Consider the following 57,671-nt stretch of genomic DNA (forward strand, 5'->3'; position numbering starts at 1 on the left):
CTGTTTGATGAAACCAGAGTGCATGATGATTACTCAATCATAGGAAGTGAATTCTGCAATTTCCTGTCAACTGTTCTATCGTTTAAATTGATTAACAAATTTGATAAGGCTGAATTACTGAACACATTTACCTATAAAAAAATCATGTCAATTTTAAAAAGAGCTAAACAAGCCAGAATTAACTCGGGTGACTGGCAACTTATTAATATGAATCCGTCTCAGGTTAAGGTACTTCAAAAGTTGTCTCTTTTACCACAAGATGAAGTACCAACTAAAAGATCTCCTGGCAGACCAAAAAAGAATGTATAGTATTACGATTTGGGAAAGTTCTAATTCATTAAAAAACAACTGACAGGTTTTACGCTTCAGCAGGAACAATGTCCGCAAATAATTTACTTAAACGAAGATTTTCACATACAATATCGGATATCATAAATTTATCAAATCCGTTCAGTTTTCCTGTCAGGATCTTATTTGATTATTCTTGGAAAGCAGGCGGTGTTTACCGAGTTGGAATTGTTTATGGGGATACTGCAGCTTCTGCGCTCCGGAAAGGAATACGAAAAAGTCTGGCCGGACAGAAAAATACTCAACAACGTATTCAGAGAAGGTCTTGTAATCAGCATTATCAGGAACTCTTCGGAAATTCTTCCGTATGTGCTTGCCGTTTCCATAATATGGGCATACTACAGCGGACACATTCTTTCCGACACCTTCAGATATATTCCCTGGATAGGATTCTTTATCATTCTGGCAAACTACATACTCATTCCTCTTACAGGATACAGATGGCTTGGCAAAAGAGCTGAACGACAGCTTACCGGAAAGACACTTGTCTGGTACAGGGAAATATGTGAACAGCTGGAAATAACCGCAGAACTTCAACCTACGGGATTGAGTCTTGCCAAAGTTCTGAAGCGAGCTTCGACAGACGACTCCACTTTCAAAAAAATCACTGAAAAAATGTAACAGGCCGTCTGAGCCGCGGGTGAGCTTGTCAGAAGGAAGTACTGTGTCAATTAAAATATTCCACGGCAAAACAGCAGATTTTTTCTGCCGCATTCATGATCATGCTTTTTCCAGGTACCTGACCGTAAAGCCTGATTCGGATGCCTGCCATTTAACGTCATAACCGCACAGTCCGACACCGTACAATCTTTCATCCGAATGTCTTGATTTATACGCAGGTCGGGGATCCTGAGCCAGAACCTCTTCTATAAGTTCTCTGAAATCAGGTATGCCTGTTTCCGCAATCTGTTTCAGTGCCTCTTCCGAAAAGGACACCTGATGCATTACCGGAGCCTCTCTTGCAAATCCGCTGACGGCTGACGGGATTGAATCAACAAACTCAATATACGGTTTAACGTCGATTATCGGAGTGCCGTTAACCATATCTGCTCCCGCTACGATGAGCGATACCTTACCGTGATTTCTGTTCACACTGAGAAGTTTCACCACGGACAGACCGAGTCTGTTAGGTCTGAACGGAGAACGGGTTGCAAAAACACCTTTGTATTCATTTCCCCCGAGTCTCGGCGGTCTGACAGTCGGTCTGAATGAATCGTCTTCATTTATTCTGTCAAACAGAAAACTTATCCACAGATGTGAAAAGTCATCAATCCCCTTAAACGCCTCTTCAGCGTCATAAGGAGGATGGAAGTGAATTTCAAAATGACCGTGACTAATCAGTGAGCTCTGTCTCGGCACTGCAAACTTTTCATCAAAAGGAGTTTCGATATAGCCTATGGATCTGACCGTAACTTCTTCCGACTTAAGGTTATTCATGCTTTTCTTCATCCTCTTTCACAAGAACGACACGTGCGTAGCATGAAACACTGCGTACACAGGCAGGAGTATCCTCAAGAGTTATACAGGTACTGTAAACCAGACCGTTACCGCCTCTTTTAAGGGCCTGAACCCTGGCATCCGAACGGGCTTCCTTCTCTGTAGGTTCAGGATCCGTTTCCCTAATCTGACAGGAAAGACCTTCCACGGTCCCCATATCCTCGTAATTAAGTTCCTGAAGCTCGTTTTTGTCGTATATTTTTACTTTTGAAATTTCAAAATAAGAAATAATGTTGTCAGGATCCAGGTTGGACTCAAATGAAAAAGACGAACATCCTGATACAATAAAAAAAGGAATTAGAAATAAACTCTTTCTTAACATGGATTTGTTGTTGAATAATTCAGAAAATTTTTGAAAGTCTAAAAGACTTGGTGGAGCTACGCGGGATCGAACCGCGGACCTCTTGCATGCCATGCAAGCGCTCTCCCAACTGAGCTATAACCCCAAGGAACGGGTGTTATTTTATAGGTGGACCTGCACATTGTCAAATATTTTTTTCAAAAACAGTTTATTTTGTATTTTTTATAACCAACAGATTATTCAAAACCGGTCAGACACTGCTGCAGCAATGTTTTCTGCCTATAATTTAGCCAAATAAAAACACTATATCAGAACAGCCAAAATTATAGTTTGCAATTGAATTTAAAACTAATTACAATTGTCTCTGTTCAATGCGGGCGTAATTCAATGGTAGAATGAAAGCTTCCCAAGCTTTACACGCGGGTTCGATTCCCGTCGCCCGCTCCAAATCATCCAAGTCTCAGTTACCTGTGCATATTCAGTTTCTGCACTACTCTGATAAATTACCTCAATATTCTTATACCATATGCCAAAACTCTTATTTTTGTGGTAATTTACTTTATTGTTGAATATTTCCGTGTAAACTTACACAGGTATTTTAGTTTTTAATCAAGAATCCTTCAGGGACACAAATATGAATAAAGCCTCTATCGAAAGAGATCACGAGATCTTAACAGCGGAAGAACTCATTTCCTTAAGAAACAAAGCCAAACAGCAGGGATTAAAGGTGGTAATGACCAACGGCTGTTTCGATATTCTGCATTCAGGACATGTCAGCTACCTGAAAGAAGCCAAGGAACTCGGGGACATTCTTATTGTGGCAGTAAATACCGATGCGTCAGTATCAAGACTTAAAGGTCCTACCCGCCCTATCAACAACACTCAGGAAAGAATGACAATTCTTTCTGCACTGCATGCCGTCGACTGGGTGGTACCTTTCGACGAAGATACCCCAAGAGAACTTATTGCAAGGGTGCTGCCTGACATACTTGTTAAGGGGGGCGACTATAAACCAGAGGACATTGCCGGTTATCATGAAGTTAAAGCCAACGGCGGTGAGGTCAGAATTCTCTGCTTTAAAAACGGCTGTTCAACAACCAATGTAATAAAGAAAATAAAATCACTCGCCTAGGATTTTACTCGAAATCATGGCACGAATAACTTTTCGTGCCTTCAGTTCATCATAAGAAACGCAAAAAGGCATGGCTCCCGAGAGTCATGCCTTTATTTAACCGAGGATATCAGGAAACTACCAGTCCTTTGAAACCCTGTCAAGCATCACATATAAAGCCTGAGCAAGTGAATCTTCTCCGAAAAAATTTCTTATAGCCGGAAAATCTTCAACTGTAGCGGCGATATACTGTTTTTCTTCATTATCAATAAGAGTCATGCGCTGGCATACAAACTTATCGTTTCTGGTCTTGAACAGTTTAAGATAACCTAAACGACGATCATCCTTATTATGACGTTCTTCAACGTTACAAATCTGCCATCCCTTAAAGGTTATATCAATTTTGCCGTCACGTTTAACAACTTCATCGGCTGGCAAATCAGAAAGTTTCTTGCATAAATCAGGGCGTTCTTTTATAAGGGCGTTTCTGTGGTCTTCTTCAGTAACCTTTCCAAGGCCGCTGGAAGAGTCAGACGCTCCTTCCTTACCTAAAATTTTATCAAAAAAACCCATTTCTATAATCCTCCCCCGACATCCTTATTTTACTGTTTTCCCATCTAAAACGGATACTCACAGCTGAGTACTAGGAAGCCTCATGATACTCTCTAAGTGCATTATCTGCACATAATACTAATTCTTCTCTAAATAATATAGCATTTTTTGCTTGAATGTACTCAGATAAAGTTCAAACATCAAATGATTTTGCTATCTAAATAATGTTTTAGCTTCCTTTTTAAACAACAGCCTACTTTATCAGTCCGGAGTTTATGGCTTTGATATCTTCTTCTGACAGCAGTCCTGAAGTATATCTGAGATTCAGCCAGCTGAGAATGTAGGTATAACGTGCACTTGCAAGATTACTCTTGGCATTGTACAGATTTTCAGTGGCATCAAGAACGTCCACAATTGTTCTGGTACCCACATCATAACCGGCTTCAGTCGCATCAAGCGCACTCTGAGCAGAAACCACGGTCTGTGTATAAGCCTTAACGGTTCCGATTGAGGCGTTTATGTTGTTGTACTGGTTATACAGTGAAGTCTGCACGGTACGATGAGTGTTTTCCAGACTTTCACTGGCAGCCACATAATTGAGTTTAGCCTGTTCAACCGCACTGGAAACCGCACCGCCGCTGTACAGAGGCATGTTGAAAGACAACCCGACAATACCGCTGTTTGTAGTACCGTCTTCCTTACCGATGGTATTTTCCTTGTAATCGGTATATTCGGATCCGAGCTGACCATACAGATCAAGAGTAGGTTCGTGTCCTGTCTGAGCCAGGCTGATCTGATCCTTGGCTATTTCCTTTTCAATCATCTTAGCCTGAAGACTTATATTGTTTTCCTCAGCTGTTTTCAGCCATGATGAAGAATTACCGGTGACACCTGGTGTTGAAAATCTGTTTACGTCCAGCTTTGAAAGATTCTTGTGTTCCATTCCTGTAAGCTGACGCAGATTTTCATATTTGTTGGCAAGATCATTTTCAGCAATTATTACCTGAGCTGTTGCAAGGTCATACGCTGCTTTTGCTTCCTGAACATCGGTATTCGCAATCAGCCCCACGGAGAACTTCTGATTTGATTCATCATAATGACGCTTCAGAGCATCGCGATCGGCTTTTTTGAATTCAAGAATATCCTGAGCTTCAAGCACTCCGAAATAAGCGCTTGCGGTTCTGATTATCAGTCCCTGCATTGCATCGTTGTACGAAAGATCCATTGCGGTAGCTCTCTTCTGGGCAATGGAACTGTTGATGTGATTTGAATGACGCCAGATAGCCTGCTGAAGAGAAACGTTACCTCCGGCCACGAAAGCTGTGCCTGCATCATTCTTATTGGTTTTCACGTAATGTGCGTCGCCGGAAAGATTGATCTGCGGCAGCATTGCGGCATCAACTTCGTTAATGGCTTCACGTGTAGCATCTCTCTGAGCCTTAACCTGAAGAACAACCGGATCTTTAGCCAAAGCCAAACCATATATGTCCATAAGATCGTCTGCATAAACAGCACCGGATAATGTTGAAGCTAAAACTGCAGACCACACTAATGATAATCGCATGACTTCCCCCTAAAAATCTACAAATAGTCTTCTGCTATTATACTAAAACTCAAAATTGATAACATGATTTTATGATGCCACTTTTGGAACATTTGTAGGCAAAAACACATATTTTTCCATAATTCGCATACGCGTAAAGCGGCCATAACACATACATTTATGTTAATTATACATACATGTATGTTAATTTTGGAAAAAATTTTTCAAATTAAGGAATAAGATGCCGTTTTTCATGAGCGGGGATGGGTTTTCTCATAAATCTTATGCATACGGCTTTTAGCCACGTGAGTATAGATCTCAGTGGTAGTCATTGATGAATGCCCCAAAAGCTCCTGTATTGATTTCAAATCCGCCCCATTGTCGAGAAGTTCCGTGGCAAACGCATGTCTTAAAGTATGAGCCGACACGTTTCTGACTATTCCGACTTTTTTTATCAGGGATTTTATGTGGAGAAACAGGTACTGTCGTGTAAACACCTTCCCTGTTTTAGGATTTACAAAAATCAGAGCCCCCTTGTACTCCGGAATCTTCCCCTCAGACATAAGCTCCTTCATCTTGGCGGTATAAAGATTAAGAACCCTTATCTGTTCATCCGATACCGGTACCTGACGTTCCTTGCTGCCCTTTCCTCTGATTTTCAGAAACTGACTTTCAAAATTTATCATGTCATACGACAGGTTCATGACTTCACTTGATCGCAGACCGGAACCGTATATGAACAGAAGAAGACATTTGTCTCTGAGTGCATCAAGAGAATCCTCACTCAGGGCATGCAGCATCTTCATCACTTCCTGATGAGACACCACTTTAGGTATTCTCTGTCCGAGTTTTGGTGTTGAAACATTTTCGAGAGGATTATCCTTTCTGATGCCTTCAACACGAAGAAATTTCATGAATGAACGAAGGGCGTTTATCGATATTACCGTTGTATTCTCCTTCTGTCTGAGCTCATCAACGGTATATGCCAGAAATGCTTCAAAATCATCAACGGAAAAATCAGTGTATGAAGTGTTTCTTCCGGAGAGGAATACAAGAAATTTTCTGACCTGATACAGATAGGTACTCAGAGTTGCCTCGGAGAGACCGAGCTCCCCCCTGATATACGACTCGTACAGACTGAGAACCTTATCCATTCAGACCATTCCTTATTATTCAACCCCTGCTGAGTACCGGCCGATAATTCCGACTATGAAAAACACTGAGACGGAACAGCCTGATTCTCTCTCAATCAGAAACATTCACACTCTAAGTATATATCCTCGGTTCTGGTTGTTACAGCATGAATAATTAAAAATGGGTTAGTCTTCAACATCTGCCAGATAACCTTTGGTTGCCAGCCATTCCCTTCTGTCAGCTTCCCTCTTGTTTTTCTTGGAAAGAAGCATGTCCATGATGCTGTAGGCCGCCTTCTCATTGGTTTCATCGAGAGTAAGTCTCACCAGACGTCTGGTGGCCGGAGCCATAGTGGTTTCTTTAAGCTGTGAAGCATTCATTTCACCAAGACCTTTGAATCGGGTAACCTCAATATTTCCCTTATGCTTGGTACTTAGCTTTTTGACCAGATTCTCCTTTTCCTCTTCATCCAGAACATAATAGCTTTCTGTTCCCTGCACCACACGGAACAGAGGAGGCATGGCCACGTAAAGATGACCTTCTTCGATAACCTTAGGGAAATGTTTGGCAAACAGGGCACAAATCAGGGTGCCGATATGCAGACCGTCAGAATCCGCATCTGCAAGAATACAGATTTTACCGTATCTCAGCCCGCTGAGATCATCAGATGAAGGGTCAAGACCAATAGCCACGGAGATATCCTGAATGGTATCAGATTCAAAAATTCTGGCCGTTTCAACATCCCAGGTATTCAGAATTTTACCGCGGAGAGGAAGAACAGCCTGATATTCGCGGTCTCTTGCACTGTTTGCGGAACCGCCTGCAGAATCACCTTCCACCAGGAACAGCTCCCCTCTTAAAGGATCTGTACAGGTGCAATCCTTCAGTTTTCCAGGCAGAGTAGGACCGCCAACCACTCTTTTTCTGTTTACGGTCTTGGCGGTTGTTGTTCTGGCTGTGGCTCTGGCAATACATATTTCAGCAATGGCATTTGCCGCTTCAATGTTGGCGTTAAGCCAGAGAGTAAAACTGTCCTTTACGGCATTCACAACCAGTGATGCACATTCTCTGTTTGACAGTTTTTCCTTTGTCTGACCGGCAAACTGAGGTTCCGGGATTTTCACCGACAGAACAAAAGAGATGTTATCCCAGGTATCGTCTATTGTTAGACTCACGTTTTTCGGTAGCATGTTGTGAATATCACAGAACTCCTTAAGAGAACTGTTGACCGCCTGTCTAAGGCCGTTGACATGAGTACCTCCCAAAGGAGTAGGAATCAGGTTGACATATGATTCCGAAACCGTTCCTGCCGACTGGCTCATCCATACGAAAGCCCAGTCAACAATCGCATCTTCCACTTCCATATGACCGGCAAAAGGCTCCGGTGAAGGAACGTATGAGGCCTCACCAAGTGCGGTAACAAGATATTCCTTTAAATCGCCCTTGAAGCACCAGCTGTATGTTTCACTGGTCAGTGTATTCAGAAAAGTAATGGTAAGCCCCGGACAAAGAACAGCTTTGGCCTTAAGCAGTGCAATCATGGAACTTACACGGAAATTTGTACGCTCAAAATACGTCGGATTCGGTTTGAAACGGATTTTTGTTCCGGTGTTCTTTTTTCCCACCTCACCTATAACATGAAGATCCTCTACCTTGTTTCCGTCGGCATATCCAATCTTATACACCTTGCCGTCACGCTTGATTTCAGCTTCAAGCTTTTCAGACAGGGCATTCACCACACTCACACCAACGCCGTGCAGACCGCCGGAGAAGGAATAGTTACGGTTTGAGAATTTACCGCCGGCATGCAGTTTACCGAAAATCAGTTCCACGGCCGGAACCTTTTCCTGAGAATGAATGTCCACAGGCATGCCTCGACCGTTATCGGCAACCTCCAGAGACTGATCCTCATACAGAACCACGTCTATTTTAGTGGCAAATCCCGCCAGAGCCTCGTCGACACTGTTGTCAATAACTTCCATACCCAGATGATTTGGTGAAGAAGTATCAGTATACATCCCCGGACGTCTGCGAACAGGATCCAGACCTTCAAGAACTTCAATCGAATCGCCATTATATTCATCTAAAACATCTGTTGACATTACCATCACCTGAAATAGAAAGAGGTTAGATACTTACAATCTTGCCTAAACCGTATTTATACTTTGATTTCATTAATATACAGCCGGACAAAAGCCTTAACTGCAGGCTTTTTCACGTCCTTTGGAGGTCTATTATAACATACTGAAATATTTGAAAGGAAAAGCCTCTTGAAATTTATCAGAGAGGCCTGTCAGGAAAAATCAGTTTATAAGGAATCGGATTATTTCAGGAAGATAGAATTCATAATGATCAAACTGATGACAGCCACCGTCCTCTATATGAACCAGTGCACTGCGTCCCAGAAGCACGCTGGCATCGACATAATCCAGCAGTTCATCCCCTCTCTGAAGAAACAGAGCCAGATTTTTTGTATTAAGCTCGTATGATTCCGCTATTTTTTTTGCATCCTCAACATGCTTTTCGGTAATTTCGAACTCATCTCCGGTATAAACGTTTATCTGCTTTCCCTTAACCTGTTCAAGGAAATTCCACGGATACACACACGGATTTATCAGTACGGCCTTAAGGTTGTACTTGGCAGACAGATACATTGACAGAAAACCGCCCATCGAACTTCCGATAAGACACACCTTTACCCCCTGGTTCAGGTACTTCTCAACAAGAGAACACATGTCGGCAAAAGCCTCTGCGGGGGTATTTGGAAGATCCATGGCATCAAAGGAAAGATCCACCTCATAGTCGTGTATGTAATCCTTTGTCTGAGTCGCCTTCACGGCTCTGGATGAGGACTTGAACCCATGAACATATAAAACCACAGTGTTATTCATTTAGTACCCGCCTATCGCAAAATCAGGTCTGAACGACTCAAAAGGCAGACGATACACATCAGTGGATATGCCTCCGTCAGGAGTGAATGTTATGTACCTCCACCCCGGTCCTTTGCTGTCCAGGCCGAAATTAAAACTTAAAGGTTCAAACTGAATACTTGTGGCAGGAGAAGAAATAAATCTTATTCCGTCTCTTACAAAATCCGTTTCCTGATGCACATGTCCGCAAAGAACAAGCTTCACTTTCGGATAGTGAGAAATAAGCTCAAGAAGTTCTTCCTTATTTCTCAGCTCATGCTGATCAAGCCATGCGCTGTTTACCCTGTAGGCATTATGATGCAGACACACAACCGTATAAAGTTCCGGATGATTATCCAGACACTGTCTGAGATAATTTAGCTCTTCCGGAGTTATCCAGCCGAAGGGTGCGTTGTAGACCTGAGTATTAAGCAGTACGAACTGCCATTTATCAACTATTACGTTCTTGGCGGCACTGACTCCCACGGTTGGGAATACTCTGGCCATTTTTGGACCGTCATCATGATTGCCCGGAAGCCAGAATACCGGCTGTGAGAAAGAATCGTGCATCATTTTGGCGAAATTGATATAGGACTGTTCGGAATAATCCTGAGCAATATCACCTGTAGCAATTATCAAATCAAATTTTCTATTCTGTCTGAGAACAGCATCAATCACAGCCTGAAGACTTCCGGCTGTATTGATACCTAAAAAGCCAGTATTCAGATCCGCAAACAGATGCGTATCAGTAAGCTGAAGGATACTGAATGCCCCGTCAGCTCTGGAAGGCTTTACATATTCTTTATCAAAATCTTGCACTGATAATAAAATCCTATATTGCTTGATGCTCCAAAAATCACCTACAGGAAAAGAAAAAGGAGCATTCCCATGCACTGTCAGAAATCACCCGTCCGACAGCAGTACGGTCATTTTGCATTACCGAATGACGCATTCTTTTATGACTGCTGTTGTTTCTGCGTTCAATATTTTTTATTGAATGATTTCCTTAAGTTAATGTTTCCCGCAAAAAGCTAAAATTAACTTCAGTTCATCTTTCCGAAACGTCTCGGATTCAAAGCGAATCAGAGCTCACCCCACCGGAAGACTGAAGAAATGATCAGTTGTGCAGCTATTGATGTATCACAAACGACACAAATTAACGAATTGATTTACTACAACAATCGAAAACAATTTTATATATATTTATAATAAAAAACGTAAAAATAAATCATAAAAACCATAAAAAAATTTTTTGTTTTTATAATTTTTGAACAATCACACATTTATTACAGAGCTACTCAGACAGAAAATTCTTTCTGATTTTTTCTCTGTGAAGGGCCAGATACTGAATTCCGATAATGGCTATGGCATTACAGAAATCCCCGTTTTCCAGCATTTCATATGCTTCAGAAAAAGGCACCGAAAAAACCCTTATGTTCTCATGCTCTGTCGCAAGTCCGTGGATCCCGCAGGCTTTTGAAGCATCAACCATACCAATGTAGAGATCGATACTTTCAGTTGATCCGCCCGGAGTAGTAAAAAAGCGGGTGGCAAACACGGCTTTACTGCATTCCACTCCGGCTTCTTCCCTGACTTCTCTAAGTACGGTATTCAGAGTATTATGCCTGTCCTTTTCATCAACAATTCCGGCTACCACTTCAAGCAGCCACGGATTCTGATCTTTTCTTATTGCCCCCGGACGGAACTGTTCGATAAGAATCACCTCATCCCTTACCGGATCATAAGGAACCAATGCAGCGGCATCACCTCTTTCAAAAATTTCACGGGACATAGGACCTATGATCGTGCCGTCAAAGCCCTCATAACTCACCGTATACCGATCCATACCAAAAAAACCTTTATACAGTGGTTCAGTTCCATGCAATGTATATTTTAAATGTTGCCGCCGCATTAATTTACCGTTTAAAAAGTTGTAAGACACGCCTCGGAATATTCCCGCAACCCTTTTCTCTGTTGATTTTACATACAACAAATTCAAAAAATTGTGAAAGAAAATGTTTTCATTATAAAAAGACAGTGATTTATAAAAATTATTTTTATCTTGCTTAACTGTCTTTCAATAAAAAACGATTAAAATCTAATCGTTTTAACATTTTTATCATTTTTTTATTACATTCTATATACTTTACACAACTCTTGCAAAGTATGACAGAGAATATGCTTCCAAATACCTTTACATTGTCTATATTTTCATCAGAAAACGTCATATTACTCATTTTTACCCACAACTGTTCCTGCTGATATTTTTGTTTTGTAAATTAGAGTAGAGTAAAATAAAACACGGAACTTGAACATCAATGCTTACACCGGCTGTTTCACGCCCACCGTTTTCACGGAACCGTGCAGTCCGCCGGTACACATACAGGATTATTTATCAAAATGTCAGCCACACTTTTAAAAAACGCTACATACATAAATGAAGGCTGTACCAGCCAGAGAGACATTCTTCTAAAAAACGGCCTGATTGAAAGAATTGACACAAGCATTCCTGCTGATGACAGCTACGAAATCATCGACTGCAGAGATATGCTTGTACTGCCAGGCGTGATAGACGACCAGGTTCACTTCCGTGAACCCGGCGCAACCCACAAGGCTACCATTGCCACTGAATCAGTGGCTGCAGTGCTTGGAGGAACAACTTCATTCATGGACATGCCGAACAACAATCCTCCGGCAGTAACCATTGAAGACATCATGGCCAAAAAGGACATAGCGGCCAGAAATTCATACGCAAACTACTCTTTCTACCTCGGTGCAACCGAAAACAACATGGAAGAAATACAGAAAATAAACCCTGCTGAAATCTGCGGCGTGAAAATCTTCATGGGTTCTTCTACCGGCAATCTTCTTGTTGACAAGGATGAGGCTCTCTACAATATATTCAAAAACTGTCATGTTCTCATAGCCACACACTGTGAAGACAATGCCCTGATTAACAAAAACATGGAAGAATTCAAGGCCAGGTACGGAGAGGAAAATTTAAAACCTTACATGCATCCTCTCATCAGAAATCACAAGGCATGCTACAAATCAACCAAGAAAGCCGTGGATCTGGCACTTGAAACCGGAGCAAATCTCCATGTTCTTCATCTTTCAACGGAAGATGAAATTGAGCTGTTCAGACCTTTTGCTGACATCAGCCTGGAACAGAGAAAAATAACAGCCGAAGCGTGTGCGCACCATCTGTTCTTCAATGACAAATCATACGAAAGACTCGGTAACAGACTGAAATGCAACCCTGCCGTCAAAACCGAAGAGGACAGAAAGGCTCTCATAAGTGCAGTGGAACAGGGAATTATTTCAATTATTGCCACCGACCATGCTCCTCATACTCTGGAGGAAAAGAATCAGCCTTTCTACAAAGCTCCGTCCGGATTACCTCTGATTCAGTATTCACTGCTGGCCGTCCTTGAACTGGTTCATCGCAATGAACTTTCTCTTGAAGCTGCCGTAACGGCTCTAAGCCATAATCCTGCCGTAAGATTCAATATCGACAGAAGAGGTTTTATAAAGGAAGGATATTTTGCCGATATAGCTGTTGTTAAAAACGAGGAATTCACCGTTAAACCTGTGGATATCGCTTCAAAGTGCAAATGGTCTCCGTTCCTGGGATACACATTCGCCAACAGAGTGATGCATACATTTGTTAACGGCAACCACGTAGTCAACAACGGAATTTTTGTTCCGAACAATATTTTCGGACGAGATCTTCGTTTTAACAGATAATCATATTGTTTCATCCCGGAACCGGCGGTTCGAAATTATCACCGGTTCCATTTTCTCTCCGTCGAACATCACTGGAATCAGTTCCTTAATGTCATTTTCAGACAGTAAACAGCATGATGTTTTCATGAAAGCATTCATATGAGTTGTGTTTAATCAGCAATTATAAAGTACACATTTCTGATAAAAAGTTGGATAATTTAACTAAAGTTTCTTTTGTATAACATTTTGATAACATTTATTGTTTTTTTATCTGGAAAAACCCTCACATTTCTTGTTAAATGCTATACTAGAATTAGTCAAGTTGTTAAAATTATAAATAAATTAGAAAAATATTGTGTAAATTCATGCCGTATTTTACTTATTTATAACAACAATGCAATTTAATAGACTTTTTTCATAAGTCAGAAGATTCGAAACAAATTATTCAGGGATTTTAATCATGTCTGCTGCAACTGTACTGATTGTTGATGATGAACCTGTAGCATGTAAAATGGCTACGTCCATATTCAACGCTGAAGGGTACGAAACCCTTATTGCCGGTAACGGTGACGAAATGCATGAGATTCTCAGCAGTCGTCAGGTCGACCTTATTCTTCTTGATATCAACCTTCCCGGTAAAAACGGGCTTATCCTCGCCAGAGAAATCAGAGAGAAGGGTGATATCGCCTTAATGTTTGTAACAGGACGTGATAACGACATTGACCGTATCCTCGGACTTGAAATCGGTGCAGATGACTACATCACCAAGCCATTCAATCCCAGAGAACTGACCATCAGAGCCAGAAACCTCATCAACAGAACAAAATCCAAAAAGGAACCTGTACAGCAGTTTGTTCCTACCGCTTCAGAAAAATATGAATTTGACGGCTGGGTTCTGGAAACCAACAGCCATGACCTGATCAGTCCGTCAGGTGTTGAAACCAGACTTCCAAGAGCCGAATTCCGCATGCTCCAGTATTTCTGTGAACATCCAAAACTCATTGTTACCCGCTCAGACCTCATGTTCTTCATGATGGGACGCGAGTTAAAGGAACATGACAGAACCGTTGACGTTACCATCAGAAAACTGCGCCGTCATCTGGACAGCGAAGATGCTCAGAATCTAATCGAAACAATTTTCGGTGAAGGTTATCGCTTCGGAGCAGACGTTAAGGTATCATAAGAAAAAATCCGGTCAATCCTTACACAAGGATTGACTGTCCACATCCCTGAGACAGTCATGCAAGAACCGGAAAACTCTTTTAAGAAGGACGTGAATCCCCTGATTCACGTTTTTTTTTGTTACCCGAATATAAAACCTGAATTCATTTTCGTAAAGGTGTGCCCCCCGTAACCTGCTGACGTAAGTATACAGCCGAAGACAAACCGGCCATATTCATAAAATAAAGCGTCACCCCACTCCGGAAGCACGAGGAAATACTTGTTCAATTCAGAGAACAGTCTTATTGATGCTCCGAAACCGCATTACATTCCGGAAAGAGTCATCACAAAATTTCTGAGTTCCTTTGTATCAGCCAGAATATCTTCCCTCAATTCGATAATTCTGCTGTTCAGAGCATATGAATCACGTTCTTTCAACAGTTCAAGTTCAATTTCCTTGGCCTTGGAGGAAACTCTTGTAAGACCTATTGAGCTGGCAGCTCCTTTAATCTTGTGAAGTTCCTTACCTGCTTCCTCAAAGCCATTCTTGTTGAAATAGCTCATGCAGTTGCCCAGATAGTCTTCAACACTGTTAAGAAACATATCTATGCCTTCACAGATAGGTCCCTTTCCCGCGATGCTGACAAACTCGTTAACGTATTTTATATTTACAATATCTGTTATCATTTATTATTCCTGATATTTTTGTAGGTTTTCTACCAGTTTACTCAAAGATAAAGGCTTGTTCATCACTCCGTCAATATGATGCTTTTCATATTCCTGCCTGTCATTTATAACATTGGCAGTCAGGGCAATCAGAGGAATCCTGCATCCCAGTTCATTAACGAACACGTCAGCCACATCAAAGCCTGTCATATCCGGTAACTGCATATCCAACAATGCAAGATCCAGCTCCTCACTCTTGAATAAATCTATAGCTTCCTGACCAGTTTTAGCCACAAATACCTTGTGTCCCAGCTTTTCCAGCATTGTTCTGGCTACAAGAATGTTTAAATCAACATCTTCAACTAGCAATACTCTCAAACTTGTTTTCACCTGTCTGCTTTCAGATACACCATCTGTCTGCTTGAAGGAGAATTTAACGGTAAAAGTACTTCCCTTTCCAAGTTCACTGTCAAGATGAACGGAACCGTTAAGTGCCTGACACAGATTCTTGGTAACATGAAGTCCGATACCGGTACCGGTTGACTGTTTTGTTCCTTCAACCTGATAGTAAAGACCGAATATCTTCTCCTGTTCTTCCTTGGCTATGCCTATACCGGTATCCGTTATCGCAAAGGAAAGTTCAGCGGCGTCTCCGTTCATATGCTGCTTCACATTAATGGTTATGCCGCCTTTCTTGGTGAATTTGATGGCGTTGCCTGTCAGATTCCAGAGAATCTGACGCAAACGTGTCGGATCAAGCAGAAGATACTCCGCCACCTTTCCTTCGACATTAAATTTGAAATCAAGGTTCTTCTGTTCCGTCATGAGATGAGACAGTGTTTCAAAATCATCCAGAAAATCCTGCCACTTGACCTTTTCATAAATTACGTTAAATGTCTGACGCTCAAACTTGTTCAGGTCAATAACATCATTGAAGATATTGCCCAGCGTAACCGCACTGACGTTGATAGCCTTAAGATTACGCATGTCATCTCCGTTAAAACGACCGGTCTGCATAAGTATGTCACTTAACCCGACTATACCGTTTAACGGTGTTCTGAGTTCATGACTCAGAGTAGATATGAAATTACTCTTATCACGTGAGGTCTTTTCAAGAAGATCCTGCTCATACTTAAGTTTTGTTATATCGTGTCCGTACAGCATGATGCCTATCAGATTACCTTCCGCATTGACAGCAGGTCTTTTTCTCATCTGATAAACCACTCCGTTTATGGTGCTTTCATACGTTACGTCACTTTTATTCATTTTCAGAATATCATCGAACTTGGCAAAGATATCATCAAGTTCATGATCATCCTTCAGAAGTTCAACAAGCTGAGCCGCATCCTTGATTCCCAGCAGTCTGAGCATATTATCGTTACATCCCTTGATATTACCGAGTTCGTCTCGGTACATAATGATATCGGGAGTGAGATCAACTATGGCAGAGAAGAACGTTGCCTGCTCTTCCAGTTCCTTTTCAACCTTCTTTTTCTGCCCGCGCAGAACTTCATGGTCTTTGGTAAGAGTAAGATTTCTGTCTCGCTGGTTAATCATGGCAACGTATGTTTTTGCCAGAGATTTCTTCATATCCTTAACCTGGGTTCTGGCATTTTCAACATCAGCGAACACCTGATAAAAGAAGAATACGACGAACGGGGTAAGAAGAGCTCCGTAGCATAGAGGCTGAATCACGTCATAAATGGAAATGGCGCCATTAAAGAAATAACTTAGGGCACAGTGTACAACGGTGATAAAAAGAGTCAGAAAAAAACCGAGCACGGCTGACAGATATACAACAGACTTCTGATACAACCTGCTTACCCAATGTTTTAACTTCTGCTCACAGACACTGTAAATATTCATGATACGTTATACCAATTCCATTTGATTTTCTGCCGTTACATTTCACTTTCTGTGAAAATACGCCGGTAACGGCAGCGTATATTACATCTTCACGACTGTCACGGGGGCTTTAATTATTGTAGTGACAGTACTCCTCAAAATTCTCAAACAGCCAAGGTTCCTTCTTTCTGAGATCAGCCAGCATTCTGCGGGTAATCAGTGTTACTCCGCCTTCAGATCTGTAGAATCTGCGTTCATCCTCTTCCTTGTTTTCTCCGACTACCAGATTTCTAGGAAGCTCGCAGCCCCTGTCCAGAATAACCCTGGTTATACGGCAGCCTCTGTGAATAACACAGTCAGGGAAGGCTACGACTTCGTTTATAAAGGTAAAAGAATGTACGCGTACGTTATAAAACAGCACGCTCGAACAGATCGATGAGCCACTGATAATCACACCAGCGGCGATTACGCTGTTTCTGAGGATGGTTGAAGCTCCGTTCAGATCCTGTACATACTTTGCACTAGGAAGCTGCATCTGGTATGTCCATATCGGCCAGTCCTGGTCATATATATCCAGATCCGGTGTTACAGATGCAAGGTCCATATTGGCCGCCCAGAACGAATCCACGGTTCCGACATCTCGCCAGTAAATCTGATTCTTGGCTCTGTTGCACACGCAGGAAATACTGAAATCATGAGCATGAGCCTTACCCTGACTTACCAGACGGGGAATGATGTCCATGCCGAAATCATGACTGGAATCTTCAGTCTGCTCATCCTCATAAAGTACGTCATAGAGAAATTTAGCATCAAAAACATAAATACCCATGGATGCCAGGCACATCTTATCATTGTTTGGCATTGTTCTCGGATTCTTTGGCTTTTCATCAAAGCTGGTGATCAGTCCGTCATCGTTTACAGTCATGATTCCGTAAGAACTTGCCTGTTCTTTCGGAATAGGCACGCATGCTACCGTCAGAGGACCTCCGTGCTGAAGATGATCCAGAACAATCTTGGCATAATCCATCTTGTACACATGGTCACCGGCCAGAATCAGTATGTACTGAGGACGGTGATCCTTGATTATGTCAATATTCTGATATACGGCATCTGCTGTCCCCCTGTACCAGTGAACCTCATCAATTCGCTGCTGGGCAGGAAGCAGATCCAGAAATTCATTGAACTGGTTACGCAGAAAAGACCACCCGGCCTGAAGATGTCTTAACAGACTGTGTGACTTATACTGCGTTACCACACCTATTTTGCGGATTCCCGAATTAATGCAGTTGGATAATGCAAAATCGATAATTCTGAATTTACCGCCGAAATATACAGCAGGCTTGGCTCTGGTATCAGTCATCTGATGTAATCTGCTGCCTCTGCCTCCGGCTAAAATGATAGCCATGGTCTTTTTGCTGGCCTGACGTGCACTTAATGATTCTGCCATTTCAACATTTCCAATATTCGAGAAAAAAATAAATCAGTTTCAGCTTTTCCGCAAACGGAAAAGCATCAATTAAAACACATACAGAACAATTATACAAAACATTTACAAATTACTTTGAGCATTGCTCCACAGTTTGTCAATGTTAAATCCCGACTTTCAGGAAAATTCATACTGAGAAATCCGAAAAAAAGCCTAACCTCTGCTGATGCCGTCATATATGTACGGTCTGCCTATGGCCGTCCCCTGCCCTCCTTTTTCAGCAAGTATCTCTCCGATTTTATCTATGCACGGCCACCGCTGCGTAGACCACATGGGAGCTATAAGCGAAGCATCCTGAACGGAAGCCCCTATTCGTTCATACATGATTTCCGGCGGTGTATACTGAATCAGTCTGGCGGCGATTTCCGCATATTCATCAAGTTCAAGAACCGATATTTCTCCCCTGCGGTACATCGCGGCCATGGCACTGCCTTTAACAATGTGCAGCTGATGGAGCTTAAGGGCGTCCACACCTTCATCAATTACCATCTGCAGTGTGGTGAGATTATGAATCAGTTCCTCTCCAGGAAGACCTATTATCAGGTGAGCACAGACCTTTATCCCTCGACTTCTGGCACGGTTGACCGTATCCGCGTACTGAGAAAAATGATGATGTCTGTTTATCAGATCCAGAGTTTCGTCAATCGCACTCTGCAATCCAAGTTCGAGCCACACCTCCTTCCCTTCATCCTGATATCTTTCCAGCAGATCCAGTACTTCATCGGATACGCAGTCCGGTCTGGTTCCTACGCATATTCCGACAATATTGGGATATTCCAGAGCTTCTGAATACATTCTTTTCAGCAGCTGAAGCTCCGCATAGGTGCTGGTGTATGCCTGAAAATAGGCAAGAAATATTTTTGAACGTTTTTCAGGAGCCTGTGCCAGCTGTTCCGAAATTGACAGGCTCTCTTTACCTTCCCCGGAAAAAGAAGATATATTGCAGAATGTACACCCGCCTCTGCCGAGAGTTCCGTCGCGATTGGGGCAGGTGAAATTGCCGCTTAACGACAGTTTCTGCACCCTCTGTCCGAAACGTCTTTTAAGATAATCACCATAGGTATTCAGATACTGATTAATATGCATATACTGTTACAAACCGAAAAACTCACATGCGTAAAATACTGCAAAACAGAAAAACAATCCTCACAGGCAGTGTGGCGGCAGATGACTTATTTTTCCACAACTTTTAAATGTACTGTGAAATATTAACTTAAAACTTAAAAAAAACAAATATCCGCCATGTCATTCTCCTGTCCGCAATAATTCACATCAATTTATCGAGACATAAAAAAAGAGTGAACGGAAGCAGATAGTTTCCCGTTCACCCTTCTTAAAAAGCCTTTTATGCTATTTTATCAGCATGCCGGCAGAAGACTCATACCCATAAGATACTTATCCACAGCTCTGGCACAGCGACGACCTTCACTCATTGCTCTCACAACCAGTGACTGACCGCTTCTCATGTCCCCTGCGGCAAACACCTTTGGAACGCTGGTCATAAAACCTGATTCAACATCAGGATCCGGCACTGCAGCCGCATTGCCTCTGGCATCTCTGGCGACTCCGAATCCGTCCAGAACGGCATCCAGCGGATGAACAAAGCCCATTGCCAGGAATACGTAATCAGCCTTCAGTTCGTGTTCAGTTCCTTCCTTGTTGACCAGTTTTCCGGCCTTGAATTCACATTCACTTACCTTGAGAGCAGTAACCTTTCCGTCCTTACCGATAAACTCATTGGTATTCAGGCTGTACAGTCTTTCACAACCTTCCTCATGAGAGGTGTAGGTTCTGAAGATTCTCGGCCATTCAGGCCATGTGGCCAGTACGTCATATTCAACAGGAGGCTTTGGCATAACTTCAATCTGAGTTACTGAAGCCGCGCCCTGTCTGTTGGCAGTACCCACGCAGTCGGCACCGGTATCACCGCCGCCGATAACCACCACATGCTTACCCTTAACATTGATAGGGTTCTTACCGCCGCCGTTAACTTCCTTGTTCTGACCGATAAGATATTCCAGAGCAAAATGAATATTGCCCAGTTCTCTTCCCGGAGCCTTCAGATCTCTAGGAGTTTCTGAACCTCCGCATAGAGCAATGGCATCAAAGTTATCCATAAGTTCCTTTGGACTTACAACAGCAGTAGCATCACAGCGAACACCGTGAGGCAGTTTGTCTGTATCGGCAACAAGGGTACTGGTACGGAAGGTAATGCCTTCTGCTTCCATCTGATCCATACGACGATCAATGAGAGACTTCGGAAGCTTGAAATCAGGAATGCCGAATCTCAGAAGTCCGCCGATATGATCATTCTTTTCAAAAACAGTCACGTCATGACCTGCACGGGCAAGCTGCTGTGCACATGCGAGACCGCTAGGACCTGAACCGATTACGGCAACCTTCTTTCCGGTTTTAACTGTAGGAATCTGAGGTTTAACATAGCCGTGTTCCCATGCGTAATCAATAATCTTGCGTTCAATAGAACGGATCCCCACGGAAGTGGTATCTTCAGCGGTACCTACTGTTCTGCCGCAGATACCCACGCTGCACGCAGCTTCACAGAGAGCCGGGCATACACGTCCGGTAAATTCAGGGAAACTGCTGGTACTGTGCAGAACCTTGATTGCAGTCTGGTAATCCCCCCTGTAAACAAGATCATTGAAGTCAGGGATGTTGTTGTGCACCGGACACTTGTTGTTACAGAAAGGAACACCGCAGTCCATACATCTTGCCGCCTGAATTGTAGCTTCATCATCTGTCAGGCACGGGGTGAACTCGTTAAAATTCTTAACACGTTCAGCAACACTGAGGTGCTTGTCATTTATGCGAGCATATTCCATAAATCCTGTTGGCTTACCCATTTACACACCCTCCTTACTGTTAGACTGCAACACAAGTGCATGACGGTATTCTTTAGGGAATACCTTTACAAAATCGCTGAGGCTGTCCGCCCAGTTGTTTAAAATATCCTTGGCTCTCTGACTGCCTGTCAACTTGGCATGATTTTCAACAAACTTTCTCAGAATGTCTTCATCAGCCATGCCGCAGTGACGAGGTTCGGCCACGTTCTGTGCTGAAGAAGGAAGAACCTTTTCCAGATCTACGGAAGTCAGGTTGCATGAATCAGCAAATGTACCATCAGGATCATAAACATAGGCAATACCGCCTGACATACCTGCCGCAAAGTTACGTCCGGTCTTGCCCAGAACGATAACGGTACCGCCGGTCATGTATTCACAGCCGTGATCACCAACACCTTCAACTACAGCTGTTGCACCTGAATTTCTTACGCCGAATCTTTCACCGGCCACACCGCTGATATAGGCTTCACCGCTGGTTGCACCATAGAAGCAGGTATTACCGCAGATGATATTTTCATAAGAGTTGGCGGTGAAATCACGACGAGGATGAATAATCAGCTTACCGCCTGACATACTCTTGCCGACATAGTCGTTTGCTTCACCGGTAAGTTCAACGGTTATACCACCGCAGAGGAAGGCAGCAAATGACTGACCTGCAGTACCGGTCAGACGAAGAGTTATGGTATCGTCTGCAAGACCGTGGTCACCGTATTTTTCCGCAACGGCACCGGAGAGCATGGTACATGCCGTACGGTTCACGTTGGTGATTCTGCCGGTAAACTCAACCTTTTTACCCTTATTGATGGCATCTGCCGCACTTGAGATAAACTCGTTATCCAGCGCCTTTTCCAGACCGTGATCCTGGAATTCAGAATGTCTGATTGCAGTGCTTTCAGCTCTTTCAGGCTGATAGAAGATCTTGGAGAAATCCAGCCCCTTAGCCTTCCAGTGTTCGATACCCTGACGCTTGTCAAGATATTCTGAATGACCGATAAGATCATCAAACTTTCTGATACCCATGGAAGCCATGATCTGACGAACTTCTTCAGCAACGTAGAAGAAATATCTTACAACGTGTTCCGGACGACCGGCAAAACGCTTACGCAATTCAGGATCCTGAGTTGCCACACCTACCGGACAGGTATTAAGCTGACACTTTCTCATCATGATACAGCCTGATGCAACCAGAGGAGCAGTAGCAAAACCGAATTCATCCGCACCGAGGAGAGCACCGATAACAACGTCTCTACCTGTCTTGAGCTGACCGTCAACCTGTACTCTTACACGACCACGGAGACGGTTAAGAACCAGGGTCTGCTGAGTTTCAGACAAACCGAGTTCCCAGGCGGAACCTGCGTGCTTGATTGATGATGCAGGTGAAGCACCTGTACCGCCGTCATGACCTGCGATTACGATATGATCCGCCTTGGCTTTGGCAACACCTGCCGCAACGGTACCGATACCCACTTCTGATACCAGCTTAACTGAAATTGAAGCCTTCGGATTAACATTCTTCAGGTCGTGAATCAGCTGAGCCAGATCTTCAATTGAGTAGATATCGTGATGAGGTGGAGGAGAAATAAGACCTACACCAGGAACTGAGTGACGGAGGAAACCGATATATTCGGAAACCTTGTGTCCAGGTAACTGACCGCCTTCACCAGGCTTTGCACCCTGTGCCATCTTGATCTGAATCTGATCAGCGTTCACACAGTATTCAGCGGTTACACCGAAACGTCCTGAAGCAACCTGCTTGATGGCGGAACGGAGACTGTCACCAGGTTCAAGTTCAATATCTCTTGCCACACGGCCTTCACCAATGATTTCAGAAAGCTTGGTCTTCTTGGTTACCGGCTGGAAACGTCTTGCGTCTTCACCGCCTTCACCGGTATTGGACTTACCGCCGATACGGTTCATGGCAATGGCCAGATTGGTATGGGCTTCAGTAGAAATAGAACCGAGCGACATTGCACCTGTAGCAAAACGCTTAACGATTTCCTTTGCAGGCTCTACTTCATCAATGCTGATTGGACTGAACGGAGACTTGATTTCAAAGAAACCGCGAAGAGTCAGATGTCTCTTGGTCTGATCATTAATGATCTGAGCATATTTCTGATAGGTTTCGGCATCATTCTGACGTACTGCATGCTGCAGATTTGAAATGGCGTCTGGAGTCCACAGGTGATCTTCACCTCTTACACGGACGCTGTATTCACCGCCGACATCAAGGCTTTCAGCAAGAAGAGGATCCTTACCAAAGGCCGCGTTATGAAGATTAATGGCTTCCTGTGCGACTTCAAACAGACCAACACCTTCCACATTGCTTGCGGTATTGGTGAAGTACTTGTCAACAAATTCACGGGTAAGACCGACAGCTTCAAACACCTGAGCACCGGTGTATGACATATAGGTTGAAATACCCATCTTTGACATGGTCTTGCACAGACCTTTACATACGGCCTTGATGTAATGATGGATGTAATCTTCTTCAAGAGCCTTGTCACCCTTGGCAAGATCACGGAGGGTTTCAATGGCAAGATACGGATGAACCGCTTCAGCACCGTAGCCTGCGAGAAGAGCAAAATGATGAACTTCTCTGGCACTGCCTGTTTCAACAACCAGACCGGTACTGGTTCTCAGACCGGCGTTAACCAGACGTAAATGAACTGTAGAAGTAGCAAGCAGAGCCGGAATTGCCACACGATCCCTGCATACCTTGCGGTCGGTAACAATCAGAATGTTGGCGCCAGCCTTAACGGCATCTTCAGCTTCGCACGCAAGACTTGCAAGACGTGCTTCGATACCTTCCTTGCCCCATGAAAGAGGATAGGTGATATCAAGCTCATATGAACGGAACTTGCTGTCTGTGTACTTGGCGATGCTGCGGATCTGTTCCATGTGCAGTTCGCTTAAGATCGGCTGTTCGACTTCAAGTCTGATAGGAGGATTGATATCGGTGGAATTCAGCAGATTTGGTCTTGGTCCGATGAATGACAGCAGAGACATTACCATTTCTTCTCTGATCGGGTCGATTGGAGGATTGGTTACCTGAGCAAACACCTGACGGAAGTAATCGTAAAGGGTCTTGTCCTTCTTTGCCATTACTGCAAGTGCGGCATCGTTACCCATTGAAGCAAGAGGTTCCTGTCCGAGCTTTGCCATCGGAAGCATAATTTTGTTGATGTCTTCATTGGTATAACCGAACAGCTGCTGCATATCAAGAAGTGATGCTTCATGAGCAATAGGTGCAACGTTTCCTGAACGTTCGTCCAGTTCACCGATCTTGATGCGAATCTTATTGATCCATTCGCTGTATGGCTTTGCTGTTGCAAGGCTGTTCTTGATTTCTGAGTCGTCAATGATGCGCCCCTGTTCCATATCAATGAGGAACATCTTACCCGGCTGCAGACGCCATTTCTTCAGAATTCTTGAATCTTCGATAGGAAGAACGCCGGATTCAGATGCCATAACCACCAGATCGTCCTTGGTTACCAGATATCTGGCAGGACGGAGACCGTTACGGTCGAGTGTAGCACCTATCTGACGGCCGTCGGTAAAGGCTACGGCTGCAGGGCCGTCCCACGGTTCCATCATTGCGGCATGATATTCATAGAAGGCATGACGCTTCGGATCCATGGTGGCATGCTTTTCCCATGCTTCGGGAATCATCATCATTACGGCGTGTGCCAGTGAATAACCGCTCATGGTAAGAAGTTCAAGAGCATTATCGAAAGATGCGGAATCTGACTGCCCCGGATAAATCAGAGGCCATACCTTTTCCAGATCATCACCTAAAACAGGAGAATGAACGCATTTTTCTCTTGCTCTCATCCAGTTGACATTACCGCGAACGGTGTTGATTTCACCATTGTGCGCAATCATGCGGAACGGATGAGCCAGATCCCATGACGGGAATGTATTGGTAGAGAATCTCTGATGAACCATCGCAAGTGCAGACTGGCATCTGGTATCAGCAAGATCTCTGAAATATGTTCCAACCTGATCAGCCAGAAGCAGACCTTTATACACAATGGTTCTGGCAGAGAAAGAAGGAATATAGAATTCATGACAGTGTCTCAGGTTAAGATTCTTAATAGCCTTAGAACTGCGTTTTCTGATTATATAGAGTTTTCTTTCAAGAGCGTCTGTTACCAGAACATCCTTACCGCGACCGACAAAAATCTGTCTGATTACAGGTTCTGTAGCCTTTACGGTCGGAGACATCGGACAGTCGGTATCTACCGGCACGTCTCTCCACCCCAGAACAACCTGACCTTCTGCTCTTACGGCACGTTCGATCTCTTCTTCACAGGCCTTGCGTGAAGCGGCTTCACGAGGTAGGAAAATCATACCGACGCCGTATTCGCCTGCAGCCGGCAACTTCACTCCCTGCAGAATCATATCATCACGATACAGCTGATCAGGTATCTGAATCAAAATACCTGCACCGTCACCCTGTAATGGGTCGGCACCTACAGCACCTCGGTGATTGATATTTTTGAGTATAAGCAAACCCTGCTCAACAATACTATGACTCTTAATCCCCTTCATATGAGCAACGAAACCGACGCCGCATGCGTCATGCTCATTGGCAGGATCATAAAGCCCCTGGCTCTTAGGTAATGCTGAATCCATCACATCAAATCCTCTATATAACAACAATGTTGCCATTTATTCGAAACAGCCTAGCCGCTCCGATACAAAATGACAAACCTAAAAAATTATGTCTATATCCACTTAAGATATAAAAATTCTCACTTAATCAGTGCATTAAGCATAATTCATGCCACATAAAAGATTGTTTTAAATAAATATTTATTCATTTTTTATTTTCCAGGGAAAAGCCAGTCTACGAAGTTTGTTTTCAGAACAAAAACATGCATTATATTGTATGTAATATATAAATATTCTAGTTTTATCAAAAACACAACTTAATCACTTTAACAGCAGTTCAAATCATTATTTTAAATAATTATGTATTTATTATGAATAATTATTCATTTTACACTTAAAAATACCTGCCGAAAATTATTCTCCTTTTCTAAGCGCCCCAGATCCGGTTAAATTGCACTTTATTAGCGCACAGAAAAAGAACATCTTCCTACATTAGTCACATATTCAGTGCCATCAGGCCGATGGTTGAATTTTAACCGCCAGCAGTTTTTATCTTCTGTCATGTTTTTATTTGGTTCATTCTGCACCAAGAATGTGCACATTCAGATATCTTTAAACAAATCTTAATCACAAGTTAAGATTCATTATCCTTTATATATATAACACTGGCAAAATCCCGCCTGCGAAACACGTAACCTCATCTATATACCTCTGGCTGCTAAAAACACAGCATTTAATAATTTGTTTCCGACTGACATACTTTGTAACGCATTACCATCTCCCTGTCATATTAAAACACCATCCTGTTGCTATACTGAACACATCTGATGAACAGACATCAGACATAAATTTCAAGGCATCAGTTAATGCCATGGACTAATGAAACTCCGACTTGAAACAGGTCGGATCAGATAATGAAATATATAGAAAATAAGGATGAACCATGAAAAAGATCTTAGTTTCTGTTTTTGTATTGTTAAGTCTCTTTACCTACAACACTGCCGCCGCCAGCGTAAACGTATCGGCAGGAAGCCACGGAGTATCCGTACAGGTAAATTCCGACAGCATTAATCACGCACATGCTTATGGACATTCGGGACATCATGTTCCCGCAAAACCTCATGTCATACACCATGAAACAGCTCATCACAAGCCACACCATCACCATGTTAAGCATCAGCCGAAGCTGTATGCCCATAACGGAGCTCACGGCCACAGCCACCACCATGATCCGGTAAGAAATATCTACCACAGATAAAATCAGATACTACCGGATCGATACTTCAGAAAGCCATGACAGTGCACACCGTCATGGCTTTCTTTTCTTTGCAAACCGCTTATATGATTTCAGAATGGTTCAGCAGTATGGAAAGCCTGCGCTTTATGATAAAATTCAATTTAGTTTGGTTTTCATAACATCTACAGATTCAAAGGATATCGAAGTTACCATGATTTACGGAATTATCGGAGCAATGCCTGAAGAAATCGAGGCTTTAAAAAAGAATATTCAGAACATCGTCACTCACAAAATCGGCAGCAAGGAATATTACACCGGTCAGATAAACGGCAAGGAAGTGGTTCTTACCTGCAGCGGTATCGGAAAGGTTTCCGCCTCTCTTGCCACATCTTTAATGATTGCAAAATTCAATGCCGACGTCGTTATCAATACAGGTGTTGCCGGCGGTCTGAAACCTGAAACAAAGGTACTCGACGTTGTCATCGGAACAGCTGCCTGTCAGCATGATTTTGACTTGAGAATATTCAATTACAAACTGGGACAGGTTCCGGGGTTCGAACCTGTAATCACACTCAATCCCGAATACGTTGAAAAAACCAGAGAAGCTGCTCTTAAATCTGCCGAAAGCTACAATTTCCATGTACATACAGGACTTGTTATCAGCGGAGACCAGTTCATTGCGGGCAAAGAACATAATGAAGCTCTAATCAGCAACTTTCCGGATGCTTACGCCACCGAAATGGAAGCGGCTGCCATCGTTCAGGCCGCAGCAATTCTGGAAAAACCGGCCATCGTAATCCGCACCATTTCCGACAATGCAAATGAAAAGGCTGACATGACTTTCGATGAAATGCTGCCTCTGGCAACCAGAAACAGTCAGGACATAACCTTAAAACTTCTGGAAATCATCTAACATCCAACCGGTAACCGTGCTCTCCGTTACCGGTATTTTTTATTTTTATGCAGATATGATTAACTTAACCACCAAAATTATTTTACTGATTGTGCCCCTTTTGGTTGCTTCCATACTGGTAACCGATGCTTTACTCGTTGACAGCAGAGCAACTGATAGTCATACCGTATCAACTGATACTCCTGTGACAGATGAAGTCAGAGTTGTCAGCTTTTCTCCGGAAATATCGGAAATAATCGCATACCTTGGTGGAATCGACAGTCTGGCCGCGACAGATATAAACAGTACATATCCGGATGAATTAAAGAAATTACCTAAAATTGCAGATTACTACAGTGTCAATCAGGAAGCACTGTCCGCTCTGAATTTCGACCATATTCTGCTAAGTCGTGATTTCAACGCTCTGATAATCAGCAAACTGACAAAATATCAAAACAAACTGCATATCTATTCCATTACAGACGGCAGTAATCTGCTGAAAGTCATTGAAGATCTGGGAAAAATCCTGCACAGGGAGAAACAGGCTTCGGATATCATCAACGACATACAGATGAAAATTCAGAATCTCAGAGAAGAACACGCTAATAAACCTGTGATCAAAACAGCCATTGTTATCTGGGACAAACCACTGCTTACGGCAGGCGGGGAAACATTTCTGAACCAGGCTGTAAAACTCTGTGGAGGATCCAATATTTTTGAAAAACTGACCATTAAATTTCCATCTGTCTCTGCCGAAAAACTTATTGCAGGCAAACCTGATGTCGTAATCTCCCTGATTGATGATAACCAGAATCTGCCATCATCCCTGAAAAACAGAACAGTTGTTCTGACAAGGGAACAGCAGGACTCACTGATGAAAATATCTCCGAGAAGCTATGAAACAGGTATTCCCGCCGTCTGTCAGGCCATTGATTCCGCGAGAAATCTGGTTCACGACAAGACTCAGACAGCCGACTAAGGCATCAGACAGCCGTTCTTTGCCCTGTCATATGTAAATAAGTGCCAAAAACGATTATAATCTTCGCATACTATATCTTTCACAGTATCAGTCTGATAATTTCGCTTAATGACGATTATCCGTCACATGAAACAGCAGTCAACATTACCAGACAGTACCAGTATTAAAATAAGGATGAATAAATGAGCGCAAACAGTCTACCTCCTGATGAATTGCCGGACCAGGATACTCATGGTTCATTCAGTGATTTTATCCAGGGAGTAAAAAAGATAAAATCAAATACAGTGGAACACAAGAAACCACTTATGGATCCTAAAATTTCCCAGATGCTTAAAGACAGATGCACAGAGGAAAACAAGGAGGAAGAACTCGACTTCTTCTCCACTGCGAATATGGAATTCGTGGATCCCCTGGATACCATAAGCTACAAAACAGCCGGTCTGCAGTTTGGCGTCATGAGGAAACTCAAAGCTGGAGAATATTTCCCTCAGCTTGGCGTGGATCTGCACAACAACACCATTGAACAGGCTTACAAAAAGGTCAGAAAACTGGTAATCAAAGCCTACCGTGAAGATGTAAGATGTATCATCATTGTTCACGGCAAAGGAGAATTTTCAACACCGAAAGCTCTGCTCAAGAGTTATGTGGCACACTGGCTGAAGATGATGCCTGAAGTTCTGGCTTACCACACCGCCATGCCGTATCACGGAGACAAAGGCGCGACCTATGTTCTTATCAAGAAGGGAGAAGGTTCACGTCTTGAAACCAGAGAAATACATTCAAAAAGAAATTAATTATCATGAGAGCTTAAAACACTTTTTTGTCTAATATTCAAGCAAACAAACCAAAAAATAAAAAAAAGACTTTTATTTTTAAACTTTCATGATAATATACACACATCGAAAGCGTGGAGGGGTTCCCGAGCGGTCAAAGGGAGCAGACTGTAAATCTGCCGACTCTGTCTTCGAAGGTTCGAATCCTTCCCCCTCCACCATTCTGAAGACTTGGAGAGTGATTTAATCACTCTTTTTTTGTTTCTGCATATCTCACTTTTTTATATTCCCCAATACAAAAACCAATGTCCTTCTGCGTTTTTATCAAGCCATGTCGTCTTTCATTTTCCGAACACACCAATCAGCGATAGAAGTAAAATGAACTAAACCGTAACAATTCATCACTACCTCCGGTTACAACACTATTAATAAGAGAAACCCGTCGAATGATGAAATCCGACGGGTTTTAACTTATCAGTCAGGTTCTGACTGCTTACGTATTACTTAACGAGAATGTTAAGCATACGACGTAAAGGTTCAGCAGCACCCCATAATAACTGGTCACCTACTGAGAATGCAGAAATATAGCCCTTACCGAAGTTGGTTTCACGGATACGACCAACTGGAACACTTAAAGTACCGGTAACCTTGGCTGGAGTTAATTCATGAATGGTTTCTTCCTTATTATTAGGAATTACCTTAGCCCACTGGTTGTGGTTCTTTAACATTTCATGAATGTTTTCAATGCTAACGTCCTTCTTAAGCTTGATTAAGAATGACTGGCTGTGACAACGTAATGAACTGATACGTACGCAGTTGCCGTCTACAGGAATGGTAGCCGGAGCAAGACCTAAAATCTTATTGGTTTCAGCCATACCCTTCCATTCTTCCTTGCTCTGACCGTTTTCGAGCTGAACATCAATCCATGGGATTAAAGAACCAGCTAATGGAACGAGGAATTCCTTGGTTGGGAAGCTGTCTGCTCTCATGGTATCACGAACCTTCTTTTCGATATCCAGGATAGCAGATGCAGGATTCTTTAATTCTTCAGCAACAGAAGCGTGTAATACACCCATCTGAGATAATAATTCACGCATGTTCTTGGCACCTGCACCAGAAGCAGCCTGGTAGGTAGAAGACTGAATCCATTCTACGCAGTCATTCTGGAATAAACCGCCTAAGCCCATTAACATTAAGCTTACAGTACAGTTACCGCCAACGTAGGTTTTGATTCCCTTGTTGAGAGATTCATCAATAACAGCTCTGTTTACCGGATCGAGGATGATAACTGCATTATCCTTCATTCTCAGGGTAGAAGCAGCATCAATCCAGTATCCCTTCCAGCCGGTAGCCATGAGCTTGTCATACATGCTCTTGGTGTAGTCGCCACCCTGACAGGTAACAATGATATCCATTGAGCTTAAAGCATCAACGTCATTTGCGTCTAATAAAACACCAGCATCCTTACCGCCGAATACAGGAGCCTTCTGGCCAGCCTGAGAGGTAGTGAAAAATACTGGATCGATATTAGCGAAGTCATTTTCTTCTTCCATACGGCCCATTAATACTGAGCCAACCATGCCACGCCAGCCAATAAAACCAACTTTCTTCATATTTAATTACACCTAAATAATTATAAAATTCTGAAATTACCGACAGCTTCTGCCGGCATTTGATTATCAAATCAAAAATTTGGCGACAATTATATCAAAAAAGATAAAATCCTCATAACAAAAAATAGAGGTTGTTCAAGATATTATTGCGTGTTTTTCCAACAGGCTTGAAGTCTGCCGTTATAAGCGGTATTCAAACAGCTGACGGCAGACTGTATATCTCAACGAATGTCTGATTTACTTAGTTGCCTGTTTGGTACATTCAAGAGGAACTGACACGGATTCGTCATGACCTATGCCGTGAACCCTGGCTGTCACTGTACCATCCTGTTCATAAACAGCCCTGACGATCTTCATTCCGCAAAACACGTTATTGAGTCTGTTTTCTTCAAAAGCCTTTCTAAGAGTCTCATCATCAAAATGATTATTAAGTTTTTCAAGAGTGAATCCCACGTGAAAAGTCACGTTCAGGGCATCATCATAAGTAATCCTCTCAAACGTGAACCCTGCCCCTTCCATTGTAAAAGGGAGTGTTCCGTCAGCAATATCAAGTTCCGTCTTCAAATCCCCGTCCTTTCCGAATCCCAGAAGAGGAAAGACAAAAATTCTGATACCGACGTATACAATCAGCAGAAGAAGCACAATTAATGCCTGTACCGCATATTTCTTTAACTTTTCAAGCATGACAAAACCTTAAAAATCCGGATCTGTTATTTTTTTTCGTAAGTCATCATAACAAATCAGAAAATATTTTAGTAAAAAACCGACTGTCCTCCTTCATACACTTTTCAATCCGGATACTAGAAAACGTTGTTGAAGCATCAGAACAGGATTAGCAGCCCGGAACAAATTTATCACAACTTTCATCACCGGGTATCAATTATGATAAAATGCCCCGCATAAATTAATTATCCACACCCCTGAGGACTTTTCATTCATGACTTTTCTTGCCGGTAAAGACAGAGAAATAGAACAGACTATTGATTTATTCACCAAGGAGCTTACGGAACTTGGACTTGATCTTGAATTCACCACCAAACTGAATCCCGGAATCAATCTTTATTCCTGCGAACTGGTCGACAGAAACAATCCTTCTCTCATACACACCAACGGAAAGGGCATAAGTGAAAAAGCCTCCATTGCATCAGCACTGGGAGAAATGGCGGAAAGACTGCTTAATCAGTCATTCTTTGACTCCTACTACATGGGGAACGCCTCAGACGATCTTCCTTTCAACCGTTACCATGACGAAATCTGGGTAAAATACCCGGACAGCTACATGGATAAAAACAACCGTCTGCGTCTGGACAAAATGGAAGTTTTCAGCTCCCGCAGAAAAAAGGAGGTTTCCGACTTTTTTCTGAAAAACAATCTGTTCTCCAAAAAACTTATTGATGAAATAGGGTGGATGGCCCTCAGACCTCTGACCGATTATGCGACATCAGATACCCAGAAAGGCATCTGCGCCGTTCCCATGACCAATGAGCATTTTCCGGATGAAAAGGCTTATTTTCCGTTAAGGTATCTGGAATCATGCTTCTGCACAAATGGCATGTGTGCAGGCAACACACCTGAAGAAGCAAAGGTTCAGGGGCTTTCCGAAATCTACGAAAGATTCGTAAGACGTTTCCTGTTCGGTTACATTCCGGAAAGTTACAGCAAGACTCTTGCAAACACCAATATAAGAGCCCTTCCGGTGATTCCTGAAGAATTCATCAGCAGAAAGTATCCTGAAATAACGGAGACTCTTAATGAATTCTCCAAACACAACATCAGGGTCACCTGTTATGACGCCTCACTCGGTGGCGTGTTCCCGGTTGTTGCAGTGTGTGCCCAGCCGGTGAATTCAGTTAAATACAAAATTTCCATCGGTGCTCATCCAAACATGAAAATAGCGCTTGAAAGAACCCTCACGGAACTCATGCAGGGTGTGGAATGGAATAACCTTGATTACGTAAACTTCAGCCTTAAACCTTACATAAACCACGATTTCACTGACAACAGCAGAAAATACAGTGACAGTGTTCTGAAATACAAATCTTCCGATACATATCAGGAGGAAGACTGTACCGGTTCCGAAGATGAATACGCAAATGACGGTGATGAACAGGACTGTTCAGAACAGGCATCAGACGGAAAAACACTTACCTGGAACAATCAGGAAGAAATGTTCAGCAGCCTTTCAGCACTTGCCGGCGAGGACATTTCCGAGCAGGCTGAGCAGGAAGAGTACCACTTCAGGGATTCTCTCAATTTCATCGGCAATTTCATTGACGGTTCCGGAGAAGTTCATCCTAGTTTCTTCACTCATGAAAGTAAATTCAAATTTACCGACTGGTCTCTAGACAACGGTACAACCGAAGAAGAATACAAATACCTTTTAAACATTGCCCGCAAGCTTGACAAAAAGGTGTGGTGTTACGATGCCAGCTACAAGGATCTGTATGCATACAGACTGATTATTCCAAATCTTTCCGAAGTCTATATTTTCGATGGACGCGAAAACGAGGATGAACTAAACGATCCGTCAATCGCCCGCAGCTTCAAACAGCTTTCACCTGATGATTTGAGTCTGCCTGACTATCCTGATGCCGATACTGCAGGAAAACTGTCTGACGTTCTCCACCTGGTGGAAAACGGCAATCAGTACGCAGGTCTTAACCTCTATTCACTGGAAAGCATGATTGACCTGTACAATCTCGTCCATGAAAACATTGAGGAATGTGAAGACGATACTCAGGAGGATCCTGGACAGCTCATATACGATAAAGCCATAGATCTGGCCGAACATTTTATGAACTCTCCGTACGTAAATGAAAGTTCGCTTCTGTATTCCGTATGCTTAATTATGCACCTCAGACTTTTCCTGGAAGACGAAAAAGGCTATTCAAATAAAAATGCCACTAGATTTATTAAAATTTTCTGCGATAATGCAACACAGCAGCTTGCCGACAGGGTTATCAGTGCTGACACTCAGACTGAATTAATGAAATTAATACGTCTGGATATCGAAAGAAATCCTAAACACGACAATCTGATAAAAACTTTCAGAAAACTGATTAAAATACAAACAAAATTACATAAAAACCTTTAATTATGTAAATTAATTACAAAAGTATTTTACAGATAAATGTGATCCAGTTCAAAATTATTGGGTTTTTACTTAATTATAATTTAACCAAAGAAACGAGATTATGGAACCAGTCAAAATACCTACAACATGCTGTCTGTCAGCTGAAGAAACAGCAAAAGCTGCCGAAAACATAACAGAACACAAGGCAACCAAGCCATTTTTGAAATGTCTTCTTATGTCTATAAATGCAGGAGCCTTCATCGCTCTGGCATTCATGTTCTACACTACAGCTCTCGCAGACGGTCACGGTAAACTTGTTGGAGGTCTGTGCTTCTCTCTTGGACTTATTTTCTGTGTACTGATGGGATGTGAGCTTTTTACCTCATCAACATTAACTTTAGTTGCAAAATCTGCCAAGTTAGTGACATGGAAAACGGTTCTGAAAAACTGGTGTGTAGTATACTTCGGCAATCTTATCGGCGGACTTCTGATTGTTCTTCTGATGATGCTTGCAAGACAGTACAACGGTTTTAACGGTGAATGGGGTCGTATCATTCTTAACACAGCCCTTCACAAGGTAAGTCACATGCATCCCGGCGAAAGCTACTGGATAGGATTTACAGAAGCCATGTCCATGGGTATTTTCTGTAACATCATGGTATGCGGTGCAGTATGGCTCGGTTTTGCAGGAAAAACACTTACCGATAAGATTTTGGCAATGATTCTCCCTGTTGGAATGTTTGTTGCTTCAGGTTTTGAACACAGTATTGCTAACATGTTTATGATCCCTGCAGGCATAAGTGTGGTAAACTATGCAGGAAATGAATTCTGGCAGACCATCGGACAAACCGCCGATAAGTATGCCGATTTAACAATAATAAACTTTATTGTTAAGAATCTAATACCGGTGACAATCGGCAACATCATAGGCGGTGGCCTCATGATTGGCGTATTTAACTGGTATGCAAATTGTCGCGCTAGCCACAAAAAGGCATAAAGCGTTTATTAAACTACCTAAAACCAAACAGAGGTAATGAAAATGGCAGAATTAAATGAGCTTCAGAAAGTAGCTTGGGAAGGCTTCCAACCAGGTGCTTGGCAGGAATCAATCGATACCCGCGATTTTATTCAGACTAACTACACCCCATATGAAGGTGATGAATCATTCCTTGCTCCAGCTACTGAAGCTACCAAGACTCTTTGGAATTCAGTAATGGAAGGCATCAAGATCGAAAACAAGACTCACGCTCCTGTAGATTTCGATCCAGACACTCCATCAACCATCACTTCCCACAAGCCTGGCTACATCAACAAGGATCTCGAAAAGATCGTTGGTCTCCAGACTGATGCTCCTCTCAAGAGAGCTATCATGCCTTTCGGTGGTATTCGCATGATCAAGACTTCATGTGAAACCTACAACAAGCCATTCAACAAAGAAGTTGAAAAGATCTTCACTGAATACCGTAAGACTCACAATCAGGGTGTATTCGACGTTTACACTCCTGATATCAGAAACTGTAGAAAGAGTGCAGTATTAACCGGTCTTCCTGATGCTTACGGTCGTGGCCGTATCATCGGTGACTACCGTCGTATCGCTCTTTACGGTGTTGACGCACTGATGAAGGACAAGTTCAAGCAGTACAATTCTTATCAGGCTCAGCTTGAACATCCAAAGGATGAAAGAGAACTCGAAGACGTAATCCGTGCTCGTGAAGAAATCAATGATCAGTACAAGGCTTTAGGTCAGTTAAAGCAGATGGCAGCTTCTTACGGCTGTGATATTTCTGGCCCAGCTAAGACTGCAAAGGAAGCTTTACAGGCTACCTACTTCGGTTACCTCGCTGCTGTTAAGTCTCAGAACGGTGCCGCTATGTCATACGGCCGTACCGCTACCTTCCACGATATCTACATTGAACGTGATATCAAGAGAGGTATCTTAACCGAATCTGAAGCTCAGGAACTTGTTGACCATATGATCATGAAGCTCCGTATGGTTCGCTTCCTCCGTACTCCAGAATACGATTCATTATTCTCTGGCGACCCAATTTGGGCTACCGAATCTTTAGGCGGTATGGGTCTCGATGGCCGTACCCTGGTAACCAGAACCTGTTTCCGTTACCTCCACACCTTATACAACATGGGTACTTCACCAGAACCTAACATGACCATCCTCTGGTCTGAAAAGCTTCCAGCTGCTTGGAAGAAGTTCTGTGCCAAGGTATCTATCGATACTTCATCAATTCAGTACGAAAACGATGACTTAATGCGTCCAGACTTCGAAAGCGATGACTACGCAATTGCATGTTGTGTATCACCAATGGTTGTTGGTAAGCGAATGCAGTTCTTCGGTGCTCGTGCTAACCTCGCCAAGACCCTTCTTTACTCCATCAACGGCGGTAAGGATGAACGTCTCGTAGACGAAAACGGCGTTCACATGCAGGTTGGTCCTAAGACCGATATCCCAGCTGGTGAATACCTCGACTTTGATGATGTAATGAGCCGTGTTGACCACTTCATGGATTGGTTAGCAACCCAGTACGTAACCGCTCTTAACATCATTCACTACATGCACGATAAGTATGCTTATGAAGCAATTCAGATGGCTCTCCACGACCGTGACGTATTCCGTACCATGGCTTGCGGTATTGCCGGCTTATCAGTAGCTGCAGACTCTCTGTCAGCTATCAAGTATGCAAAGGTTAAGGCTATCCGTGACGCTGACAACGTAGCTACCAAGTTCGAAATCGAAGGCGACTTCCCTAAGTATGGTAACAACGATGACCGCGTAGACAGCATTGCCTGTGACCTCGTTGAACGCTTCATGAAGAAGATCAAGAGCCGCGTAACCTACAGAAACGCTTTACCAACTCAGTCAATCTTAACCATTACTTCTAACGTAGTATACGGTAAGAAGACCGGTGATACTCCTTGCGGTCGTATCGGTGGTAAGCCATTCGGTCCTGGTGCAAACCCAATGCACGGCCGTGACGTTAAGGGTGCAGTTGCTTCATTATCTTCTGTTGCCAAGCTTCCATTCACCTATGCTAAGGACGGTATTTCATATACCTTCTCAATTGTTCCAGCTGCATTAGGTAAGGAAAGCAATCAGCAGAATGCTAACTTAATCGGTCTGCTTGACGGTTACTTCCACCACGATGCTAACCACGAAGGCGGTCAGCACCTGAACGTTAACGTTCTTAACCGTGAAACCCTGATTGATGCTCAGCAGAACCCAGAAAAGTACCCAATGCTCACCATTCGTGTATCTGGTTACGCTGTACGCTTCAACTCCTTAACCAAGGAACAGCAGGACGACGTAATTTCACGTACCTTCACTTCATCTCTCTAACAGATATCTAGTGAAATAGTGTATTGATTGAAACTCCGGATTTTTCAGAAAATTCGGAGTTTTTTTATCAAAACAACGAAAGACTTTCAGAAAAAATTTCAGAAATACTTTCAGACAATCAGAATCCTACAGAAATTTATCATTAAATTTTCCGCAAATAATCCAAAACAGTTCCCCTTCTGCTTTATAATAAATCGTATTGAAACAACATAAGTTAACATTTATCAGAAAACATATGAGCATACTTTCCAATATCAAATCAGTGGTTGTACTTCCCCTGACGGTTTCCATAGCAGTCATAACCTCCGCATGTACCGCCACTCTGACACCTGAACAGCAGACTTTCCGCGAAGAATATCTGGCAGCAAAAAAAGATTATGCGGTCAGCGGGAAACTGGGAATTTTCGATGAAAAGGTCAAGACCAGCACCCTGCTGAACATTTCCGTAAGCAGACCTGACTACACCATCTACGTTTCAGGCATCACCGGTACGACTCTGCTGAAAATCAGAAAAACCACCTCTCTTACTGAAATCACTGATGACAAGGGAAATATTCATACAGGAAGTAATGCCGAAGAACTTGTATATAATCTCACAGGCTTCCATATTCCGTGCGACAGTCTTCCGGATATCGTAACCGGTATTCCGGGAAACAATCCGGCACACTATCGCGATGACGGCACCATCGAAAGCATAGAATTCAGCGAATTTACCGTAAACTACAAAAACTACATGGAAGTTAACGGTATACTTCTTCCTAAAAAAATAGATATTAAGGGAAACAATTTTCTTTTAAGGATAGCGGTTAACAAATGGGAAATATAACATCCTGGCCATCTCCGGCTAAAATTAATCTTTTTTTACACATCAACGGTCGCCGTCCGGACGGTTACCATGAATTGCAGTCAATATTTGTCCTTTTTGACAAAGGTGACACCCTTGACATTACTCCCCGTGATGACAACGCCATAACAATAACTCCGGACCTGGGATTCCCGGTGGAAAGCAATATTGTATTCAAGGCCGCACGAATCCTTAAGGAATACACAGGAAGAGAATTCGGAGCGGACATACACATAAACAAGAACATTCCGATGGGCGGTGGCCTCGGAGGAGGTTCAAGCAATGCGGCAACGGCTCTGGTGGCTCTTAATCTGATTTTCAAACTTGGACTTGATGAAGACACTCTGGCAACTCTAGGCCGTAAACTCGGAGCTGACGTACCTGTTTTTGTAAGGGGAAGATCCGCTTTTGCCGAAGGTGTCGGAGAAATACTGACCCCGGTAAATATTGAAGAAAAATACTATCTGATCGCTACTCCGACCGACACCAGTGTATCCACGGCAGAAATATTCAACCATCCTGAACTGCCTAGAAACACTCCGAAGCTATGCCCTGCCGACGTTTGCTTTGAAAATACACGCAACGATTGCGAAAAACTGGTTAAAAAATATTATCCAAAGGTTGCCAAAACGCTCTCATGGCTGTTACAATACGCTCCGTCGAGGATGACAGGTACAGGAGCTTCCTGTTTTGCCTGTTTTGAAGATGAGAAAGCGGCTTTGGCGGCTTTCGAGAACATACCAAATGATATGAGAGGCTTTGTGGCAAAGGCGGTTAACGTTTCACCGTTAAAAGAAGCTGCCGACAGTTACAGCCGTTCAAATCAAAAACTTTAAACCACAGAGGTTGATATCGTGCCAGACATGAAGATATTTGCAGGAAACGGTACTCCGGATCTTGCTCAAAAGATAGCAGAAAAGTTATTCACCAAGCTTGGCGATGCTAAAGTAGGTCGTTTCAGCGATGGCGAAATTTGTGTTCAGATTAACGAAAACGTACGTGGCGGTGATATTTTCATTATCCAGTCCACCTGTGCTCCTACCAACGATAATCTTATGGAACTCATCGTTATGATCGATGCTATGCGCCGTGCTTCTGCAGGTCGTATTACCGCAGTTGTTCCATACTTCGGTTATGCAAGACAGGATCGCCGTTTACGTTCTGCACGTGTACCTATCACTGCAAAGGTTGTTGCAGATCTTTTATCAAGTGTTGGTGTTGACCGTGTTCTTACCGTTGATCTTCATGCTGAACAGATTCAGGGCTTCTTTGATGTTCCTGTAGACAACTGTTTCGGCAGCCCTATTCTCATTGAAGACATGAAGAACCACAACTTCGAAAATCCTGTAGTTGTTTCTCCGGATATCGGCGGTGTTGTTCGTGCCCGTGCTATCGCTAAGCTTCTCGACGATACTGATATCGCCATCATCGACAAGCGTCGTCCACGTCCAAACGTATCTGAAGTTATGCACCTCATCGGTGACGTTGAAGGCCGTGACTGTATCATCGTTGACGACATGATTGATACCGGTGGTACTCTCTGCAAGGCTTCTGACGCATTAAAGAAGCGTGGCGCAAAGAGAGTATTTGCTTATGCTACCCACCCTGTATTATCAGGTCCTGCTTTAAAGAACATTTCTGAATCAAGCCTTGATGAAGTTATCGTAACTGACTCAATCCCTCTGACTGAAGAAATGAAGGCTACCGGTAAGGTTCGCGTTCTCACCTTATCTCCAATGCTTGCTGAAGCTATTCGTCGTATTTCTAACGAAGAATCAATCTCTGCAATGTTTGAAGCCTAATAAGTCATAATTCATGACACGAAAACGGGAGGTCTGAAAACCTCCCGTTTTTTTATTGTTATTTTTAAATATCACCCCTCATTATGACAATGGAGGGCGATAAGTGCTTTTAACCTGCTTTCTATTTTTCAGCAAGTTCGGTAAGCAGTCTGTTCTGAATTCCACCGAAACCGCCGTTACTCATGACAAGAATAACATTACCGGGCTGAGCCGAAGCCTTTATGGCCTTAACCATGGCTTCAAAATCATGGCACACGTTAAACTTATGGCCGTCAGCCAGTTCATCTGTATTCCACTTGAGACCGTCTGGAGCATACATGTATATCTCATCGGCTATAGCCAGCGAATCCGCAAGCTGCTCATGATTAACTCCCATCTTCATGGTATTTGAACGAGGTTCGAATACAGCAATAATGCGCTTGTCGGCTCCAACCTTCTTTCTTAAGCCGTCCAGAGTGGTCTTTATGGCGGTAGGATGGTGGGCGAAGTCATCATACACGGCAATGTCATTAACCACACCCTTGAGTTCCATACGACGCTTAGGCATTCTGAAATCGCAGAGCCCTCTGATTGCCGTTTCATACGCAACACCGACATATTTTGCGGCTTCTATGGCCATTAGTGCATTCAACACGTTGTGGATACCGATAGATTCCCATTCAACTGTTCCCAGTGAAGTCCCGCTCTTATCCAGAACTTCAAAGGAACTGCCGTCAGTGTTTATAAGTCTGTAGCTTAGCTCAGCACCTTCTTTACCGGTATAAACAAGATTTGACCAGCAGCCCATTTTAAGGACATCATCAATGGCCTTGTCACCATACGGAGCAACAATCTCTCCTTTTCCGGGAATGATTCTTACCAGATGATGGAACTGCTTTTTGATGGCATCGATATTTTCAAAAATATCGGCATGGTCGTATTCCAGATTATTTAAAATCTGCACAAAAGGTCTGTAGTGAACAAACTTTGAACGCTTATCAAAGAAGGCGCAGTCATATTCATCGGATTCAATCACGAAGAACGGAGAATCCGTAACTCTTGCGGAAATACCAAAATTACCGGTTACACCACCGATAAGGAAACTAGGGTTGAGACCTGCATATTCCAGAATCCAGGCAACCATGCTTGAAGTTGACGTTTTACCGTGAGTTCCAGCCACACCTATAACCTTTTTGGTGTTAAGAACGTAATTTTCAAGCCACTGAGGACCTGAAATATACGGGAGTCCCTCGTTAAGCATGTATTCCACGCAAGGAATACCTCTTTTCATGGCGTTACCGACAATAATCAGATCTGGTGCCGGCTGCAGCTGTTCAGGCCCGTAGCCTTCCATTATTTCAATTCCCTGTTCCTGCAACATGGTACTCATAGGAGGATAAACATTGGCATCAGAACCGGTAACCCTGTAACCTAACTGTTTGGCAATTACGGCAATTCCTCCCATGAAGGTTCCGCAAATACCTAAAATATGGACGTGCATTAAACTTCTCCCGCAGAACGAAGATCAGACCGGACATACGTTAACCGGCCAAATATTTCTGTACTTAAAAAATAAAATACTTTAAAACAACCAATGGCATAATATAGCACAACAGCCGTAAATACCTAAACATTTACTGAACTCAGACTCAGAACTTAAGCCTAATCTCACACCATAAGATTAAACAGGATTTTTTCCCGTTTTTAAAAGAATCAAACAATACAAACATAGTGAAAAATATAGCAATATCTAATATAATATTGCCAATTTTCGGATAACACATCTAAGGAACTTAAACAATGATTTTAGACAATATTCCAGCAGGTAAGGAATTACCTGAAGATCTTTACGCAGTTATTGAAATTCCACAGAATGCAGACCCAATCAAGTACGAAGTTGACAAGGCTTCAGGTGCTGTATTTGTAGACCGTTTCATGGCCACCCCAATGTTCTATCCATGCAACTACGGTTTCATCAATCACTCTCTGTCTCTTGACGGCGACCCAATTGATGTTTTAATTCCAACTCCATACCCATTACTTCCTGGTTCTGTAATCCGTTGCCGTCCTGTAGCTATGCTCAAGATGACCGACGAATCAGGTGAAGATACCAAGATCATCGCTGTTCCACACAGCAAGCTCACCAAGCTTTACGAAAACATCAAGGATGTTGATGATCTTCCAGAATTACTCAAGGGCCAGATCAAGCACTTCTTCGAACACTACAAGGAACTCGAAGCCGGCAAGTGGGTTCGTGTAGACGGCTGGGACAACAAGGCTGCAGCCATCAAGGAAATCGAAGCTTCTATCAAGCGTTACGAAGAACAGAAGTAATTTAACTGCTGAGTTCGATAGCTTGTATCGAGTTTAAATGCAGAAAGAGGAGAAAATTCATTTTCTCCTCTTTCTTTTTTATTTTCCAAAAAGAAAGCCCGAAACACAGTTCCGGGCCAGTCAGTTCAGTAAAGATTTTTATTCACATTCCAGATATCTGTGCATTGCACGACTGTAGTGAGTTTCAAATCCGTCATCTTTTGCATTTCTGGTAACCACATAAATCGCAATATTGCGTTCATTGGCATACCTTAATGCTTCTTCACCGCCCTTAACCATCAGACCGGTATCAACCGCATCTGTCCACAGCGCAGTAGGACCAACAACTGTTACTGACACAGTCTTGTGGTCAACAGGCTTTCCGGTTGCAGGATCTATGATATGTGAAAATGTCTTTCCGTCTTTGGAGGAAATGTAGTTTCTGTAGCTTCCGGCTGTTGAAATTGCCTGCCCCTTCGTGCATACAGGTACAATCACGTTTCTGCCTACCGCATGCTCATTGCTAGGGTCCTCGATTGCAATAACCCAGTCTTTGCCACGATTGTTGACGCCCTTGGTTCTGATTGCGCCGGCTACAGACACCATGTAATTCTGAACACCTTTGCGATCCAGAAGTTCGGCAAGCTTGTCAGCGCCGTATCCTTCACCGACGGTGGATAAATCAACGTATATATCCGGATTATCCTTTCTTACATAAGCCGCATTCTTGCTGATTTCCACATGGAGCTTGTCCAGTCCGATATTGGCCCTGGCTGCACTGATTTCCTCGTCAGTAGGGATTCTGTCCTGCTGTTCAACCTTCTTCGGACCGAATCCCCAGAGATTCACCAGCGGTCCTACAGTTATATCAGTTGCCCCGTCGAGATCGTTTCCGACTCTCAGACTTTCAATAAGAATGTCCGCCATATCCTGAGTTATGCGGAACTGAGCTGTACTCTTGGAATTATTAAATTTGGATAAAAGACTGTCCTTGTCAAATGTAGATATTTCTTTATTGATTTTACGAAGAACTTCATCAGCGTCCTTATCAAGCCCTTTCTGACCGCCCGGATAATCACCGACCACGGTTATACTGAAAAAAGTACCCATGGTCTTGCCGTCAGCATGAATCTCATCCTTTGGAGCACTAGCAAAATCACATCCGGCAAGAGCTGTTGAAAAAATTGCCGTCAGCAAAATATTCTTTATAAAATTATTTTTTTTCATACATCCTCTGATAATAATTTTTCTATTATTCATTAGTGCCTGAAAATGCGCATCCTGCACATTCTTTACATCGGTCTTCTGACGAACCGAATAAATCAATCCTGCTTTTTATCGCCTTTGAGTTCGGCAATCTTGTTTCTGATTCTTCTCTTGAAACAAGGTTTTTCACAACTGCACACCTTTTCCACACCTACATTTGCCAGACCGCCGCATGAACCGTTGATAACCTTCTTCTGAAAAATGTATCCCACAGCTCCCAACAGAAAAAACAGTCCAAAAATTATCAGTGTGTACAGAAACAGTGCCATTTCTTTTTCCTACTATGTATACGGTCGCAAAACCCTGTATCTCCATGTTAATTATATTATGACGACAAAAGACATCACAACACGGATAAGCATGGTTTCAGTCAATAAAATCCTGTAAATTTTATCATAAAGAATCAAAATTTGCTATATATCACATTTTGTCCTGTCAACAATTTATATAAGTACGGTTAAACAATAAATACATTTGTCAGATTTATTTCTGTATCAACACTTTTTTTGATAAAATAATCACCGATTTTACAGACTTCAGCCGGCCACGGCGGATGCTGCGGATTTATTCGGTACCTACAGCCCCGGTTAGCTTTTTATCGGGAAAAAGTCTGTCCAAACAGTTATTTTAGATTTAGTCCAGGACATTCAAAAAAATGCGCACAAGCAAATTTTTATTATCTACTCTTAAGGAAACTCCTGCAGAAGCATCCATTGCCAGCCATCAGCTGATGCTCAGAGCAGGTTTAATCAGACAGTTGGCTTCAGGTTTATACATTTGGTTACCTACAGGTCAGAGAGTTCTCCAGAAGGTACAGAACATCATCAGAGAAGAAATGGATAAGTCCGGAGCTTTGGAAATCAATATGCCTGTTGTTCAGCCAGCTGAGTTATGGCAGGAATCAGGCCGCTGGGAACATTACGGTCCTGAACTGTGCCGTTTCAACGACCGCAAGGACAACAACTTTGTTCTCGGTCCTACTCATGAAGAAGTGGTAACCTGGCTGTCACGTTACGAAATCAAGAGCTACAAGCAGTTACCAATCAACATGTATCAGATTCAGACCAAGTTCAGAGATGAAGTAAGACCAAGATTCGGCGTAATGAGAGGTCGTGAATTCGTAATGAAGGACTCCTACTCATTCCATCTGAACAAGGAAAGTTTAAGAGAAACCTACGAACTCATGTATGATACCTACTGCCGCATTTTCGACAGACTGGGACTCACCTATCGTCCTGTTGAAGCCGATACCGGTTCAATCGGCGGCAGTCACTCACATGAATTCCAGGTTCTTGCCGATGCCGGTGAAGACATCATCGCCTTCTCAACCGAATCAGATTATGCAGCCAACATTGAAATGGCTGAAGCTGTTGCTCCAGCAGAAAGCAGAAAGGCTCCGTCAAAGGCCTTGGAAAAGATCAGCACTCCGAATGCCAAGACTATCGAAGAAGTTGCAAAATTCCTTAACGTAAGTGAAAAGGAATTATGCAAGTCACTGGTTGTTCACGGATTCAATCAGGAAACCGGAGAAAAGGAACTTGTTCTACTTGTTCTTCGCGGCGATCACGAATTAAACGAAGTTAAGGCTGAAAAGGTTCCTGGCATTGCCAAACCTCTCACCATGGCTTCAGACGAAGAAATCAAAAATGCCTTCGGTGCCGCACCTGGCTCACTCGGACCTGTAGGTTTCAAAGGCCGTATCATCGTTGACAGAACCGCCAACGTATGCAGTGATTTCTACTGCGGTGCCAATGAAGACGGCTTCCACTTAGGAGGCGTTAACTGGGATCGTGATGTTCAGAACTATGAGGTTCAGGATCTCCGCTGCGTTGTTGAAGGTGACCCAAGCCCAGACGGCAAGGGAACCCTGATACTTAAGCATGGTATCGAAGTAGGTCAGGTATTTGAACTTGGAACCAAGTACTCACAGGCCATGAACTGTACCGTTCTTAATGAAGCAGGTCAGAATATTCCTATGGAAATGGGATGCTACGGCATCGGTGTTACCCGCGTAATCGCAGCCGCCATTGAACAGAACCATGACGACAAGGGGATTGTATGGCCGGCATCCATGGCTCCGTTCCAGATTGCCATTATCCCAATCAACTACAACAAGAGTGAAGTAGTGAGAAAGGAAGCCGACAGACTCTATCAGGAACTTACCGCAAAGGGATACGAAGTTATTCTTGACGACCGCGGAGAACGTCCTGGTGTAATGTTCGCGGATATGAAGCTCATCGGTGTTCCTCATTCAATCATTCTCGGTGAAAAATCTCTTGCCGACGGCATGGCTGAATACGAAAGCAGAACCAGTGATGAAAAGGTTAAGCTGCCTCTGGCTGAAATTGTTGCCAATATTGAATCTCAGCTTAAGTAATTTATCCGTCAGCATCTGAGAATCCGGTCATGCTGAACTGCAGCAACCGGTTTTTCCAAGCTGATAAATAATAAGGGAATGCCATGAAAAAACTGCATTCCCTTCTTTTATTCCCCCTAATATGAAACGGCGTATCAGTACTCTCCGTCTCTATCCAGAATATGCACAAGCTCCCTTACGGCCTTCATACAAGCCTCAAGCTGTTCATCGCTTATAATGAACGGAGGATATATATATATGATATTGCCGAAAGGTCTGAGCCAGACTCCCCTGTCTACAAAGAATTTCTGCATTCTGACGGTATCAACAGGTCGGTTGAGTTCCACCACTCCGCAGGCACCCAGTGATCTTACATCCTTAACCACCCGTTTACATGCCGTCAGCTCTTTCAGTCCGTCATAAAGAAGCTTCTCTATGTGTACAGTCCTTGCACATACGTCCCCGGATAAAAGCAGATCAAGACTGCCGTTCGCTGCGGCACAAGCCAGAGGATTAGCCATGAATGTAGGTCCGTGCATCAGAACCTTTGCAGGAGACGCGCTTATTCCGTCGCGGATTTTGGCCGTAACCGCTACGGCACTGAGAGTCATCATTCCCCCCGTAAGCCCCTTACCGAGAGTCATGATATCAGGTACAATCCCCGCATGGTTGCAGGCAAACATTTTTCCTGTTCTGCCGAATCCTGTGGCTATTTCATCACATATCATGACTATATCGTACCTGTCACACAGTTCTCTCGCCTTTACAAGATACTGAGGATGATAAAAATACATTCCTCCTGCTCCCTGCATTACCGGCTCCAGAATAAATGCGGCAGTCTCCTGATGATGTTCCTTCAGATACAGAGCCAGCGGCTCAATGGCTGAATCATTCCATTCATCATGAAAGGATATCGCCGGCCTCTCAATAAAATACTGTTTCGGAATATAGCTCTGATACTCGGAACTGAATCCGCTTCCAGGATCGGTAACCGACATTGCGGCCATGGTATCTCCGTGATAACCGCCTCGTACAGTCAGAAATCTGGTTCTTTCAGGATGCTTTGCCGACTGATACTGAATAGCCATTTTCAGGGCAATCTCCACGGCTACGGATCCGCTGTCAGCAAGAAATACATAATCAAGTCCCTCCGGCAGCATGGATGTCAGTCTTTTGCATAGAACAGTGGCAGGATCATGTCTGAATCCTGCAAACATGACATGAGACAGTTTGTTTAGCTGATCCGTTATGCAGTCAATCAGATGCTGATTTCCGTATCCGTGACAGCATGCCCACCAGCTCGACATTCCGTCTATAAGCTCCCTGCCGTCATCAAGCCGGAGCAGACATCCTTCGGCACTTACTACATGATAGGTTGGAATCGGACTGTTCAGTGATGTGTACGGATGCCATACATGGTTCTCGTCGAACTCTTTCAGTTCTTTTTCATCATTACTGTTTATATTGTTCATAATTTAATCACTTGTTATACATAAGTATTGAATTTTGCTTAACAGTATACTATCTTGTAAAAAAATTTAAACAGGCACTGATAATACCGCTGTACATTAAACAGGAGAAACCATGACCGAGCTGAGATACGACTGGACAACTGAAGAAATACTGGATTTGTTTAATACTCCTTTTCTGGATCTGGTATTCAGAGCCCAGCAGATTCACCGTGAAAATTTTCCGGCAAATGAGGTTCAGATAAGTTCTCTTCTTTCCATAAAGACCGGCAGTTGCCCTGAAGACTGTAAATACTGTCCTCAGAGTGCACATCACAATACAGGAGTTGAAAAGGAAAAACTTCTTGATCTCGACACCATCAAAACAAGAGCTCAGATGGCACTGGACAGCGGAGCTACGCGTTTCTGCATGGGCGCAGCATGGAGAAACCCTAAAGACAGTGACATGCCGTATCTCAAGGAAATCATCAGAACCGTAAAAGGCATGGGACTTGAAACCTGCATGACTCTGGGGATGCTCACTCCTGAACAGGCAAAGGAGCTGAAGGAAGCAGGTCTTGACTATTACAACCATAACATTGACACCAGTCCGGAATTCTACGACAAGATAATAACCACCAGAACATTTAATGACAGGCTGAAAACTCTGGAACACATTCGCAGTGCAGGCATCAAGATATGCTGCGGAGGCATAGTCGGCATGGGAGAAAGTCTGAGAGACAGAGCCAGTTTTCTGAAATCACTGGCCAATCTAAATCCCCACCCGGAATCAGTACCCATCAATCTTCTGGTCAAGGTAAAAGGAACTCCTCTTGAAAATTCGGATGATGTTGACCCTATTGATTTCATCAAAATGATAGCCGTAGCCAGAATCATAATGCCTACATCCCATGTACGAATGTCAGCAGGAAGAAGCAGTCTCAGTACGGAAGCACAGGCTCTGTGCTTCATGGCCGGAGCAAACTCAATTTTCTATGGATGCAAGCTTCTGACCACACCTAATGCGGAAATGGATTCCGATGAATACCTCATGCACAAACTGGGAATTAAAACCACTCTTAACACGGAAAACAGTACTCCTCATGATGACAGAATTGCCATTTTCAAGGCGCTGCATACCGGCCATTCAGACCATAAATGCTTCAAATTAGAGGAAGAATAGCATGTCTGCAAACAGTGTTCTGAGTCAGACCCTGGTCCAAAATCTCAGCAGACTGAAGGAAAACAGGCTGCACAGGGAACTTATTACCGTTGATAAACGTACATCAGCCACCATCAGTATCAGCGGGAAACAGTACCTAAATTTTGCAGGAAACGACTACCTGGGGCTCAGTACCATGCCTGAAATCTGCGAAGCCCTGAATGAGGGCATCAGACTGTACGGGGCCGGTACCGGAGCCAGCGCCGTGGTTACGGGACACACCAGAGCCCATCACGAGCTTGAAGAATTTCTTAAGGAGATTACCGGCAAGGAAGCTGTAATTCTGTTTAACACTGGGTTTGCCGCCAATCAGACTCTGATTAAGGCCGGCATCAGTCTCAAAACAAATATGGTTCTTGACCGGCTGGTTCATGCTTCCATGCAGGATGCCGTCTTTTCAGCAGAAAAATTCCAGAGATACCGTCACAACGACATGAAGCATGCCGAGGCCATGCTGGAAAAGAACCCCAATTCGATTATTTTTACCGAGGGGGTTTTCAGCATGGACGGTGATATGGCAAATCTCAAACAGCTCGTAACACTATCCAGAAAATATGCTTCCACTCTGGTACTGGATGACGCACACGGTTTCGGAGTACTCGGACAGCACGGTCGCGGAACCCCTGAGCATCAGGGAATATCAATGAAGGATATAGATGTGTATATGGGACCCCTGAGCAAAGCATGCGGACTCAGCGGGGCATTTGTAGCTTCGGACAGGGATTTTGTTGACTACCTGATTAACACGGGGCGTGAATATATCTATTCAACCGCAGCCCCTGCCTTTATCGCTCACGCACTGATAAAATCCCTCGAAATAATCACCGGTCCTAAAGGTAATGAGCTTAGAAAACATCTTTCCGAAATGACGGATTTTTTCCGCAGAAGATTTCATGAAAATCACATCAGTGCCGAACTTCTTGAGTCTTCTTCATCCATCCAGCCGGTAATTATAGGAGACAACAGCAGACTCATTGCCGTAAACGAAAGACTCAGAAATCAAGGCATCCTCTGTGGCGCCATCAGACCTCCTACGGTACCTAAGGGCACTGCCAGACTGCGTATAACCATAACAGCCGCCCACATGGAAGAGGATATTGTGAGACTGACCGAAGCACTTGGAGAAATTTCACAATAATGAAAGAACTGGTTATCAAGCACTTTGACCACGGTGCATCTCAGTATTCAAGACATGCTTTAATTCAGAAGGAAATTGCCCTGAAATTATTAAAGGATACCGTCAGATGTGTTTCCGACACTCAAAAAAACACTGATTCCGACAGTAATTTTCTTTTTAAGAGATGCCTTGATTTAGGATGCGGTCCCGGCGTAAATTATTCTGAACTGAAACAGTATGCGGAATATGTTGTTGGTGCGGATCTGTCACCTGTGATGGTGGAAGAAGCCTTAAAATTGAATATCCCCGGAACCAAATCTTTTGTAGCCGACATGGAACAGCTGCAGTCCGTTCCCGAGATTACAGGATACACCTACGATTTCATATTCTCCTCACTGGCAATGCAGTGGTGCAACATCACCACCGTTTTAAATCAGATAACTGGAATTAAAAAATACAGGGAATACCAGACCGTTGCCCTGTCTTTACCTCTCTGCGGTACCCTGCCTGAACTTCGTTCCGCCCTGAAAAATATCGGAGCAGGAGACAGAACCTATCAGTTCACAGACTTTGAACACGTCTGTACGGCTGCTAGAAAAATACTTGGAAGCAATATAAACGTCAGTAAGCACACTTTTACGGATAAACACAGTAATATCAAGTCGTATCTTGAAGCAATCAGAAGCATAGGAGCGAATACCACTTCACAACATCATTCTCTGAGTAAATCACAATACAGTGATTTGATGTTATACTTGCAGGGACAGTTAACCGAACACGGTTACCTGAGTCATACTTATCCTGTTGTTTTTATTTACGGGACTATATGAGGTTTTTATGAACTACAGTTTTATAGGTGCAATCCTTGCGGGAGCAACCCTGCTATGCTCATTCAACACCGCACAGGCTTTTGATAAGGAAGCTGCAACAAAGCTGCTGAATCCAGACGAAACGAATCAGACAGCAAGTGACGATGCGACATCCGAACAGGATTTTATAGAACGCCAGAAAAATGAATTCTTTGATCAGCAGCCAAAAGAACGAAAAGACGTTGAAGTCAGGCTACCCCAGGAATGCAACCTGATAAGCTATACATCTGACGGCGCATCTTCCCGATACAGATGTAAAGACTATGAAATACTGACTGTTCTGATGTTACCTAATGAAAAGCTGACCACTGAAAAATTTGCAAAAGAACTCAGCTTATTAGAGGAATGCGAGGCACTTCCGGATAATAATCTGGGACTTTCAGTCAGCTGCGACACTCCTGATGGAAAGTACGTCACATACTTTATAGATCTGCCATCAAGATTAACCGAAAATCTTATAACTTCCGTAGATTACAACGATCCGGCAAAGATTGAGGCCATATCAAATGTGTCACACAGTATATATTTCTACATACGACACATAGCCAAAGATCAGGAACAGATCAAATATCTGACGGAGCTGATGAATCAGGCCGCCATGATTAAGGTTGACACTAAATCTGAAAAAGCGGGAAACGATTCTCAAAAACCAGAAAAGTAGACCGTCATTGTGACCTGTCTTCAAGTAAGAAAGTAAGAGCAAAACGGGGAAAAGTCTTCAAAGCTTTTCCCCGTTCCGTTTAGGTAACTTTCTGGTAAACAACTCCGTTACTGAAACGCCGCATTTCCATATCAGACACTTCTTCCGGAATAAACTCGGAACTTCCAAGAATCAGATATCCGCCAGTTTTCAGGCTTCCTTTCAGATGATTCAGTACTTTAATCTTTGTTTCACTGTCAAAATAGATCATTACGTTTCTGCAGAAAATTGCATCACATTTTCCAAGAAACGGCCTGTTTTCAGTGTTCACCAGATTATGATGTCTGAAACTGACCATTGACTTGACTTCATCTGAAATTCTGTATTGAGTGCAGGAATGATCAACGGGAATAAAGAAAGACTTTATGTAACGATCATCCAGTCCCCTTGACAGATCCGTGGCACTGTAAACGCCGTCTCTCGCAAAATTCAGCACAGCCATGGACAGATCTGTTGCAAAAATACGTATTCTGCTGACAGGCAGACCTCTCAAACTGATGCAGTTTGAAAGAATGGACATGGCTATTGAATACGGTTCCTGCCCCCTGGAACATCCGGCACACCAGATTTTTACGTCTTTTGACTTATCTTTGACGCTTGGAATAATGTTCTGAAGTAAGAACTCAAAAGGATATCCGTCACGGAACCACTTGGATTCATGGGTCACCATGGCTTCAATTACTGATTTCTTCATCTGTGCATCATTTGAAATGAGTATCTTGCTTATAAACTCATTCAGATTTTTGCATCCGAAAGCATCAATCAAAGGACTCAGTCTGCTGTTTACCAGATAAGCCCGATTGCTTTTTAAATCAACTCCACTGTTGTTTTTCAGGAAATCACAGAACAAAGCATAGTTTTTCTGCGTTATTCCCAGATATTCATCTTCCATAATTCCTGTAACCAAACTTTTTAACGCGGGCTTCTTCAAATTATTATTTAACCCAGCTGCAAAATCTTATGAAAACTGCAGTTCAGAACTGCTATCTGTCGTAAACAACCATAAGATCCTTTATGGCTTTAGCCAGCTCATCAGGCTTGTATTTAGCCACAAAATTATCAGCCCCGACCTTTTTTACCAGAGACTGATTAAACACACCGCTCAGTGATGTGTGCAGAATAACTTTTATCTGTGCCAGTTCAGGTTCACTTCTAATCTTGGCACTTAATGTATACCCATCCATTTCAGGCATTTCGATATCAGATACTATAAGACCGATCTGGTCTGTCAGAGGACCTTTGGCAGCATATTCCTTAAGGATGTTATATGCTTCAAGACCATTCTTGGCTTTAATAACCTCGTAACCAAGGGAAGTCACGGTCTTCTCAACCTGCTTACGGGCAACGGTAGAGTCATCAGCTATCAGAATCTTGCGTTTAATCGGTTCTTCCCCGCTTTCCTCTGCTATCTGCTGCTGCTTTTCATTGTGAGAAACAGACTCTTCAATAAGCTCCTTGCTTACTTCCATATCATTAGGACAGATAACATCAAGAATCTTCTCAAGATCCAGTATTTCCACAATACCGCCGTCTATTTCAGTTATAGCTGTCAGATAGTTATTTTTTCCCATTCCCTGAGGCGGAGGCATTACCTTGTCCCAGTTGATATTGACGATTCTTTCAACACCGCTTACCAGGAACCCCTGAACGGATCTGCTGAATTCGGCCACGATAACATAGCTTCTGTCAATATCCTGAGTTCGCTTTCCGCCTATGGCATAACTTAAATCGATGACCGAAATGGTCTGACCTCTGATATATGAAACACCTACAACCGACTGATGCAGTTTTGGCATTGACGTTAATTTTGGACACAGCAGAACTTCACGAACCTTGAATACATTTACCCCGAATTTTTCTGTTCTGCCGGCAAGCGAAAACAACAGCAGCTCCAGTCGGTTCTGACCAACTATCTGTGTCAGCTGATTCACTGAATCCAATACACTTGCCATATTCTATCCCCGCAGATGAACTTACTTCGATGTGAATTTCACTCGATACCAAGGTGCCGAGTTTTCTGCCTCTGCACTGCCATACAGAAGATCTGAAGGATCTGGATATATCACATTTACTTACAGAATCATTGTAATCATATTCTGATTTTCATACTTCCGACAGGGCCAATTATAAAAGATTATCTCGACACGTATACCGTCAGAATACAATCCCCAGCAATACAGGACCGGTCACATAAAACACGATTATCAGCTGTACCGGATACTTACACCTCAGTAAAAATTACCGCAGTACAGCCATGTTTTTCGGGAATCTGATCAAGGCATCCCGTACGGACGGCTATTCCACTCCCGTTTTCAAAACTGTCAGCTGACACTACAGTAATAATAATATTAACCTAATAACTGAATAGAAAAAACATCCACATATTCATACTTTGACTTATGCTTGAATGTTTTCACTATTTTCAATTCTCACTCCTTCTTCAGAATCTTCCTCACCATTCTCCTCAATGACATCTTCTTCTGCATAATTGCTCAGTTCTGTTTCAAGCTGATTGTTTCTGAATTTCTCTATACCTTCAACCATCAGCATGGAAGCATCCTCTATCTTACCGGTGGTCTTGCATATGTCTGAAACCTTTTCAGACATATTGCGCACGTGTCCGGTTATATTCTGCAGATTCTTGGACATTTCTGATGAGGTGGCAGACTGTTCTTCGGTGCTGGTAGCTATCAGAGTAATCTGCATGTTTACATTATTAATGTCCACAAGAATGTTATCAAGAACCTTCTGAAGCTCTTCGGCATGAACAGCCAGTTTATCCATCTGCCCCACGGTGGAAATAATAGACTCATTGGCCTGTGTTGCCTTGGCCTGAACCTGATTTATCATTTCACTTATTTCCGTCGTTGACTGTGCCGTACGAGCTGCCAGAGCTCTAACCTCATCAGCAACCACAGCGAAGCCGCGACCGTATTCCCCTGCTCTTGCAGCTTCAATAGCGGCATTAAGAGCCAGCAGATTTGTCTGACTGGCAATATCCTGAATGGTGGATATTACACTGCCTATAACCTTGGTCTGTTCACTGAGTGAAACAATTATTTCCGCATCTTCCTTAGTCTTGCGACTGTGTTCCCTGATTCCGTCAACTGTCTGATGAACAACTTCCAGACCGTTTGTTGCCACCTTACAGGTCATTTCAGACTTATTCACAGCCTGACTGCAGTTATTTGCAATATCCACGGATGTCGCCACCATTTCCTCAGCTGCGGCACTGACCGTAATAACCTGTGAGAGAAGATCTTCACTTGAGGTGTTAATGTTATAACTTGCACCTTTAAGTTCACTGGAAGCATCTGACAGATTTGACGCCTGATCGTACATACTTTCTGACAAGGTGCTGAGATTGGTTGCCAGATTATTGATATTATCGGCAATCAGGGTAATTTCATCATTGTTGTCATCCTGAATTCTTACCTGGAAATTACCATTGAGCATCTCCTTTGATGCTTCAACAAGTCTGTTGATTCGTTCTGAAATCATGAAGGACAGAGTAAAAATAACCACTGAAATCAGAATTATTTCCAGAATTACAACAGCAATACTGAACTTAAAATTCCCCATGAAGCCGTCAGTCTTGATGGAATGAACATAATCAATCTGATCATCTATCATAAACTTAATCTGAGAAGTAACGTTTCCGGCCTTATCAACCATGGCATCGTATTTGTTTCTCAGCTCATTTACCCGTTCATCACCGGTAGCCTCCAGATGAAAAGCCTCCTTGGCGGACACATCGAATTCATTAATGGCGGCCAGAAGCGCATCTCTGTCTTTTTCATCAATCTGATTATTCAGCCCGGCAACAATTCCGTCCAGCTTTTCCTTGGTATTATCGTAAGAAGACTCTTTTTCGACTCCAAGCATGACACCATTGGTGATTTCATACAAATAGACAAAATTGCTTCTAACCTCACTCAGCTCCCGCATGTTCGGGAAAACCTCTGTCTTGATACGATCTATACGACCTATATTATTATGATTGGCCAGCATGAAAGGAGTACTCAGGGCTACAATCAGAACAACAACAAGAAATGTGATAACCTTGAAATAAAATATCAAAGAATTTTTTCTTCCATCAGACATAGTACAGCTCCGGAATTTTCCAGCAATCGTCACACGGATTTATTGACTTCAGTGCTCAGACTGCAGTTTGTCTGTATATCACTCATACCTGTCATATCAGAAACAAAAACGAACCGCAGTTTCAAAAAGAAAAAATATGACAGACTATCGATACATTAACACCTATACTAAAATGATATAACCTTGACGTTTTTTTTAGTACTGACGTTCCCTTAAGTTTCTACAGATCTCTCAAATCTTCTTTATCTCATTTTATGATTATTTATATACATCACAATTCATCATTAAAATAAACGCAATCATGTAACAAAAACTCGGCAATTTTTTCCTGTCACACAACATAACTATCAGAATAGTTTTTTAACCTTAAAAATTACAACCATCACTGTTTCCTCTTTTTTTCCAGATGAATCCACAGGATCACCAAACCAAACATTCTTCATTATCTGTGATTTTTGCTCTTTTTTTACTTTTTGCCAAAATGAATCACTACTAACTTATTGTATAATCACTGCAAACTGATATAATACGAGCAACTCCTCATAGTTAAATGGATATAATAAACCCCTCCTAAGGGTTAGTTATAGGTTCGATTCCTATTGGGGAGGCCATCCTTTTCAAAACAGCAGCTGACTTTATTAAGATATTTTTCAGTCATTTCCCATTCAATACAGTACGAAGAACTTCTCTGTTTTTCCCAAACACTCTTTAACGTTTTTTACATTTACACATAAAAACATTTGAACCAGATCATCTTTTTGCAGTTTTATACCTTTAACGCCCTCAATTTTAAGGTATAAGAAATTCTGTGGTTTACATAATTTTTTAATTTTAGTTAATAAACAGGACTCATTAACAGTTGACAGAACATTCTTCTGTTTGAGGGTCATAACAGGTATACAATATGAATTATAAATATTTAGCACTTTCCGCCATTGCGGGACTGGTAATCACAGGCTGCGCCTCTACCGGTACCAGTTCTCCTGCGGCAAACGGGGTAAAGGATAACAACGGACTGCTTATCGCTGAATCAGAGCCGACACTGCAGACCACCACTGTAGCCAAAAATCTTCCTCAGTGGCCTTATGAACGTTCCAAATTAACCTATAAGCTTGTGAACAAGGATCTTGTAACAATTTCACAGGATGTCAGTCAGTGGAAACAGATCATTGAAGAAATTCTCACTCAGAAACTGGCTGCAAAAGGCTTAACCAAGGTTGATGCCGGAGCATCCTCAAATCTCACCATCAGTTACGGTATTCTCACAAAATCAGAAAGTAACGATAATGCCGAACTGATGTTCGATTCCCTCGGTCTTACCGTAGGGGGAACATCTCACGGTGTAAACAATTCCATTGACATTGTCATCCAGGACAACAGAAGCGGTCGTGAAATCTGGTCCGGTGCCGCAAGCACTCTCACTGACAAACCTCTGGTAACAGAAACACAGAAACGCAGAGCTGTAAACAGCGTTCTGGAATCCCTTACCCGTAAACTTCCAATGGCTCAATAGAAAACAACGGCACAGTCCGTCTGCAGATAAAACGAAAATCCCTGTATTTCGATTTTGTACGAACCAGAAACTTAAAATATCAATTTTCTGTTTTGTACCGGAACAACAGGGATTTTTTATTTCAGATAAAAGAGTAATTTAAGAAGCCGTCTGTTCTGAATCATCCGGAACAAAACTCATAGCAGTTTCAAGAACCTTAAGATCAGCCCCTTCCTTATAGTGATTCATTGCGATGTACTGTCTGTACTGTCTGCTGTTGGGACAGTTATTGAACATTCCCAGAAAATGACGTGAAATATGTTTTAACGCACCTCCCTGAGACAGATAATTTTCAATGTAAGGATAACAGGCTCTGATGCACTCCTTGCGGGAAAGCTTCCTTGTCTGTTTTTCCCCGAAAATCAGCTCATCAGCATCAGCAAGCATGTAAGGATTCTGATATATAGCTCTCCCCATCATTACTCCGTC

Annotated in this window: 45 protein-coding genes, 4 tRNA genes and 2 pseudogenes (1 of these 51 running past the window's edge); 25 read left to right on the top strand and 26 right to left on the bottom strand. The window is 42.9% G+C overall.

Features of this window, described 5'->3' with window-relative positions; all coding sequences use genetic code 11:
* Window positions 1-309: pseudogene (locus tag BMY80_RS12350) on the top strand (transposase); the annotation flags it as partial.
* 165 nt (window positions 310-474) lie between these two features.
* Window positions 475-969: a DUF412 family protein gene (locus BMY80_RS04085; RefSeq protein WP_093141166.1), complete on the top strand. Its 495-nt coding sequence runs from the start codon at window positions 475-477 to the stop codon at window positions 967-969.
* A 99-nt stretch (window positions 970-1,068) separates the two neighbouring features.
* Here BMY80_RS04085 and tsaA read toward each other — a convergent pair whose 3' ends face one another.
* The 3 genes from tsaA to BMY80_RS04100 all read right to left on the bottom strand — a co-directional run bounded on the left by tsaA (window position 1,069) and on the right by BMY80_RS04100 (window position 2,291).
* Window positions 1,069-1,785: a tRNA (N6-threonylcarbamoyladenosine(37)-N6)-methyltransferase TrmO gene (gene tsaA, locus BMY80_RS04090; protein ID WP_093141169.1), complete on the bottom strand. Its 717-nt coding sequence runs from the start codon at window positions 1,783-1,785 to the stop codon at window positions 1,069-1,071.
* Window positions 1,778-2,167, bottom strand: a complete 390-nt coding sequence (rcsF, locus tag BMY80_RS04095) for an Rcs stress response system protein RcsF (protein WP_031578992.1) — start codon at window positions 2,165-2,167, stop codon at window positions 1,778-1,780. The genes tsaA and rcsF overlap by 8 nt, the downstream gene beginning before the upstream one ends.
* A 48-nt stretch (window positions 2,168-2,215) precedes the next feature.
* Window positions 2,216-2,291: transfer RNA gene (locus tag BMY80_RS04100), tRNA-Ala, on the bottom strand.
* A 228-nt stretch (window positions 2,292-2,519) separates the two neighbouring features.
* On the opposite strand from BMY80_RS04100, the gene BMY80_RS04105 reads away from it, so the two are divergent.
* Both BMY80_RS04105 and rfaE2 read left to right on the top strand, forming a co-directional pair.
* Window positions 2,520-2,593, top strand: a tRNA-Gly gene (locus BMY80_RS04105).
* Window positions 2,594-2,852: 259 nt separating this feature from the next.
* Window positions 2,853-3,278: pseudogene (rfaE2, locus tag BMY80_RS04110) on the top strand (D-glycero-beta-D-manno-heptose 1-phosphate adenylyltransferase); the annotation flags it as partial.
* Between the two features lie 117 nt (window positions 3,279-3,395).
* Here the strand turns inward: rfaE2 and BMY80_RS04115 are convergent.
* From BMY80_RS04115 to BMY80_RS04145, 7 genes are all read right to left on the bottom strand, one after another.
* Entirely contained in the window at window positions 3,396-3,830 is a 435-nt protein-coding gene (locus tag BMY80_RS04115; protein ID WP_031578990.1) for a hypothetical protein, read from the bottom strand.
* 232 nt (window positions 3,831-4,062) lie between these two features.
* A complete protein-coding gene (locus BMY80_RS04120) occupies window positions 4,063-5,373 on the bottom strand; it encodes a TolC family outer membrane protein (RefSeq protein WP_093141171.1) in 1,311 nt (436 codons plus the stop codon).
* A 230-nt stretch (window positions 5,374-5,603) separates the two neighbouring features.
* Entirely contained in the window at window positions 5,604-6,506 is a 903-nt protein-coding gene (locus tag BMY80_RS04125; RefSeq protein WP_093141174.1) for a tyrosine-type recombinase/integrase, read from the bottom strand.
* A 165-nt stretch (window positions 6,507-6,671) separates the two neighbouring features.
* A complete protein-coding gene (gene parE, locus BMY80_RS04130) occupies window positions 6,672-8,588 on the bottom strand; it encodes a DNA topoisomerase IV subunit B (RefSeq protein WP_093141177.1) in 1,917 nt (638 codons plus the stop codon).
* Window positions 8,589-8,789: 201 nt separating this feature from the next.
* Window positions 8,790-9,377, bottom strand: coding sequence for a YqiA/YcfP family alpha/beta fold hydrolase (locus tag BMY80_RS04135; RefSeq protein ID WP_031578986.1), 588 nt, complete (start codon window positions 9,375-9,377; stop codon window positions 8,790-8,792).
* Window positions 9,378-10,214 carry a 3',5'-cyclic-AMP phosphodiesterase gene (gene cpdA / locus BMY80_RS04140; RefSeq protein WP_093141180.1) on the bottom strand — a complete coding sequence of 279 codons (837 nt, stop codon included), beginning with the start codon at window positions 10,212-10,214 and terminating at the stop codon, window positions 9,378-9,380.
* A 475-nt stretch (window positions 10,215-10,689) separates the two neighbouring features.
* Window positions 10,690-11,307, bottom strand: a complete 618-nt coding sequence (locus BMY80_RS04145) for an NUDIX domain-containing protein (RefSeq protein WP_093141183.1) — start codon at window positions 11,305-11,307, stop codon at window positions 10,690-10,692.
* A 488-nt stretch (window positions 11,308-11,795) separates the two neighbouring features.
* Here BMY80_RS04145 and BMY80_RS04150 point away from each other — a divergent pair, with 488 nt between their 5' ends.
* Both BMY80_RS04150 and arcA read left to right on the top strand, forming a co-directional pair.
* Window positions 11,796-13,142, top strand: coding sequence for a dihydroorotase (locus tag BMY80_RS04150; protein WP_093141186.1), 1,347 nt, complete (start codon window positions 11,796-11,798; stop codon window positions 13,140-13,142).
* Window positions 13,143-13,581: 439 nt separating this feature from the next.
* Window positions 13,582-14,304, top strand: a complete 723-nt coding sequence (gene arcA / locus BMY80_RS04155; protein WP_031578981.1) for a two-component system response regulator ArcA — start codon at window positions 13,582-13,584, stop codon at window positions 14,302-14,304.
* Window positions 14,305-14,606: 302 nt separating this feature from the next.
* On the opposite strand, the gene BMY80_RS04160 is transcribed toward arcA, so the two are convergent.
* From BMY80_RS04160 to gltB, 6 genes are all read right to left on the bottom strand, one after another.
* A complete protein-coding gene (locus tag BMY80_RS04160) occupies window positions 14,607-14,969 on the bottom strand; it encodes an Hpt domain-containing protein (protein ID WP_031578980.1) in 363 nt (120 codons plus the stop codon).
* Between the two features lie 3 nt (window positions 14,970-14,972).
* Window positions 14,973-16,814 carry an ATP-binding protein gene (locus BMY80_RS04165; RefSeq protein WP_093141189.1) on the bottom strand — a complete coding sequence of 614 codons (1,842 nt, stop codon included), beginning with the start codon at window positions 16,812-16,814 and terminating at the stop codon, window positions 14,973-14,975.
* A gap of 109 nt (window positions 16,815-16,923) precedes the next feature.
* On the bottom strand, window positions 16,924-18,240 hold the full coding sequence (glgC, locus tag BMY80_RS04170) for a glucose-1-phosphate adenylyltransferase (protein WP_037318820.1): 1,317 nt from the start codon (window positions 18,238-18,240) through the stop codon (window positions 16,924-16,926).
* Between the two features lie 192 nt (window positions 18,241-18,432).
* Window positions 18,433-19,365 (bottom strand): tRNA modification radical SAM protein MnmL/YtqA, encoded by a 933-nt coding sequence (gene mnmL / locus BMY80_RS04175; protein ID WP_093141192.1) that lies wholly within the window; start codon window positions 19,363-19,365, stop codon window positions 18,433-18,435.
* 272 nt (window positions 19,366-19,637) lie between these two features.
* Window positions 19,638-21,140, bottom strand: coding sequence for a glutamate synthase subunit beta (locus tag BMY80_RS04180; protein ID WP_093141195.1), 1,503 nt, complete (start codon window positions 21,138-21,140; stop codon window positions 19,638-19,640).
* On the bottom strand, window positions 21,141-25,775 hold the full coding sequence (gene gltB, locus BMY80_RS04185) for a glutamate synthase large subunit (protein WP_093141198.1): 4,635 nt from the start codon (window positions 25,773-25,775) through the stop codon (window positions 21,141-21,143).
* A 922-nt stretch (window positions 25,776-26,697) separates the two neighbouring features.
* On the opposite strand from gltB, the gene BMY80_RS12050 reads away from it, so the two are divergent.
* The 5 genes from BMY80_RS12050 (at window position 26,698) to BMY80_RS04210 (ending at window position 29,856) form a co-directional block, all read left to right on the top strand.
* On the top strand, window positions 26,698-27,012 hold the full coding sequence (locus tag BMY80_RS12050; RefSeq protein ID WP_143066447.1) for a hypothetical protein: 315 nt from the start codon (window positions 26,698-26,700) through the stop codon (window positions 27,010-27,012).
* A 190-nt stretch (window positions 27,013-27,202) separates the two neighbouring features.
* Complete coding sequence (locus BMY80_RS04195) at window positions 27,203-27,904, top strand: 5'-methylthioadenosine/adenosylhomocysteine nucleosidase (protein WP_031578973.1); 702 nt, start codon at window positions 27,203-27,205, stop codon at window positions 27,902-27,904.
* 55 nt (window positions 27,905-27,959) lie between these two features.
* Window positions 27,960-28,862 (top strand): helical backbone metal receptor, encoded by a 903-nt coding sequence (locus BMY80_RS04200; RefSeq protein WP_143066448.1) that lies wholly within the window; start codon window positions 27,960-27,962, stop codon window positions 28,860-28,862.
* Between the two features lie 182 nt (window positions 28,863-29,044).
* Window positions 29,045-29,656 (top strand): Smr/MutS family protein, encoded by a 612-nt coding sequence (locus BMY80_RS04205; RefSeq protein WP_051621803.1) that lies wholly within the window; start codon window positions 29,045-29,047, stop codon window positions 29,654-29,656.
* A gap of 115 nt (window positions 29,657-29,771) precedes the next feature.
* Window positions 29,772-29,856, top strand: a tRNA-Tyr gene (locus BMY80_RS04210).
* Window positions 29,857-30,135: 279 nt separating this feature from the next.
* Here BMY80_RS04210 and asd read toward each other — a convergent pair.
* Window positions 30,136-31,248, bottom strand: a complete 1,113-nt coding sequence (asd, locus tag BMY80_RS04215) for an aspartate-semialdehyde dehydrogenase (protein ID WP_093141205.1) — start codon at window positions 31,246-31,248, stop codon at window positions 30,136-30,138.
* A gap of 237 nt (window positions 31,249-31,485) precedes the next feature.
* Window positions 31,486-31,932 carry a hypothetical protein gene (locus BMY80_RS04220; protein WP_093141208.1) on the bottom strand — a complete coding sequence of 149 codons (447 nt, stop codon included), beginning with the start codon at window positions 31,930-31,932 and terminating at the stop codon, window positions 31,486-31,488.
* A gap of 253 nt (window positions 31,933-32,185) precedes the next feature.
* Between BMY80_RS04220 and BMY80_RS04225 the strand changes: the two genes are divergently transcribed.
* From BMY80_RS04225 to BMY80_RS04250, 6 genes are all read left to right on the top strand, one after another.
* Window positions 32,186-34,342 (top strand): YcaO-like family protein, encoded by a 2,157-nt coding sequence (locus BMY80_RS04225; protein ID WP_093141210.1) that lies wholly within the window; start codon window positions 32,186-32,188, stop codon window positions 34,340-34,342.
* Between the two features lie 100 nt (window positions 34,343-34,442).
* On the top strand, window positions 34,443-35,318 hold the full coding sequence (focA, locus tag BMY80_RS04230; protein ID WP_037318943.1) for a formate transporter FocA: 876 nt from the start codon (window positions 34,443-34,445) through the stop codon (window positions 35,316-35,318).
* A gap of 42 nt (window positions 35,319-35,360) precedes the next feature.
* The gene (pflB, locus tag BMY80_RS04235) at window positions 35,361-37,670 is read left to right on the top strand and encodes a formate C-acetyltransferase (protein WP_031579174.1); all 2,310 of its coding nucleotides are present in this window, start codon (window positions 35,361-35,363) and stop codon (window positions 37,668-37,670) included.
* A gap of 235 nt (window positions 37,671-37,905) precedes the next feature.
* A complete protein-coding gene (lolB, locus tag BMY80_RS04240) occupies window positions 37,906-38,496 on the top strand; it encodes a lipoprotein insertase outer membrane protein LolB (protein ID WP_093141216.1) in 591 nt (196 codons plus the stop codon).
* Window positions 38,484-39,350, top strand: coding sequence for a 4-(cytidine 5'-diphospho)-2-C-methyl-D-erythritol kinase (ispE, locus tag BMY80_RS04245; protein ID WP_093141218.1), 867 nt, complete (start codon window positions 38,484-38,486; stop codon window positions 39,348-39,350). Before lolB ends, ispE begins: the two co-directional genes overlap by 13 nt.
* Before the next feature lie 18 nt (window positions 39,351-39,368).
* Window positions 39,369-40,316: a ribose-phosphate pyrophosphokinase gene (locus tag BMY80_RS04250; RefSeq protein ID WP_031579171.1), complete on the top strand. Its 948-nt coding sequence runs from the start codon at window positions 39,369-39,371 to the stop codon at window positions 40,314-40,316.
* A 121-nt stretch (window positions 40,317-40,437) separates the two neighbouring features.
* On the opposite strand, the gene mpl is transcribed toward BMY80_RS04250, so the two are convergent.
* Entirely contained in the window at window positions 40,438-41,796 is a 1,359-nt protein-coding gene (gene mpl / locus BMY80_RS04255) for a UDP-N-acetylmuramate:L-alanyl-gamma-D-glutamyl-meso-diaminopimelate ligase (RefSeq protein WP_093141224.1), read from the bottom strand.
* A gap of 299 nt (window positions 41,797-42,095) precedes the next feature.
* On the opposite strand from mpl, the gene ppa reads away from it, so the two are divergent.
* A complete protein-coding gene (gene ppa, locus BMY80_RS04260; RefSeq protein WP_031579169.1) occupies window positions 42,096-42,629 on the top strand; it encodes an inorganic diphosphatase in 534 nt (177 codons plus the stop codon).
* Between the two features lie 138 nt (window positions 42,630-42,767).
* Here ppa and BMY80_RS04265 read toward each other — a convergent pair whose 3' ends face one another.
* Window positions 42,768-43,835 (bottom strand): FAD:protein FMN transferase, encoded by a 1,068-nt coding sequence (locus tag BMY80_RS04265; RefSeq protein ID WP_093141280.1) that lies wholly within the window; start codon window positions 43,833-43,835, stop codon window positions 42,768-42,770.
* Between the two features lie 95 nt (window positions 43,836-43,930).
* Window positions 43,931-44,143 (bottom strand): (Na+)-NQR maturation NqrM, encoded by a 213-nt coding sequence (gene nqrM, locus BMY80_RS04270; RefSeq protein ID WP_093141226.1) that lies wholly within the window; start codon window positions 44,141-44,143, stop codon window positions 43,931-43,933.
* Between the two features lie 386 nt (window positions 44,144-44,529).
* Between nqrM and BMY80_RS04275 the strand changes: the two genes are divergently transcribed.
* Entirely contained in the window at window positions 44,530-46,251 is a 1,722-nt protein-coding gene (locus BMY80_RS04275) for a proline--tRNA ligase (protein ID WP_093141228.1), read from the top strand.
* 134 nt (window positions 46,252-46,385) lie between these two features.
* On the opposite strand, the gene bioA is transcribed toward BMY80_RS04275, so the two are convergent.
* The gene (bioA, locus tag BMY80_RS04280; RefSeq protein WP_093141231.1) at window positions 46,386-47,702 is read right to left on the bottom strand and encodes an adenosylmethionine--8-amino-7-oxononanoate transaminase; all 1,317 of its coding nucleotides are present in this window, start codon (window positions 47,700-47,702) and stop codon (window positions 46,386-46,388) included.
* A 112-nt stretch (window positions 47,703-47,814) separates the two neighbouring features.
* On the opposite strand from bioA, the gene bioB reads away from it, so the two are divergent.
* Genes bioB through BMY80_RS04300 form a run of 4 tightly spaced genes read left to right on the top strand, consistent with a single transcriptional unit; the run spans window position 47,815 to window position 51,547 of the window.
* Entirely contained in the window at window positions 47,815-48,861 is a 1,047-nt protein-coding gene (gene bioB, locus BMY80_RS04285) for a biotin synthase BioB (RefSeq protein ID WP_093141233.1), read from the top strand.
* Between the two features lies 1 nt (window position 48,862).
* Window positions 48,863-50,038 (top strand): aminotransferase class I/II-fold pyridoxal phosphate-dependent enzyme, encoded by a 1,176-nt coding sequence (locus tag BMY80_RS04290; protein WP_093141236.1) that lies wholly within the window; start codon window positions 48,863-48,865, stop codon window positions 50,036-50,038.
* A complete protein-coding gene (locus BMY80_RS04295; RefSeq protein WP_093141239.1) occupies window positions 50,038-50,847 on the top strand; it encodes a methyltransferase domain-containing protein in 810 nt (269 codons plus the stop codon). Before BMY80_RS04290 ends, BMY80_RS04295 begins: the two co-directional genes overlap by 1 nt.
* Window positions 50,848-50,854: 7 nt before the next feature.
* Window positions 50,855-51,547 carry a hypothetical protein gene (locus tag BMY80_RS04300; protein ID WP_093141241.1) on the top strand — a complete coding sequence of 231 codons (693 nt, stop codon included), beginning with the start codon at window positions 50,855-50,857 and terminating at the stop codon, window positions 51,545-51,547.
* A gap of 79 nt (window positions 51,548-51,626) precedes the next feature.
* On the opposite strand, the gene BMY80_RS04305 is transcribed toward BMY80_RS04300, so the two are convergent.
* From BMY80_RS04305 to BMY80_RS04315, 3 genes are all read right to left on the bottom strand, one after another.
* Entirely contained in the window at window positions 51,627-52,478 is an 852-nt protein-coding gene (locus tag BMY80_RS04305) for a CheR family methyltransferase (protein ID WP_093141243.1), read from the bottom strand.
* A gap of 91 nt (window positions 52,479-52,569) precedes the next feature.
* On the bottom strand, window positions 52,570-53,538 hold the full coding sequence (locus tag BMY80_RS04310; RefSeq protein ID WP_093141246.1) for a chemotaxis protein: 969 nt from the start codon (window positions 53,536-53,538) through the stop codon (window positions 52,570-52,572).
* 445 nt (window positions 53,539-53,983) lie between these two features.
* Complete coding sequence (locus tag BMY80_RS04315) at window positions 53,984-55,690, bottom strand: methyl-accepting chemotaxis protein (protein WP_093141247.1); 1,707 nt, start codon at window positions 55,688-55,690, stop codon at window positions 53,984-53,986.
* 536 nt (window positions 55,691-56,226) lie between these two features.
* On the opposite strand from BMY80_RS04315, the gene BMY80_RS04320 reads away from it, so the two are divergent.
* Both BMY80_RS04320 and BMY80_RS04330 read left to right on the top strand, forming a co-directional pair.
* Window positions 56,227-56,301, top strand: a tRNA-Arg gene (locus tag BMY80_RS04320).
* Window positions 56,302-56,594: 293 nt separating this feature from the next.
* On the top strand, window positions 56,595-57,203 hold the full coding sequence (locus BMY80_RS04330) for a DUF4136 domain-containing protein (protein WP_093141252.1): 609 nt from the start codon (window positions 56,595-56,597) through the stop codon (window positions 57,201-57,203).
* 138 nt (window positions 57,204-57,341) lie between these two features.
* On the opposite strand, the gene dusA is transcribed toward BMY80_RS04330, so the two are convergent.
* A protein-coding gene (gene dusA / locus BMY80_RS04335; RefSeq protein ID WP_093141255.1) for a tRNA dihydrouridine(20/20a) synthase DusA crosses the window boundary here: on the bottom strand, window positions 57,342-57,671 show its final stretch. Its footprint extends 666 nt past the window's final position; the window shows 330 of its 996 coding nt (coding positions 667-996); its start codon lies beyond the right edge, outside the window — the gene reads right to left on this strand; its stop codon occupies window positions 57,342-57,344.

Source organism: Ruminobacter amylophilus (assembly GCF_900115655.1).
Lineage (GTDB): Bacteria > Pseudomonadota > Gammaproteobacteria > Enterobacterales > Succinivibrionaceae > Ruminobacter > Ruminobacter amylophilus.

Excerpts from the sequence above, each read along its gene's own strand:
- nqrM (WP_093141226.1), bottom strand. The coding sequence starts at position 44,143 with ATGGCACTGTTTCTGTACACACTGATAATTTTTGGACTGTTTTTTCTG.
- BMY80_RS04305 (WP_093141243.1), bottom strand. The coding sequence starts at position 52,478 with ATGGAAGATGAATATCTGGGAATAACGCAGAAAAACTATGCTTTGTTC.
- BMY80_RS04265 (WP_093141280.1), bottom strand. The coding sequence starts at position 43,835 with ATGAAAAAAAATAATTTTATAAAGAATATTTTGCTGACGGCAATTTTT.
- BMY80_RS04160 (WP_031578980.1), bottom strand. The coding sequence starts at position 14,969 with ATGATAACAGATATTGTAAATATAAAATACGTTAACGAGTTTGTCAGC.
- mpl (WP_093141224.1), bottom strand. The coding sequence starts at position 41,796 with ATGCACGTCCATATTTTAGGTATTTGCGGAACCTTCATGGGAGGAATT.
- BMY80_RS04120 (WP_093141171.1), bottom strand. The coding sequence starts at position 5,373 with ATGCGATTATCATTAGTGTGGTCTGCAGTTTTAGCTTCAACATTATCC.
- BMY80_RS04125 (WP_093141174.1), bottom strand. The coding sequence starts at position 6,506 with ATGGATAAGGTTCTCAGTCTGTACGAGTCGTATATCAGGGGGGAGCTC.
- ispE (WP_093141218.1), top strand. The coding sequence starts at position 38,484 with ATGGGAAATATAACATCCTGGCCATCTCCGGCTAAAATTAATCTTTTT.
- BMY80_RS04180 (WP_093141195.1), bottom strand. The coding sequence starts at position 21,140 with ATGGGTAAGCCAACAGGATTTATGGAATATGCTCGCATAAATGACAAG.
- gltB (WP_093141198.1), bottom strand. The coding sequence starts at position 25,775 with ATGGATTCAGCATTACCTAAGAGCCAGGGGCTTTATGATCCTGCCAAT.
- tsaA (WP_093141169.1), bottom strand. The coding sequence starts at position 1,785 with ATGAATAACCTTAAGTCGGAAGAAGTTACGGTCAGATCCATAGGCTAT.
- focA (WP_037318943.1), top strand. The coding sequence starts at position 34,443 with ATGGAACCAGTCAAAATACCTACAACATGCTGTCTGTCAGCTGAAGAA.
- mnmL (WP_093141192.1), bottom strand. The coding sequence starts at position 19,365 with ATGCATATTAATCAGTATCTGAATACCTATGGTGATTATCTTAAAAGA.
- BMY80_RS04145 (WP_093141183.1), bottom strand. The coding sequence starts at position 11,307 with ATGCGGCGGCAACATTTAAAATATACATTGCATGGAACTGAACCACTG.
- BMY80_RS04315 (WP_093141247.1), bottom strand. The coding sequence starts at position 55,690 with ATGTCTGATGGAAGAAAAAATTCTTTGATATTTTATTTCAAGGTTATC.
- BMY80_RS04290 (WP_093141236.1), top strand. The coding sequence starts at position 48,863 with ATGTCTGCAAACAGTGTTCTGAGTCAGACCCTGGTCCAAAATCTCAGC.
- rcsF (WP_031578992.1), bottom strand. The coding sequence starts at position 2,167 with ATGTTAAGAAAGAGTTTATTTCTAATTCCTTTTTTTATTGTATCAGGA.
- pflB (WP_031579174.1), top strand. The coding sequence starts at position 35,361 with ATGGCAGAATTAAATGAGCTTCAGAAAGTAGCTTGGGAAGGCTTCCAA.
- BMY80_RS04205 (WP_051621803.1), top strand. The coding sequence starts at position 29,045 with ATGAGCGCAAACAGTCTACCTCCTGATGAATTGCCGGACCAGGATACT.
- BMY80_RS04135 (WP_031578986.1), bottom strand. The coding sequence starts at position 9,377 with ATGAATAACACTGTGGTTTTATATGTTCATGGGTTCAAGTCCTCATCC.
- lolB (WP_093141216.1), top strand. The coding sequence starts at position 37,906 with ATGAGCATACTTTCCAATATCAAATCAGTGGTTGTACTTCCCCTGACG.
- arcA (WP_031578981.1), top strand. The coding sequence starts at position 13,582 with ATGTCTGCTGCAACTGTACTGATTGTTGATGATGAACCTGTAGCATGT.
- BMY80_RS04165 (WP_093141189.1), bottom strand. The coding sequence starts at position 16,814 with ATGAATATTTACAGTGTCTGTGAGCAGAAGTTAAAACATTGGGTAAGC.
- BMY80_RS12050 (WP_143066447.1), top strand. The coding sequence starts at position 26,698 with ATGAAAAAGATCTTAGTTTCTGTTTTTGTATTGTTAAGTCTCTTTACC.
- BMY80_RS04220 (WP_093141208.1), bottom strand. The coding sequence starts at position 31,932 with ATGCTTGAAAAGTTAAAGAAATATGCGGTACAGGCATTAATTGTGCTT.
- bioA (WP_093141231.1), bottom strand. The coding sequence starts at position 47,702 with ATGAACAATATAAACAGTAATGATGAAAAAGAACTGAAAGAGTTCGAC.
- asd (WP_093141205.1), bottom strand. The coding sequence starts at position 31,248 with ATGAAGAAAGTTGGTTTTATTGGCTGGCGTGGCATGGTTGGCTCAGTA.
- BMY80_RS04195 (WP_031578973.1), top strand. The coding sequence starts at position 27,203 with ATGATTTACGGAATTATCGGAGCAATGCCTGAAGAAATCGAGGCTTTA.
- parE (WP_093141177.1), bottom strand. The coding sequence starts at position 8,588 with ATGTCAACAGATGTTTTAGATGAATATAATGGCGATTCGATTGAAGTT.
- glgC (WP_037318820.1), bottom strand. The coding sequence starts at position 18,240 with ATGGCAGAATCATTAAGTGCACGTCAGGCCAGCAAAAAGACCATGGCT.
- BMY80_RS04225 (WP_093141210.1), top strand. The coding sequence starts at position 32,186 with ATGACTTTTCTTGCCGGTAAAGACAGAGAAATAGAACAGACTATTGAT.
- BMY80_RS04310 (WP_093141246.1), bottom strand. The coding sequence starts at position 53,538 with ATGGCAAGTGTATTGGATTCAGTGAATCAGCTGACACAGATAGTTGGT.
- ppa (WP_031579169.1), top strand. The coding sequence starts at position 42,096 with ATGATTTTAGACAATATTCCAGCAGGTAAGGAATTACCTGAAGATCTT.
- BMY80_RS04275 (WP_093141228.1), top strand. The coding sequence starts at position 44,530 with ATGCGCACAAGCAAATTTTTATTATCTACTCTTAAGGAAACTCCTGCA.
- BMY80_RS04115 (WP_031578990.1), bottom strand. The coding sequence starts at position 3,830 with ATGGGTTTTTTTGATAAAATTTTAGGTAAGGAAGGAGCGTCTGACTCT.
- bioB (WP_093141233.1), top strand. The coding sequence starts at position 47,815 with ATGACCGAGCTGAGATACGACTGGACAACTGAAGAAATACTGGATTTG.
- BMY80_RS04150 (WP_093141186.1), top strand. The coding sequence starts at position 11,796 with ATGTCAGCCACACTTTTAAAAAACGCTACATACATAAATGAAGGCTGT.
- BMY80_RS04200 (WP_143066448.1), top strand. The coding sequence starts at position 27,960 with ATGATTAACTTAACCACCAAAATTATTTTACTGATTGTGCCCCTTTTG.
- BMY80_RS04330 (WP_093141252.1), top strand. The coding sequence starts at position 56,595 with ATGAATTATAAATATTTAGCACTTTCCGCCATTGCGGGACTGGTAATC.
- BMY80_RS04300 (WP_093141241.1), top strand. The coding sequence starts at position 50,855 with ATGAACTACAGTTTTATAGGTGCAATCCTTGCGGGAGCAACCCTGCTA.
- BMY80_RS04295 (WP_093141239.1), top strand. The coding sequence starts at position 50,038 with ATGAAAGAACTGGTTATCAAGCACTTTGACCACGGTGCATCTCAGTAT.